The sequence below is a fragment of the Membranihabitans maritimus genome, from assembly GCF_021729145.1.
In the GTDB taxonomy this organism is placed as follows: Bacteria; Bacteroidota; Bacteroidia; order Chitinophagales; family Saprospiraceae; genus Membranihabitans; species Membranihabitans maritimus.
Genome location: NZ_JAJSLW010000026.1, coordinates 1 through 57,671, shown reverse-complemented (window position 1 = coordinate 57,671; position 57,671 = coordinate 1). Strand labels below are relative to the sequence as shown.

General features: G+C 37.8%; 38 protein-coding genes (1 of these 38 running past the window's edge). 26 read left to right on the top strand and 12 right to left on the bottom strand.

The window, feature by feature from the left end:
• Together LVD47_RS21295 and LVD47_RS21290 are read left to right on the top strand one after the other, a co-directional pair.
• Positions 1 to 1,427, top strand: the 3' portion of a protein-coding gene (locus LVD47_RS21295) for a sulfatase (RefSeq protein ID WP_236980481.1). Its footprint begins 43 nt before the window's first position; 1,427 of the gene's 1,470 nt are visible here — the last part of the coding sequence; its start codon lies beyond the left edge, outside the window; its stop codon occupies positions 1,425 to 1,427.
• A gap of 382 nt (positions 1,428 to 1,809) precedes the next feature.
• Complete coding sequence (locus LVD47_RS21290) at positions 1,810 to 2,133, top strand: PQ-loop repeat-containing protein (RefSeq protein ID WP_236980479.1); 324 nt, start codon at positions 1,810 to 1,812, stop codon at positions 2,131 to 2,133.
• Here LVD47_RS21290 and LVD47_RS21285 read toward each other — a convergent pair.
• On the bottom strand, positions 2,122 to 2,721 hold the full coding sequence (locus tag LVD47_RS21285) for a TlpA family protein disulfide reductase (RefSeq protein ID WP_236980477.1): 600 nt from the start codon (positions 2,719 to 2,721) through the stop codon (positions 2,122 to 2,124). The two genes, LVD47_RS21290 and LVD47_RS21285, sit on opposite strands and share 12 nt — an antisense overlap.
• A gap of 108 nt (positions 2,722 to 2,829) precedes the next feature.
• On the opposite strand from LVD47_RS21285, the gene LVD47_RS21280 reads away from it, so the two are divergent.
• A complete protein-coding gene (locus LVD47_RS21280; RefSeq protein WP_236980475.1) occupies positions 2,830 to 5,682 on the top strand; it encodes a beta/alpha barrel domain-containing protein in 2,853 nt (950 codons plus the stop codon).
• Between the two features lie 149 nt (positions 5,683 to 5,831).
• A complete protein-coding gene (locus LVD47_RS21275) occupies positions 5,832 to 10,721 on the top strand; it encodes a T9SS type B sorting domain-containing protein (protein WP_236980473.1) in 4,890 nt (1,629 codons plus the stop codon).
• A 584-nt stretch (positions 10,722 to 11,305) separates the two neighbouring features.
• Here the strand turns inward: LVD47_RS21275 and LVD47_RS21270 are convergent.
• Positions 11,306 to 17,239: a right-handed parallel beta-helix repeat-containing protein gene (locus LVD47_RS21270; RefSeq protein WP_236980472.1), complete on the bottom strand. Its 5,934-nt coding sequence runs from the start codon at positions 17,237 to 17,239 to the stop codon at positions 11,306 to 11,308.
• A gap of 344 nt (positions 17,240 to 17,583) precedes the next feature.
• Here LVD47_RS21270 and LVD47_RS21265 point away from each other — a divergent pair, with 344 nt between their 5' ends.
• From LVD47_RS21265 to LVD47_RS21240, 6 genes are all read left to right on the top strand, one after another.
• Positions 17,584 to 19,128, top strand: coding sequence for a solute:sodium symporter family transporter (locus LVD47_RS21265; protein WP_236980470.1), 1,545 nt, complete (start codon positions 17,584 to 17,586; stop codon positions 19,126 to 19,128).
• A gap of 251 nt (positions 19,129 to 19,379) precedes the next feature.
• Positions 19,380 to 20,198 carry an inositol oxygenase family protein gene (locus LVD47_RS21260; RefSeq protein WP_236980468.1) on the top strand — a complete coding sequence of 273 codons (819 nt, stop codon included), beginning with the start codon at positions 19,380 to 19,382 and terminating at the stop codon, positions 20,196 to 20,198.
• A gap of 33 nt (positions 20,199 to 20,231) precedes the next feature.
• Positions 20,232 to 20,600, top strand: coding sequence for an Rpn family recombination-promoting nuclease/putative transposase (locus LVD47_RS21255; RefSeq protein WP_236980467.1), 369 nt, complete (start codon positions 20,232 to 20,234; stop codon positions 20,598 to 20,600).
• Between the two features lie 352 nt (positions 20,601 to 20,952).
• On the top strand, positions 20,953 to 21,141 hold the full coding sequence (locus LVD47_RS21250) for a hypothetical protein (protein WP_236980465.1): 189 nt from the start codon (positions 20,953 to 20,955) through the stop codon (positions 21,139 to 21,141).
• Positions 21,142 to 21,221: 80 nt separating this feature from the next.
• Positions 21,222 to 21,887, top strand: coding sequence for a hypothetical protein (locus LVD47_RS21245; protein ID WP_236980464.1), 666 nt, complete (start codon positions 21,222 to 21,224; stop codon positions 21,885 to 21,887).
• Between the two features lie 78 nt (positions 21,888 to 21,965).
• On the top strand, positions 21,966 to 23,552 hold the full coding sequence (locus tag LVD47_RS21240) for a sulfatase family protein (RefSeq protein WP_236980463.1): 1,587 nt from the start codon (positions 21,966 to 21,968) through the stop codon (positions 23,550 to 23,552).
• A 21-nt stretch (positions 23,553 to 23,573) separates the two neighbouring features.
• On the opposite strand, the gene LVD47_RS21235 is transcribed toward LVD47_RS21240, so the two are convergent.
• The 9 genes from LVD47_RS21235 to LVD47_RS21195 all read right to left on the bottom strand — a co-directional run bounded on the left by LVD47_RS21235 (position 23,574) and on the right by LVD47_RS21195 (position 32,281).
• Positions 23,574 to 24,503, bottom strand: a complete 930-nt coding sequence (locus LVD47_RS21235; protein WP_236980462.1) for a DUF4340 domain-containing protein — start codon at positions 24,501 to 24,503, stop codon at positions 23,574 to 23,576.
• Between the two features lie 18 nt (positions 24,504 to 24,521).
• A complete protein-coding gene (locus LVD47_RS21230) occupies positions 24,522 to 26,027 on the bottom strand; it encodes a GldG family protein (protein WP_236980461.1) in 1,506 nt (501 codons plus the stop codon).
• A gap of 15 nt (positions 26,028 to 26,042) precedes the next feature.
• Positions 26,043 to 26,771: an ABC transporter permease subunit gene (locus LVD47_RS21225; RefSeq protein ID WP_236980460.1), complete on the bottom strand. Its 729-nt coding sequence runs from the start codon at positions 26,769 to 26,771 to the stop codon at positions 26,043 to 26,045.
• Entirely contained in the window at positions 26,768 to 27,751 is a 984-nt protein-coding gene (locus tag LVD47_RS21220; RefSeq protein ID WP_236980459.1) for an ATP-binding cassette domain-containing protein, read from the bottom strand. Before LVD47_RS21220 ends, LVD47_RS21225 begins: the two co-directional genes overlap by 4 nt.
• A 405-nt stretch (positions 27,752 to 28,156) precedes the next feature.
• Complete coding sequence (locus tag LVD47_RS21215) at positions 28,157 to 28,879, bottom strand: YebC/PmpR family DNA-binding transcriptional regulator (protein WP_236980458.1); 723 nt, start codon at positions 28,877 to 28,879, stop codon at positions 28,157 to 28,159.
• 64 nt (positions 28,880 to 28,943) lie between these two features.
• A complete protein-coding gene (locus tag LVD47_RS21210) occupies positions 28,944 to 29,864 on the bottom strand; it encodes a hypothetical protein (protein WP_236980456.1) in 921 nt (306 codons plus the stop codon).
• 20 nt (positions 29,865 to 29,884) lie between these two features.
• The gene (locus tag LVD47_RS21205; protein ID WP_236980455.1) at positions 29,885 to 30,577 is read right to left on the bottom strand and encodes a GNAT family N-acetyltransferase; all 693 of its coding nucleotides are present in this window, start codon (positions 30,575 to 30,577) and stop codon (positions 29,885 to 29,887) included.
• Positions 30,578 to 30,759: 182 nt separating this feature from the next.
• Positions 30,760 to 31,845 (bottom strand): 3-oxoacyl-ACP synthase III family protein, encoded by a 1,086-nt coding sequence (locus LVD47_RS21200; protein ID WP_236980454.1) that lies wholly within the window; start codon positions 31,843 to 31,845, stop codon positions 30,760 to 30,762.
• A 34-nt stretch (positions 31,846 to 31,879) separates the two neighbouring features.
• Complete coding sequence (locus tag LVD47_RS21195; protein ID WP_236980453.1) at positions 31,880 to 32,281, bottom strand: DUF6565 domain-containing protein; 402 nt, start codon at positions 32,279 to 32,281, stop codon at positions 31,880 to 31,882.
• A gap of 215 nt (positions 32,282 to 32,496) precedes the next feature.
• On the opposite strand from LVD47_RS21195, the gene uppS reads away from it, so the two are divergent.
• From uppS to def, 9 genes are all read left to right on the top strand, one after another.
• Entirely contained in the window at positions 32,497 to 33,237 is a 741-nt protein-coding gene (uppS, locus tag LVD47_RS21190) for an undecaprenyl pyrophosphate synthase (RefSeq protein ID WP_236980452.1), read from the top strand.
• A 77-nt stretch (positions 33,238 to 33,314) separates the two neighbouring features.
• Positions 33,315 to 35,855 (top strand): outer membrane protein assembly factor BamA, encoded by a 2,541-nt coding sequence (gene bamA, locus LVD47_RS21185; protein WP_236980451.1) that lies wholly within the window; start codon positions 33,315 to 33,317, stop codon positions 35,853 to 35,855.
• A gap of 280 nt (positions 35,856 to 36,135) precedes the next feature.
• Positions 36,136 to 36,729 carry an adenylyl-sulfate kinase gene (cysC, locus tag LVD47_RS21180; RefSeq protein WP_236980450.1) on the top strand — a complete coding sequence of 198 codons (594 nt, stop codon included), beginning with the start codon at positions 36,136 to 36,138 and terminating at the stop codon, positions 36,727 to 36,729.
• On the top strand, positions 36,729 to 37,637 hold the full coding sequence (gene cysD / locus LVD47_RS21175; RefSeq protein WP_236980448.1) for a sulfate adenylyltransferase subunit CysD: 909 nt from the start codon (positions 36,729 to 36,731) through the stop codon (positions 37,635 to 37,637). The genes cysC and cysD overlap by 1 nt, the downstream gene beginning before the upstream one ends.
• 37 nt (positions 37,638 to 37,674) lie before the next feature.
• Positions 37,675 to 38,976 carry a sulfate adenylyltransferase subunit 1 gene (locus LVD47_RS21170; protein ID WP_236980446.1) on the top strand — a complete coding sequence of 434 codons (1,302 nt, stop codon included), beginning with the start codon at positions 37,675 to 37,677 and terminating at the stop codon, positions 38,974 to 38,976.
• A gap of 38 nt (positions 38,977 to 39,014) precedes the next feature.
• On the top strand, positions 39,015 to 39,533 hold the full coding sequence (locus LVD47_RS21165) for a UpxY family transcription antiterminator (RefSeq protein WP_236980445.1): 519 nt from the start codon (positions 39,015 to 39,017) through the stop codon (positions 39,531 to 39,533).
• A gap of 1,116 nt (positions 39,534 to 40,649) precedes the next feature.
• A complete protein-coding gene (locus LVD47_RS21160; RefSeq protein WP_236980444.1) occupies positions 40,650 to 44,006 on the top strand; it encodes a T9SS type A sorting domain-containing protein in 3,357 nt (1,118 codons plus the stop codon).
• Between the two features lie 151 nt (positions 44,007 to 44,157).
• Positions 44,158 to 44,571 carry a Holliday junction resolvase RuvX gene (gene ruvX, locus LVD47_RS21155; protein WP_236980443.1) on the top strand — a complete coding sequence of 138 codons (414 nt, stop codon included), beginning with the start codon at positions 44,158 to 44,160 and terminating at the stop codon, positions 44,569 to 44,571.
• 3 nt (positions 44,572 to 44,574) lie between these two features.
• The gene (gene def / locus LVD47_RS21150; protein WP_236980442.1) at positions 44,575 to 45,126 is read left to right on the top strand and encodes a peptide deformylase; all 552 of its coding nucleotides are present in this window, start codon (positions 44,575 to 44,577) and stop codon (positions 45,124 to 45,126) included.
• Between the two features lie 15 nt (positions 45,127 to 45,141).
• Here the strand turns inward: def and dprA are convergent, their stop codons facing one another.
• Positions 45,142 to 46,236 (bottom strand): DNA-processing protein DprA, encoded by a 1,095-nt coding sequence (dprA, locus tag LVD47_RS21145; protein WP_236980441.1) that lies wholly within the window; start codon positions 46,234 to 46,236, stop codon positions 45,142 to 45,144.
• 40 nt (positions 46,237 to 46,276) lie between these two features.
• Here dprA and LVD47_RS21140 point away from each other — a divergent pair, with 40 nt between their 5' ends.
• The 7 genes from LVD47_RS21140 (at position 46,277) to LVD47_RS21110 (ending at position 57,279) form a co-directional block, all read left to right on the top strand.
• A complete protein-coding gene (locus LVD47_RS21140) occupies positions 46,277 to 46,900 on the top strand; it encodes a ribonuclease H1 domain-containing protein (RefSeq protein ID WP_236980439.1) in 624 nt (207 codons plus the stop codon).
• A 307-nt stretch (positions 46,901 to 47,207) separates the two neighbouring features.
• Entirely contained in the window at positions 47,208 to 48,860 is a 1,653-nt protein-coding gene (locus tag LVD47_RS21135) for an AMP-binding protein (RefSeq protein WP_236980437.1), read from the top strand.
• A gap of 118 nt (positions 48,861 to 48,978) precedes the next feature.
• On the top strand, positions 48,979 to 50,736 hold the full coding sequence (locus tag LVD47_RS21130; protein ID WP_236980436.1) for an OmpA family protein: 1,758 nt from the start codon (positions 48,979 to 48,981) through the stop codon (positions 50,734 to 50,736).
• Positions 50,733 to 51,401, top strand: coding sequence for a hypothetical protein (locus tag LVD47_RS21125; RefSeq protein ID WP_236980435.1), 669 nt, complete (start codon positions 50,733 to 50,735; stop codon positions 51,399 to 51,401). The genes LVD47_RS21130 and LVD47_RS21125 overlap by 4 nt, the downstream gene beginning before the upstream one ends.
• A gap of 10 nt (positions 51,402 to 51,411) precedes the next feature.
• Complete coding sequence (locus LVD47_RS21120) at positions 51,412 to 52,233, top strand: 2,3,4,5-tetrahydropyridine-2,6-dicarboxylate N-succinyltransferase (protein ID WP_236980434.1); 822 nt, start codon at positions 51,412 to 51,414, stop codon at positions 52,231 to 52,233.
• A 12-nt stretch (positions 52,234 to 52,245) separates the two neighbouring features.
• Positions 52,246 to 54,828, top strand: a complete 2,583-nt coding sequence (locus LVD47_RS21115) for a M1 family metallopeptidase (RefSeq protein ID WP_236980433.1) — start codon at positions 52,246 to 52,248, stop codon at positions 54,826 to 54,828.
• A gap of 180 nt (positions 54,829 to 55,008) precedes the next feature.
• On the top strand, positions 55,009 to 57,279 hold the full coding sequence (locus LVD47_RS21110) for an ATP-dependent helicase (RefSeq protein WP_236980432.1): 2,271 nt from the start codon (positions 55,009 to 55,011) through the stop codon (positions 57,277 to 57,279).
• Positions 57,280 to 57,671: the final 392 nt, after the last annotated feature.

Genomic DNA, 57,671 nt, shown 5'->3' with positions numbered 1-57,671 from the left:
CGTTTTTTACGCTTGGAACATTATCTGCACAGGAGTCCCAAAGTAATCAAAACGTAATCGTAATAATTGCAGATGACCTGGGGTGGTCCGACCTGGGAATTTATGGTAGTGATTTGCATGAAACCCCCAACCTGGACCGATTGGCCCGTGAGAATGTCCGATTTAGTCAATTTTATTCAGCTAGCCCGGTCTGTTCTCCAACCCGTGCTTCCATTATTACCGGTAAACATCCAGCCCGACTGCATATGACCACCCATTTTGAAAATTCCGGTGATTATTCTGAATCATCGGCATTTGTTCATAATCGAAGAATGGTTAAACCTACTACTGTGGGCAATTTGCCTCTTGAAGAAGAAACCATAGCAGAAATATTCAAAAAGGCAGGCTATTTTACAGCTCATCTTGGAAAATGGCATTTGGGGAATTTTGATTATTATCCGGAGAACCATGGATTTGATATTAATATAGGAGGAACGGCCTGGGGGGCCCCTGACACCTACTGGTATCCTTTTGGTGGGAATAATTACCAAAAACAATTAAGATATATCCCGGGACTGGAGCTTGGGTCGCATGATAGCTCCTATCTTACTGATCGTTTAACAGACCGGGCTATAGAAATCATTGATGCTAAAAAGGACCAGCGGTTCTTTATTCAATTGTCTTATTACAATCCTCATACCCCGATTGAAGGGAAACCTGACTGGGTGGAATACTTCAAGAAAAAAGTGAAACCGGGGATGAAACATAAAAACTATAATTACGCTGCAATGATCGCCAGCCTCGATGAAAATGTGGGGCGCATTATAGACAAATTGGAAATAGAGGAAATTCAGGAAGAAACTATTATTGTATTTTTGTCAGATAATGGGGGTAGGATAGGACCTTATTTTGATTGGGAAACTGTAGCTAATAACCAACCTTTGAGATCTGGCAAAGGTTCATTGTATGAAGGAGGTATTCGGGTACCTCTTATTATTAAATGGCCTGGTAGGACAGAGGGAGGAAAAGTATGTAATATTCCTGCAATGACGACTGATTTACTTCCGACTTTGGTAGAGATGAATAATTTGAAAGCTTCAAGTGATGAAATCGATGGTTTAAATTTGGCAACTTTACTTGAGAATCCGGATTTTGAATTTGGGAGAGAATATTTGTTTTGGCATTACCCTCATTACTATTCTACTACCACTCCGGTTAATGCAGTCCGAAATGGAGATTGGAAGTTGCTTCACTATTTTGAAGATGATAAGATCGAACTTTATAACCTCAAAGGTGATATAGGTGAAACAGAAGATTTAACCAATATTTATCCGGAAAAAGCAAATGATTTGTATGGAAAACTGTTAGAATGGCGCAAGGAAGTTAACGCACAATTCCCGGCCTTCAATCCCGATTTTCATCCGGAGTCATGGGATAAAAATGATTGATTTTTCGTTCTGTTAAAGTTCAAATGTATGATTAAATCGCAACTCTTTTGGTAAGGCCTGAACTCGATGAATAATCAAATTGTCAAATGGAACGGGAGGTGGGTGGACAAGGCATGCTCCGTCTCTTGGCAGGCTGATCAGTTCTTAAAAATTGTGGCTTCTGCCTTTGAATTTTAAAGACTGTGAAAATGGCGAAGAATCTTTTATCTTCTGTAGCGTACCTATCGCTATATAATGTCTTTATTCTATCTACCCTTGCTTTGTCTCGCTAGGACATTTTCGAAGAGGGAAAAAACACCAAAGGTATACTATACCACAGAAATTTATAATTTGGTAATATTAAATTTCTATTTTTGCGTGATTCTTTACCAAAAATTGTGAAATGGATTTTTTAGATCATATATCAGATGCAGCTTTCGAGACAATTGGTTTGATCGCAGGATTAATGGGATGTCTGGTTATTGCGATTCAACTTGTCAAAGAAGTCAAGGTAAAAGAACCGAGTAGTATGTCTATTGGTTTTGTGTCAGGATGGTTTTTTATCTATTTTTTCTGGGCTTTGTACGGAATACGGTTTGACGCAATTGCCTTAATAATTACAAATTGTATTGCTATGGCCTTACAATTGTCCTTATGGGTTATTGTCGTTCGTAAAAATAGAGCCATTCGTTATAGGACGAGCTCTCATGCACAACTACAAAGTTAATCCCCTCAGGTAATTTTTAAATTTTTTGCTACTATAATTGGCCATTCCCTCGTGCTTTAAAATAATTTCACCTTCCTGGTTTATAATAAATGTTGTAGGAATACTATTGCTTTGCAGTTCTTTTGGCAGAGGCATTGTCAATGTAAAAACAGGAAAAGTAAAATTTTTATTGTCGATAAACTTATGTGCTATATTGGGATCATCATCGACGGATAGCATTATAAATTGAATATCACTAGAATTTTCAAATTCATTATAGAGGTCTTGAATTCCTGGCATTTCGGCCCTGCAGGGGGGACACCATGTTGCCCAAATATTGATAAAAAGAATTTTGCCACTATAGCTAAGTAAACTTTTAACACTGCCTGAATTTAATTCTTGCATTGTAAAGTTTGTCTTGTTCAGGTCGATGGTGGTCTTCTCATTCTTTTGTATTGGTTCAACGCTGGGATTAAGTAATCCCGTTGCCAGGATGCCCCGTTGTAATTGTCCGATGACCTCTGTATGATATCCTGTCAGGTAGATAATAGCAAAAATTACAATCGTCCAAATCCAATTCCATTGTCCTTTTTTTGATTCCTTTTTCATAGTACATTTACAAGATTGAATAATAAAAGAATTTTCAGGGAGATTTTGTTTTTAATAAATTTGCCTTTTGTGACTTTGAGTACGTTAGCATTTAAATGGTGATCAAATATGTTGGAGAATAAGTTTACGTACTGGTTTATCAGTTTGATAGTAATCATTTCTATTTGTGAGATAAAGAGTCAAAATCAGTTAAAAGAACTTGATTTATATAATGTTGAATTGGTTCGGTTCGATCAGGATTGGTTGGTAGACCCAGTCAATCAAAAGACGGGACTTTTTAGAACACAAAAAGGAGAATTAATAATCTCAAATGGGTTGATCAGTCGCAAATTCTCATTGCAACCTGACGGAGCCACCATTGGATTTCAAAACTTGATGAATGGAGAGTCTTTATTGCGTTCTATTCGGGCCGAAGCTGAATTGGTCATTAATAATGAGAAGATTACAATTGGAGGATTAACAGGACAGCCTATTCACAATTATTTGTTGGAGGAATGGATACCAGATTTAAAACCTGATTCGGGTTCTTTTCATTTAGTGGATGTAAAATGGGGAAAGACAAAAGAGCGATTTCCCTGGCAAAAAAGGCCGGAATGGATGTCCAGGGATTTGCCTTGGCCTGCACCGGGAACTTCTCTGATTTTTACATATAAAGGGAATGATAAATGGGTAGACTTTACATTGAATAAAAAGACTTCAGACCAGGGTAGAAGTGTAATTATCAGTGAATCTTTTGATGAGATTAATCCGGAGTGGAAGCTTTTTATCTCAAAAAGTAATACCAGGAACTCAATTGAAAATGAAGGAAAACCAGGTGAGATTATGGCAGAATCAAACCATGCGGTTTTTGCAGAACTCCCCAATCCAAAGAATGCCAAAGTATGGTTGTTAAACATTGATCCCGGAACAGATAACTCGACCGAAGGGGGGCCTGGTATTGTCCTGTTGGATGATAGCAAAACAGTAGTAAAATTTAATATAAATACTAATGAGAATTCTTTTGGAATATTTGACGGTAATCAGTATTGGACAAAAGGAAAATATGAAAAGGGGGAATCAATTACCTTGAGAGTAGAGCAGACAAAGGATTTTTTTGTGTTATCCTGGCTATCTGCTGAAGGGGTCTGCAAGGTAATAGAAAAAATAAGTATTACATCAGATGTTGATATTTCAAGGGTGAGAGTCGGCAAAACTGACCCAAAGGGGGGGAATTCAGATAAAGCCATCGGTGAAAGAGGGCGTTTGAGACTTAATCGTTTTCAAATTTTGGGTGAATATAAGGAAGGGACGGTTGATGAAATACGTAATAAGTTAATGAAATTGAAAGAAATACAAGTTCAAGTTCATTACGAAATGTACGATGGTATACCTCTGATGTCAAAATGGATAACAGTAAATAATGATACGGATGAAAGTATTACCATTAATACCTTCAAAAGTGAAATTCTTGCATGTGTAGAACCCGAAAGTTCAGTAGATGCAAAAAAGAATTGGATGTTACCGAATATTACCGTAGAATCCGATTATCGCTTTGGAGGTATGTCCAATGACAATTTATTTGAATCAAGTGTTTCCTGGGAGGTGGATCCATTATATTCTACACAGGTAAATTATAATAAAAAAGCACCTGTGTTACTCGTGGCATCTCCGAGATGGGGACCTGATAAAATTGTGGATGCTGGCGAGAGTTTTGAAAGTTATAGAATATGGGAACTGATTCATAGTAGCCGGGATCGGGAACGAAAAGGACTTGCGCAACGAAGAATGTATCGTTCGCAAGCGCCCTGGGTTACTGAAAATCCTATTTTGATGCATGTAAGGAGTGCTGATACGGAGTCTGTCAAAAAGGCAATTGATCAAAGTGCTGAAGTAGGGTTTGAGATGGTAATTATGACTTTTGGAAGTGGTTTTTCTATGGAGGATACTTCTGCTGAAAATATTACCAGAATGAAAGAATTGGCTGATTATGCACACAGTAAAGGAATAGCTTTAGGGGGGTATTCTCTATTAGCCAGCCGGAGTATTGGTAAAGAAAATGACGTTGTAATGCCGGAAGGCATGAAACCAAGATTTGGTCATTCACCTTGTCTGGGAAGTAAATGGGGCCAAAATTATTTTCGGACTTTATATCAGTTTTATGAAAAAACAGGTCATGATATTTTGGAGCACGACGGAAGTTATCCAGGTGATGTATGTGCATCTGAAGGCCACCCCGGTCACAGAGGTCTGATGGACTCCCAATGGGAGCAATTTGAGATGATAAAGAATTACTACGAATGGTGCCGGGAAAGAGGTATTTATCTCAACGTGCCGGATTTTTATTTTATGGCCGGGAGCAATAAAACAGGTATGGGGTATAGGGAAACCAATTGGTCGCTTCCCAGAGCCCAGCAAGAGATAATCGAAAGACAAAATATTTACGATGGCACCTGGGAGAAGACTCCTTCAATGGGATGGATGTTTGTCCCCCTTGTCCAATATCATGGAGGAGGGGAAGCGGCTACAATCGAACCATTGAAACATCACTTATCTCATTACGAACAAAGGCTTGCTAACTTATTTGGGGCCGGAGTTCAAGCATGTTACCGTGGTCCACAATTATTTGATTCGCCCAAGACAAAGCGAGTGGTGAAAAAATGGGTAGATTTTTATAAAGTGCACCGGGACATTCTGGATAGCGATATCGTACATATTAGAAGACCGGATGGGAGAGACTTTGATGGGTTTATGCATGTCAATCCGACTGGGGATAAGAAGGGGTTAATTATGTTGTATAATCCTTTAGCGGAGGATTTGAAAAAAGATATTCCGATAAATGTCTATTACACCGGGTTAAAATCAAAAGTAAGGGCGACAAGTCAATCTGGGGAACAATTGGAGCTAAGTATTGACAGGCATTATCAAATTCACCTTCCGGTTTCAATTCCGGCAAAGGGGTGGCAATGGTTTGTTCTAAAGTAAGAGGGTGATTTTGAAATATTAACATAATTCAATTAGTCTAAATTGTTGTATATTAACTTTTAGTGAATCACAATTAATTATTTGGCATTATTTATGCTTTTCTGAAGGTGAATATTTAAAAAAAACTAGGGTCACTACTGATTTGAGTAATGAAATTATATAGCCTATTTGTTTTGCTGATAATACCTTTTCTCTGCGCTGGTCAGGAAGACTATTACTTTGTAGCTGAGAATAGCCCTAATTGGAGCGATATACAGAACTGGAGAACCAGTTCGGGAGGGAATATCCAAAACGATCAAATTCCAACATCTTCCAATACAATTATTATAGATGACAATAGCTTCGTCAATGGTTTCAATGAGATTATAGTAGACTTAAACATAGCGGCATGTAATAATATTCAAATTAATACATCCAATAGTTTTACATTCCGAATCGAAGAAAACAATACTTTGGTCATTTATGGTGGTGTAAATGGAAACGAAGATGTAAGTTATGAATTTTTAGGGAATTTGGAATTTACCGGAAATAGTGAAAAATCTATTGAATTTGGAAGTGAAGTAGCGGTTAACAATCTCACCATTGACGGACAGGATGGTAAATGGTTTTTTAGAGATAACTACAACATTGCAGGGAATTTGATTTTAGGAGATGGTGCTGTAGATTTTACCAATCTGACAATTGATGCGAATAAGGGTATATTCAAGCCTACGTATTACCTGGAGGCAAGTTTTACTAATGTAAATATGTACTTTCATTTCGCCGAGAAAAATATTCAATATACGTATTCAGAAGAATATTCATTACAGTTTGAAAGTACGGATTTAATGGACTTGAATCACGAGAACTGTTTGATTAGCATAACTGGAGAGTATCCTTCTGTTTATATAGATGAACAGGGAAGTTTGGACCTCGACATCCTGAACCTGGAATCTTCAAAATATTCCAGTCTTAATTTTACCAATGTCTTTTCCAATCCGGCTGAGCTAAATCTCAATGAATTGAATCTTTCTGGGAATGCGAGAGTAAACGCCAACGTAAATTCTCAAATTGTAACTATAAAGGAGGGTACTGCAGTAGAACTACTTTCAGGGGGAGAGTACTTTTGGGAATACATAAAGGCAGTAGGATCTTGTACAGAGTTGATTTCCATTAGTTCTGACCAGGCTGTTATCAGGACGGAAAATACGAATATAGAGAATGCAATATTGATCAATCTAGAATTTGTCGGCAATGCAAAAGCAGTTTCGACTTCGGTATTAGGTAATACACGGGGAATTGAAATAATAGAAGGAAGTTCCGAGACTTTTTATTGGATAGGGGAGGATGGAAATTGGAGTGATGAAGCTAATTGGAGTTATAGCTCGGGAGGATCACCGGCAGGATGCATTCCTTCGGGCAGTGACGATGTTGTTTTTGATGATAACTCTTTTACTTCTCCTAATCAAAGAGTTACGATTGAGGGTGACTCTTATGCTAATGATTTTCTCTGGAAATTGACCAATATGGGAAACTTACTTTTTCTGGAAAACAATTCAAGTCTCTTTATAAATGGTTCTTTATTATTTGACCAGAAAGCAGAAATTTGGAATGAAGGGCGTATAAAATTTGTATCAAATTCAGAGGAGGTAATAAAAACTTCAGGAACGGAGATGGAAGGAGAATTGATTTTTCAGGGTGTAGGATCCTGGAAACTGGAATCCGACTTTATTTCTAAAGGGTTGTTAAAATTGAATTCGGGGAGGTTAATTTTAAATTCGAATGATCTGATATCGAATGGAATTTCGTGTGAAGGGAATATTGACCGGACTTTGGATATCTCTAATTCTAGTTGGTATGTCCAATCTGCTGAAGGAACCACTATGAACAGTGTTAGGTTTTATGGAGATCAGTACAAAATTGAAAGTGAAAATTCACATGTTTTTGTGGAGTCTGGAAATTCTATTTCTTTTTATCGGGGATCAAATGCTTCCTCCATACAATTTGACTCCCTGACAATACGAAATGCCAATGCCTATATTAATGTTAATAATGGTATGGCTTTTTCTGCTAATTATTTAAATTTTGAAGCCGGAGTAAGGCTTGGAGGATTATTCGATACTGGAGAGGTCTTTTTTTCGCAGGAGGAGGTTTATGAATTTGCGGCAGGAACATTGCTGAGTGCAGGTTCGGTATCTGTACTTTCGGGTTGTAAGGAATCCATTATATTTTTAGGCCTGAGTGAGAAGGATCCCGCTAATTTCGACTTTCCTGTATCTACAGAAATTCCGGGCCTGGTTGCCCAAAATATACACGTTATTTCCGGGGATATAGTCGCACAAGGTGGTTTGGATGTTGGGAATAATGCCGGTGTTTCATTTACAGAAGGTGGTCGTCGTGTTTTGTTTTGGGTAGGAGGAAATGGAAATTGGGAGGATAGTGAAAATTGGTCGCTCAAATCAGGTGGTGTTGGTGGAGAATGTCCGCCCGGGCCTATGGATGATGTCATATTTGATGAAAATTCGTTCGATGCTGCATCGGATAAGGTTTCCACAAATGATCGGGATTTAAAGGAAATCCTCTTACATAATTTAACCTGGGATTTTGATGCCTTATCCGTTAACCTTGATGTCATTGGTGAATTTTATGTTTTTGGTTCGATATACATCAGACAAGAATTAGATATAAATGCTTCATTTAAATTATTATCCCCGGAAGATGAAGAATTTTTCTTTAGCAATTCAAATATTACAGTACTGGATGTATATGGCCAGGGAAATTATGGTTTAAAAGATAATTGCATTAGTGAGTATGTTAACTATTATAATGGTGTTCTTGAACTTGAGAATTGTCATCTTTCAACATATGGAATAAGTATGTACCTGGATATCGATGGCCCTTTGAAGCTTTTAAATTCGATTGTCGAAATAGAGAATCCGATAAGGTCAGGATACGTAAATATCCGGGAGGAAAATGTGATATATGGAATAGACTGTGATGATAATAGTCAAATAGAGATGGTCGGAACTGAAAATTTGGTTCAGTCCAATTCTAATGTCGGGTTGGGACGTCTGGTAATCAAGGAAGAGAACTCAAATAACCATTTTAATACAGTGGGTGGTGACGGTAGAATCCACTTTCAGCATTTGGAAATAACAGGAGATAATACCTTTAGCGGAGAATTTGAAATGGATAGTTTGATCGTTCATCCGGGGAATAATCTTTTTTATCAACCGAATACTTACTCAAAAGTGAATAACTACTACCAATATTTAGGCAATAACTGCCTTACTTCTACCTGGGAAAATCTAAATCCGGGTGTACTTGAACAGGTGAATTTTGAAGTTAATGCAAATACGACAGTTTTACAGGATCATATTGAAATGACAGGGATCCAGGGCAAGAGTCCCGGGGAGCTAAAAGCCGGACCCCATAGTAATAATATTAATAGTTCAAATACAGGCTGGACTTTTGAAGACCGTACTGTAGGTAATAAAGAATACGGGATCTTAGGTCCTGATGTAATTTTTTGTGATTCCGTTGAGACATTTACCCTCAATGAAGATAATATTTTCAATGCTTTGGAAGTCCTGTGGAATGATGCTATAGGAACACAAGAACTAACAATTACGGATCCTGGTGAATACACGGTAGAGCTTACTTATTCATCGGGATGCAAGCTAAAAGACACTTTGTCGGTAAATTTATTTGATGAAGTAGTCTTTGATCTGGGAGAAGATATAGGGTTGTGCGAAGGGGAAAGTGCATTTCTTTCAGCATCGGGTTTTGGAAGTGAATTTAATTATTCTTGGAATACTGAAGACACTACCAAGGATATTTCAGTGGAGGAACCTGGTCTTTATATACTTACAGTTGAAGCTGGTGAGTGTATTGTAGAAGATTCCATTACTGTTGAAGTGTTTGAAAAACCGGAATTGGATCTGGATACATTAATCGATACCGAGAGATGTGAAGGTGACCCTGTCGAACTGGATCTTTCTGAATGGGGAAATAGAGTTGTTTGGGCTGGAGATACGGTTACTTCACCTATTTTAATAGATCAATCAGGAATTTACATTGCGGAAGTTATGGCAGGAAATTGTTCTTCAAAAGATACTATTGAAATTGTTTTTTATCCTCCACCAGAATACGAAATAGTAATGCCCGAATCGATATGTGAAGGGAAGTCAACAGTCTTAGAAGTTGTTTCGTCAGGTAATTCTATTGTATGGGATAATGGGAATACATCCTTTTTACGGACAGTACAACCCGAGGCTACAACGTCCTACCACTTTGATCTTCAGTCGTCTGCTTGTGCCATAACAGATACAATAACGGTTGAGGTAAATACTGCTCCTGTAACAAACCTGCTTTTTGAAAAGGACTTTTTATGCGGAGATGAAACAATTTTATTAGAGGCTGAAACAACTGGAGATGGATTGGAGTGGTCAGATGGAAGTACGGGGGATGCGCTCCTGGTGAATGGGGTAGGGAATTATTTTGTAAAAGGAGTATTGGGTAATTGTACTGATTCTGTGGCGGTAGAAATTAATGAAGTTGGAAAAATTGATTTGGGGTTGGTGTCAGATACTACACTTTGTAGAGAGGAATCCATCACGCTTTCTCCGATAGTTGAAGGTCTTGAAGAAATTAAATGGAATGGGGTAGAAGGTGGAAGTGAAATGGTCTTTCAGGGTGATAGCGAAATAATAATAGAAGGACTCTATCAGGGTTGTCTGGTTTCAGATACTACCATTTTAAGAACTAAGGATTGCGGTCCATCTGAAATTTCTTTGCCCAATGCATTTTCACCTAACGGGGATGGCAAAAACGACCAATACAAGCCCGTTTACAATCCAGAATTATCGATCTCCGTATATCACTTTCGGGTCTTCGACCGTTGGGGTAGTTTGATATTTTCTACAGATAATCCTTCCGAACCCTGGGATGGTTCAGGGTTGGAAGGCGTTTATATTGTTTCTTTAAGAATGACGTATATCAATTCCTCAGAACGGGAATTTAGCTTTGAAGGGTCAGGAGATGTGACTATTTTACGATAGAGTAGAGCTTTTGGATTTGGCAACGATAAAAAACCTTGAAGTTTTCTGATTTATTCTGATTTCACTTTGTATAATTTCCGGTTTATCTGTGAAGGGAAAGCCCGTAAAACCTTCAAGGTTTCTACTTACACTTTTGGAGCTGGATAGTGATAAAAACCTATGGGCTTATAATTAAATATATAATACTTAAAGTGAGCTAAAGTCCGTGAAGTACTTAGAGTGCCTAAAGTTAGTAAATTTGAATCGGTAATGTCCGACCCTATATTCTCCGCTTACATGTAGTTTTCCACTCACCTCAATAGATAACTTTAAGTACTTACAAATCTAAATATTTTAGGCATTTGTAACTTCAAGTGTCTGGAGTCCGTGAAGTATTTAGAGTGCTTAAAGGTAGTAAATTTGAATCGGTAACGTCCGACCATATTCTCCGCTTATAAGTAGTTTTCCACTTACCCCAATAGATAACTTTAAGTACTTCCAACGCTAAGTACTTTAGGCACTTCCAACCACGTCTTACGTGGTAAACTCTAAGTACTTCCAACTTTAAATACTCCAGTCACTTCCAACTCCAAATACTTTAACTCTTATTGCATAATAATTAATTTTTTGTGTCCTATTAATTCTTCATCTTTCATTAAATGAATATAGTATAAGCCGTCGATAACATTATTTAAATGAAGCGTTTGGCGATTTGATACTTCACCACTTTGGATTATTTTTCCATTCCCATCCATTAATCTGAAGGTATAATTTGAATCGTCGGGAAGCTTCAGGTGGATTTTTCCATTGCTGGGATTAGGAGAGATTTCCCATCTAAAAGTCTTATGACCGGAAGAAGCTATAGTGAATATTCTTTCCGAAGAATTGATATCGGTGGAATTATCCGGAATAAATTCTTCTATTGGCGACAAGGTGAGTAATCCCAGGTCCAGAGTAGAGTCTTTTGTTAGTTCAAGAGTGTCAGACCACCCCTTTAAATTGAATAATGTATCAGGAGACAGGACATATTCTTCAGGTATCTCTACCTTGACTTGGTACGTGCCGGGTAGAATAGAAGTAAAGTAAACCTTCCCCATTTCACCAAACCAATTTTGTGAAAATGTAGCGTCGACTTTGATAGTATCTCCGGATGAAGTATCCAAACGGAATAAGTCGAACCTGATACCGTTTTCACCAATTTCTCCATCGAAGCGATCCGGAATAGTATCATTGTGATAAGCAATGCGAGAAGTAAAGGATGCGTATTGTGATTCATTGTCTTTTATAAATACCATTTGTTCTTTGAACGTTTCGTGCCCGACCAGATCCCGTGCAATCCATTTCCGGGAAAAAGCTATAGTGTCTGTGGTGATTGGATTCACTATGGGTTTAGTGATTACCGTATCCCAAACCACATAATTGCATATGTCGAGTATGATAACATTGGGATCTATTTCCGGGAGGGAATCTGGAGATGAAATGGTAGTATCTTGTGGGAAAAATTGAAAAACAGGCCCTGCAAGATCGTACAATCCAAGGTGAAAGTCCAGTTCTGCTTCATTGCCGCATTCATCTTCGACAGTATAATTGTAATTAAGTAATTTATACATTCCGAATGGTGAATGAATTGGTAGTATGTTGCTAAATATATTCGTTTTTGCTATTGCTTTGTTACTGTTATCGGTCCAGGAAATGTCACTTTGGGTAGCGTCAGGGTAAATACAATCGACTAAATGAACGGTATCACCGTTTTGTATCCCCTCTAAAAAAGGAGCTACTCTAGTTATTTCAGGATTAGATTGGTCTGTAAAAATAATTTCTCTTGTTTCGGTGGTTACATTTTGACAGACATCAATCGCTGTATAGGTTCGTTTTATCGATTTTGTATCGCCACAATATTGCCGGATAGTTTCATCATTAGTAAAGTTTGTAAAACTTGTGTCATGTGTTATCCTGAAGTCGGGAGAAGAATTAATTTCACTTACGTCGATCATGTCTTCATCGAGAATAGTAATTTCCGGACCCATTTCGTTACCGATAATTATGGTTTGAATATAAGAAGTGGAATTCCCCGAAAGGTCGGTAATCTTATAGGTCCTAGCCAATTCTTCCCCACATGCTATCGCTGATGTTTTTTCATTAATATCCAGTGTGACCATTCCACCGCATTGGTCTTCGTATTGTACAGGGTAATTCCCGGGAACCGTTTCAGATTCCTGGATGTAAATAGTATCGTTCTCCGGTAGGTCTGTAAACCCTGGTGCCAATTCATCCTTGACGATCAGATTAATTGTTTCCTGGAAAGATTGACCGCCTGAATAGGTGACGGTAACAGTGGTAGTATTTGATTGCCCGACATCTGAACAATTAAATGTAGCCGGAAAAAACTTAAAAGAAATGTCAGTGCAACTGCCGAAGTCGTAATCTATCATTGAAGGACTGATGGAAACGGAATCTGGATTGATTTCATTTAATGTTACGGTGACTGAAGCTGTAAGTATATTTGGAACTATCGCAGTTAGGCCGGATTGTATGGCTCCCATATCATCACCATTGCTGGCAGCACCTATTGCAGGGGAACACTCGGTAAGGTCTACGTTTGAGAAATTTGAGACAAAAAGCGGGTCCCCGGCAAGGTTGTCTGTTCCATTGGGTGTCAATCCGCTATTATCGTAACTGGTGAGTAAATTGTGGTTCCCATTGATAGCAGCCACATTATTGATGTCTGGTCCATTGCCGGCATTGTTCAGGGCAACGATTGAATTGTGGATTGATAAATCTCCAGAGTAAGATTGGTATGTTTCATTTTGTAATCCACCACCGTTGTCAGCGCTATTATTGGTAATAGTAGAGTAGTCGATTCCCAAATCCCCAAAATTGGCCATGCCACCACCAATTTCAGAGGAATTTCCTTCCATAATGACTTCTACCAATTCTGCATTTTTGAGATTGTGAATTCCTCCTCCCCAATATTTTGATTGATTGTCCAGTACTTCAGATTGACTGACTAGTAAAGTCCCGTTATTCCAAATACCTCCACCGTTGTAATCAGAGGTGTTGTTGTTTATTTTAGAAGTGGAGAAGGCGATTTTATTGTCTATATTGTAGATTCCGCCTCCATTATGGGAAGCTGAATTATTATTGATTTGAGATTCCATAATCTTTAGGTCCATACTGCTATTGTGAATTCCCCCACCTGATCTTGCCTTGTTATTCTTTATGATGGTATTCTCTATATTTACCATACCATTACCACCAATGATGTTAATTCCCCCGCCATTATTGGAAGCAATATTACCAATAAATTCAGAATCATTTATAGAGTAGTTATTGATCACATCCACACTGATACCTCCTCCGTTATTAGCGGAATTTCCATTGATTTGAGAACCCATGATCGAAAAGGAGATAGCTCCGGACAGATAGCTGCTATAGATTCCGCCTCCCCATGTAAATGCAGAATTGTTATTAACCTCCGAATCTTCTATTATTAAGGCCCCTTTTTCATTATGTATCCCCCCTCCCTTATTACCGGTGGAGGAGTTGTTATTGATTTTAGAATTTTCGATAATAAGGCTTTGCTCATTAAAAAAGATTCCACCACCGCTATTATTGCTTTTATTCTCAATAATAGTTGCGTTTTGTACCAGATGTGTTCCGTTACTTAAATAAATCCCTCCTCCGAACTGAGCGGCTTCATTGGATTTGAATTGAGAATTATTTTTTAGGGTTACCGAATGCGTGGAATACAACCCTCCTCCATTTCTTGATGCGGTATTTTCCAAAATGGTTGAGTGGTCTACTTCCAGTGTAGAGCGGGAAAAAATTCCCCCACCGTTATTTGCTGAGTTTTGTTGAAATGTGGAATTTTTAATATTGGCTGCAATATTGCTTCTGATAAAGACACCTCCTCCGTTTCCCGCTGCTTTATTATTTGAAAATACGGCATTGTCTGTAGAAAAAGAGGCATTGCTACCCGAATCAATAAATATGCCGCCTCCACTATTCGTAGTTTTGTTGTTTCCTATTGAAGAATTCTTGATAGATAAAATGGCATTTTCATTAAATAAGCCTCCGCCTCCGGAAGCACCTGTATTTTCATTTCCATTAATCTTGGATCCTTGGACTATATTTAAGACTCCATCTCGTATTAAGATCCCTCCAGCTTTAAGGGCTTTGTTAGTATTTACCTGACTTTCTGATATCAAGGAAGTTTGACCGCTGTGGTTAATCCATATTCCTCCACCTGTTTGTCCGGCAATATTATTGTTTACCAGACTGTTGTTTTTTATCGTTACCGGTTGGGTGACATGTATCCCTCCTCCGTTTTCCGAAGCACTATTATTGTTGACAGAAGAATTATCGATTTCCAGTTCTGAAAGCGAATAAATACCTCCGCCATGGTTTGTAGCGGTGTTTTCTGTCAATTGGGAAAGGGATTTTATTGTCAACATTCCGGAACGATGATACAATCCGCCACCGGATGTTGAACTTTCATTTTGAGACAAGGTTGTTGACTCGATATTTAGATTACCTTTGAAAATAAAAAGCCCTCCTCCGGCATTAGCTCTGTTCATGATAAGGTCGGATCCAGCAATTTCTGATGTTCCCTGATCCATAAATATTCCGCCTCCCTGCGAGTTTGCTTCATTGTTTTTAAAGATTGTTTCTGAAATAGTTGTATTGGCTTTCATCCATAAACCTCCACCCTGATTCGAGCTTGTGTTATTTTTAAACTCCGAATTAGTAATAGAGTTTGAGTTGTTATTTGGGTAAAGTATGACTCCTCCTCCGTATGAAGCGGTATTCTCATTGATTTTGCTGTTTTCAATTGTTAAATGTGCCCCGGGCAATTCCGCTACATAAATTCCGCCTCCCGGACCAGAGGCCGTATTTTTATTTATTGTTGAATTTTTGAATGTTGTAGTGGTGTTAGTATAGATACCACCTCCTTTTTCAGAAGCATCATTTTCGGAAATATCAGCTCGATCAGTGGTCAAGGAAGCATTATTTCCGTTGGCGATAAATATGCCTCCTCCGTTTGCCGGGGTTTTATTATTTTTTATAGAGGACTGATTGATTGTTAATTCTGCATTGGCATTATAGATTCCGGCACCGTCAAAATATCCGGTATTTTCATTATTAGTCACACTAGAGTTTTGGGTTATTTCTAGATTTCCGTCTCCGATAAGGATGCCTGCGGCTCTAAGTGCTCTGTTATTGTTGACGTTGCCAGACGATATGGTTGAAGATTGACCTCCGTGCGACATCCAGAGTCCTCCGCCCGTTTGCCCCGCATTATTTTTATTGATCTTTGTATTGTTTTTTATGTCAAGCTTTGTTCTGGAGTATATCCCTCCTCCGTCCGTAATGGCTTCATTCTCGTTAATTTTGGAGTGGTCTATAGTTGTTGAACCGGAATAGACATAAAGTCCTCCCCCGTACCTTGCATTATTTTGATTTACTTCAACATTCTCAAGATCGAGGTTACCTTGGTTGTATATTCCTCCTCCTTCGGTATTGGCCACATTGCCATTGACCGAGCACTCAATTAATGTTCTGGTCCCTCCTCCTGACCGGATGTGGATTCCACCCCCTCCATAGTGCGTAGTTTCATTGTCATTTATTTCACTATTGATCCCATAAAGACTCGCATTATTGCCTATATAAATTCCTCCCCCATCAATTTTTGTAGTATTCCCATTGACTTGTGATTGGTTTATTAATTCCAACTTTCCATCATATATATAAATTCCCCCTCCGTTTTCTTCAGCTGAATTATTATTAATCCTGGAATTATTGACTATGCAATCAGAATTGGAGTATATCCCTCCTCCTCTGCGTTTGGCTACATTATTTAATATTTCGGAGTCTGTAATTGTTAGTGTTCCTTTACTCATAAAGATCCCCCCACCGCTTCCATTTGTTTTATGGATGGTGTTATTTTGGATTTTCGTATCCATAATTTTCAACTGTGACCCCTGAAACAATATTGCTCCTCCCGATGCACCTTGATTTCCCGAAAGAATACAATCCCTGAGTGTGAGGTTGCCTGTATTTAAATAAATTCCACCACCGTACAGGTCCGAGTTATTATCCAAAATTTCGCAATTAATGATTTCAACATTGGAATAAAAGACTATAATGGCCCCATAGTTTTTGGCATTTTTAAGAACCATATTTTCTATTTTAACGGTACTGTTGACAATTTGAAAAATATAAAATGATTGTGAACAGTTTATAGTGAAATTGCTGTGTCCAATAATTGTGAGGTCTTTGTCGTTTATTTCAATCCCCACGAAACCATCCATATCAATGTTTGTGACGGAAGGATCGATAATTATAGAATCCCCCGATGCAGCGTTTTCGATTTCATGTCGGAGTGTCCCTGGACCAGGAGCGGGTGTTTCTTCATCAGAGGTTACTATATGCGTAGCACCATGAAGGGAATTTGGCGTCACCAGTGTTGATAGAAGGAAAATACATGTAATCCAGGAGACAGAATTTGATAAAATTTTGAAATTGGATAAATGGATCATAGTGATTAAGATTATATTGTTCAATTAGGGTTGCATTGCGAAATTAGGCTTGATTTCAGACTTTTTTGTACGTGGTACCACGTAGGGATGATTTTACTTGTCTGTTAAATTCCTTATTAATGTGATGATGATTAGTTACCGCTATCGTTTTAATAGGGGTTGATCTTGCCGGAAAGTTTTAAAACACGATTTTTTTTAAGTAGAAATTTGCCTTGATTTGAGTTTTGAGGTGGTCGGATATGGTGGATTAATATTTTTATATTGTTTAATTCGTGAGTTTTTTATTGCATTGTGAGGCAATTATTCGTAATATGGTTTTTTGTTTCAAAAAAACCGATTTATAGATGGACTTTGCCTTTCTTGATATTTTGGCTTTTGTTGGGTTTTTATTATTTGTCATTGGTGTATCCTTATATGTTTCTCGAAAAAAAGAGAATACAGAAGATTATTTTCTTGCTGGAAGGTCATTGTCCTGGTGGGTTATTGGCCTTTCACTGATCGCATCCAACATCTCCACGGAGCATTTTGTAGGTATGGCCGGACAGGGATTTCGGGGTGACATTGGATTGGCCATTGCGAGTTTTGAGTGGATTGCAGCCTTTGCATTGATTGTTGTAGCTATTTGGTTGCTTCCCCGGTTTTTACAATCGGGCATATATACGATCCCGGAATATTTGGAGTATAGGTTTGACAGGCGTACCCGTACATTAATGTCTATATTTATGTTGGTATTCTATGTGTGTATCACAATTGCCACCGTACTGTATGCCGGTGCCTTTGCCCTAAAGGAAATCTTCGGGATGTCATTGGTTAAAGGGGTTTGGTTAATAGGTTTGACAGGTGGATTATACACGGTTTATGGGGGGTTGAAGGCGGTAGTTTGGTCGGATGTGATTCAGGGAACAGCATTGTTGCTTGGAGGGGCTTTAGTGACATGGCTGGGTATGCGTGAGATTGGTGGTTGGAATGAATTTGTTTCACTGTCGGAAGGAAGGCTTCATACAATATTACCGTTGGATCATCCGGAACTACCGTGGTTGGCGGTTTTTGTAGGTGGAATGTGGATACCCTGTTTATTTTATTTTGGATTGAATCAATTTATTACGCAAAGGACATTAGGGGCCAAGAGTATTGAGGAGGGGCAAAAAGGTATTTTATTTGGTGCTTGTATTAAGTTAGTGATTCCATTTATTATTGTTTTTCCCGGTATTATCGCTTATGAGTTATATGGAGACCAGATAGCCAATGGCGACTCAGCTTATCCGGTGTTGATTACCAATTTATTACCTGCCGGTTTGGTAGGGATAATGTTTGCAGCTTTATTCGGTGCGACAATGAGTACATTGGATTCTCTTTTGAATTCCGCAGCTACGATTTTTGTTATAGATATTTACAAGCCATTTTTTAGCCCCGAAGCGACACCAAAAAAGGTTGTGCTTGTGGGAAGAATATGTACTTTTATACTGATGATTATAGCCTGTTTATGGGCGCCGATCATAAGTTCGTTCGAAGGCGGATTGTATTTATTTTTGCAATTGTATTGGGGCTTTGTACAACCCGGGGTAGTGGCAGTATTTTTCCTCGGCTTGGTATGGTGGAAAGTTCCGCCACAAGCTGCCTTTTGGGGCATGCTTTTAAATATACCGGTATATGGTCTTTTACTTTGGCTATTTCCGGACATTGCCTTTTTGCACCACATGAGCCTGACTTTGCTTACTGTATTGGCATTTATGGTGATTTATACGTATTTTAAACCCTTAACCACGAATGAAAAAGTTAAAGGGATACCTATTAAATATGAAAAGGATTACAAGCTGTCCCCGGTAGTCAAGTATTGGGCAATAGGGGTGTTTGTTGCTACAGTGTCTCTGTATGTGGTTTTTTATTAAGAAAAGTACTTAGAGTTATTAGTGTCTGGAGTACGTAAAGTTTGCAGGGCCAGGAGTTGAAAGTCCAGTAATACTAGCAATTAGTAGGGTGTTTACTCATTCCACGGACTCAAGGCACTTTAGGCACTTGAAGTACTAAGAGTTAGGAGTAAAGTATTGATTGTGAAAATAATATGATGTTTATCAACTTTAGCTCACTCCACGGACTTTAGACACTTCAAATAATAAGACATTTTAAAAACTTTTATAAAATGAAAACACAACAAAAAGAGTTTAGAAACTATGACCAAAGCGATGCCACGGCTGCGGTTCGTGAGCATTATAAAAAGATGCGGATGTATCAAACTTACGATTATGTCCGGGCAATGAAAGAAAAGTATCTTACCTATGATATGCCATTGGACCTGTGGGATGCATTTGTAAAATTGAATGAACTCATTGATGTGAGTGACCCTGACCTGGATCTGCCCAATATCCAGCACTTAGCGCAATCTGCAGAGGCTATTAGAGAAGATGATCGTCCGGATTGGATGCAATTGGTGGGGCTGATTCACGACCTGGGTAAAATGATGTACCTCAAGGGATCGGATGAAGACGGGACCAGCCAGGCTGAGCAATGGGGCCTCGTAGGTGATATTTTTGTCGTGGGAGCAGCCTTGCCGGATACATTAGTATATCCTGAATTCAATAGTCTGAGCCCTGATATGAGTGACCCCAGATACAATACCGAAACCGGGGTTTATGAAGAAGGATGTGGTCTGGACAATTTGGAATTGGCATGGGGCCATGATGAATACCTGTACCAGGTCCTTAAAAACCACTCCACGAATATTTTACCAGAAGAAGGAATGGTAATGATCCGATACCACTCATTTTATCCCTGGCATACGGGTGGTAGCTACGAGAAGCTGACCAATGAAAGAGATGAAAAGTATAAGGAATGGATCCGGGACTTTAACCAATATGATTTGTATTCCAAGTCGGATAAGATCTATGACCTGGAAGAGATCAAAGATTACTATGCTCCTATTGCAGAAAAGTATTTGGGGACAGGACATATACATTGGTAGATCCTATATTCTGTCTAATTTACTTCTCTTGAAGTGGTAAAAAAGACCCATAGTCCGCACGACCGGTTCGTAAAGTCCTTTCTCAGTGACATTGAGGTAGCCAGGGATTACTTTGCTGAATTTTTGCCGGATTCCCTCCTGAGAATAATAAATCTTGATCGGTTATTTCATTCTGGAACGAGTTTAATTTCCGGTGTGCAAAAGGAGATTTTTGCAGATGTCGTCTTTCGATGTTCTGTGAAAGGGCAGGAGGAGTTTTTATATTTTAGCTTATTATTTGAACATAAGAGCGATAAGTATGAATATGTAAGTATCCAGTTTGGTAATTACCTTTTCGGCGCATATCAACAGCAATTGAAAGAAAAGAATTATCCGCTTATTCCTGTGATACCCTTTTTGTAGTACCATGGGAGCGAACAGTGGCATCCCCGGGATATGCATGAGCTTTTTGAGGATTATCCATCGCTATTAAAAAAGTATATCCCGTACTATAAAATCATATTCAGGAATATTGTGGATTACCCGGATGAGCGGTTACTTGAATTGGGAAACGCTCTTCTGGCATCGGCTCTGCTTACACAAAAATACTCGAATAGCCCTGAGGAATTGTTGACCCGATTTAAAAGTATTTTTTCTATCTTGGAATCATGGACTGACCGGAACTTAGTCAAGAGTTTGGTCGTTTACTTTTTTTGAACTTGTAGAAGTAGAAGATAATCAATTACAGGATTTAGTTGAAAAAATACCGGAAGTTATGAAGTCCACCTTTGTAAGTACAGAAGATAAAATCCGACAAAAAGGAATAAAAGAAGGAATGGAACAAAGCCGTATCCAGGCAATTCAAAATATGTTCCTCAAAGGATTTGAAGTTTCGGTAATATGTGATATACTTGAGGTATCCCCCGAATTGGTAGAAAAAATAAGGAGGGGACAGCAAGAATAATTTTGTTCTTATGCAGCGAACTCCATTTAAAAGACGTTTTTAATTGTGTCTTTTGTAGTTTACTTTACAATGTTCTATTCATGAGAAAAATTTCCCTTCTTGTTATTCCAGCTTTATTGCTTGTTTCCTGTCTAAAAGAAAACCTTCCTCTAGTAGAAAATATTAAGAAAGGTGACAAATGGGGAATTGAAATTGGTAGCTCTGCAAAAGAAGTTTATAACCGTTTACAAAGTCTGGGTATTGAAAAAGACTTTTCCCAAGTGGCCGTAGTGGGGAGAAAATCTTATGCCGAGCCTGAAGAACTGGAAAGCTCTCTTGAATTTTATAATGCCACTACGCTGCAAAGTAATTCCGGAAGGATAGAAAGGGTGATTATACAGTTTCCGGCAGATACCATTGCTTCCATTAGTACTGGAGGTGCTCTTCCCGAAGAAGTGGACCGATGGCCATTGAATGTGGCGGATAGTTCTGCATTTAATATTGGAGACAAGGTTGCTGAACTTTATCCCAAACTTGAATCTCTTTATCGAATATCCGATTACAGCGATTTAGATATTATTTTACCGGATAAACCGCTGAATAAGTCTTTTGATCCCGATATGGAGAACTTTAATGAATGGGCCTTTTCATTCTTTACTGATGCCGGGCCGGGCAAAAGAGGTAGATCCGATGTGCGACTTTATTTTGAAGACGGATTCCTGGAAAGAATCTACCACAAATACGATGAATTTGAGGTGCAACATTAGACAAATTCAATCCATAAATTTCTAATTTTCGATTTACGGCTATTTTTGATAATTTAGGAGGGTCAATATCTATATCTTATGAGAGGATTTCAATTTTTGTGGCTCCCCTTACTTGTCTTTTTTATTTTAAGTTGCCAAAGCACAGAGCAAAACACTGAGGAAAGGAAAAAGCCCAATATCATTTTTATTATGACGGATGATCACGCTTTTCAGGCCATAAGTGCTTATGGGTCTGAATTGATCCAAACTCCAAATATTGATAAACTGGCTCAGGAAGGTATGCTTTTTGACAGGGCATATGTTACCAATTCTATTTGTGCTCCAAGCAGGGCCGTAGTCCTTACGGGAAAGCACAGTCACCTGAATGGATTGACTGATAATGCCGTGCGGTTCGACAGTACACAAGTGACTCTTCCCAGGCTTATGCAGGAAGGTGGGTATAAGACAGCAGTTATTGGAAAGTGGCACCTAAAAACTCAACCAATGGGATTTGACTACTGGAAAGTGCTTCCCGGTCAGGGGCATTATTACAATCCGGAATTCAGGACACAAAACGGACGGGTAGTGGATACAGGATATGTGACGGATTTGATTACTGATTTTTCACTGGAATGGTTGGATGAAAATAAAGATGGTAATCAGCCTTTTATGCTAATGTATCAACACAAAGCGCCACACAGGGAATGGTTGGCCAAACCAAAATACTTTAAAGAATTCACTCAAAAGGAATTTCCGGTACCTTCTACCCTTTTTGACAATTATGAAAACCGGGGCAATGCAGCCAGGGAAGCGGAAATGCGTATAGCTGACCATATGGGGCTGACCAATGACAGTAAAATTAAACCTGAAATAGCAGAAGAACTGGGGCATAGTGATTTCATGTCCTGGTATACAAACGCCTATCGAAACAATTTGGACCGGATGAATCGTGAACAAAGATCTGCTTGGGATAACATCTATGATCCGATTAATAAAGAATTCAAAGGTGCCGGTATGTCTGGAGAGGATCTGACCCGATGGAAATACCAACGTTACATGCAGGATTATTTGGCGAGCATTGCATCAGTCGATGAAAACATTGGCCGTCTAATGGATTATTTAAAAGAAAATAACCTTGAAGAAAATACAGTAGTGATTTATACTTCTGACCAGGGATTTTATTTGGGGGAGCACGGATGGTTTGACAAGCGATTTATGTATGAGGAATCGTTCCGTACACCATTGATTATCAAATGGCCCGGGGTGGTAAAACCAGGGTCGATAAATTCTGATTTGGTGCAGAATCTGGATTTTGCCGAAACCATTCTCGACATGGCCGGAAATCCAATTCCGGACGCTATGCAAGGCAGTAGCCTTGTCCCGCTGTTAAAAGGAGAAAAGCCAATTTGGCGTAAGGCATTGTATTACCATTATTATGAATATCCCGGAATCCATGCCGTAAAACGCCATATAGGAGCAGCTACCGACCGGTATAAAATTATACACTTTTACAATGATATTGATGAGTGGGAATTATATGACTTGCAAGAAGACCCGCAGGAAATGTATAATGTCTATGGGCAAGAAGAGTATGCTGAGATTCAGACTGAAATGCATGAAATCTTACTGGATTTGGCGCGTGTATATGAAGATAGCGTTGGATTGGAGCAGGCACAATTTAAATAAAAATCTTTTTTGAAATAGCTTTTAGTTTTCCTGTGGTTGTATCAAGTAGTTCTTCGCTACAAATATTTTATTTATCGCAGCCGTATCGGAAAAGTAGTTTTCAGGATTTGTACTTGAATGTACGATGCCCACTTTATCGTATTTTGTGATAGTGATCTCTCTTTTATTACCGGATTGGAAGATAACATTCGCTGAAGGTGTCCCCAGGGAAGTTGTTTCGATGTCGTCAGCAAAATTTTTACTTGTGATTCTTTTCAAACCATTGAAAAATTCAGCAGTTTTTATAGAATCAACAGCGATGGAACCATCCATTTGCCAAAGGGAGTCCTGGTTCTCTAGTGTGAAATTTTCATTCGTTGAATATGTAAATGAAACCTGTTCAATAGAGTCAGGGGTGATATTCAAAATGTTCTGATCTCTGTAGCTTGCTGGTGTAGTGGGAACAGAGGATCCCATAAAATCGTCAATGGCATATACATTTTCTTCATTGAACAACCGGACATAAGTGAGGAAACCGCGTTGTCCTATTGTCCCTGATCTTCCGATTATGAGGTCCAGAGATTTATTCTCACCTTCAAAAACCTCTATTCTTTTGCCTGTAGAATCAACCTGGTAGTCTCTCCATTTCTGGGGGTCTTTGGTGGCAATACTCGAAGGACTAATCCTTTGTAATGAATTGAGCATATTTACTACTTTGGAATTTACTGCTGATACTTTTTTGCCGGAAAGTAGGGTGATTTCCCAGGAACCATTGTTGCGATGAAACTTTATCGGATCCGAACTTCCGGACAATAATATTGACGTTATAGCCGAAGTATCAATTGCTACAATATTTTCTCTAAAAGTTGAGCTTCTATCGCGTTGATTGCCAAAAAGCTTGAGTCCGGCATAAAAAATTGTAAGTGTCATTAATGTTACTGCCAGTTTCTTATTTGTAGGATTTTTAATCATAGCGAATTAGGAATTATTTTAAAAATTACCGTCAATCCAATTTTGTCTTTTTTTATTGTTCTTCTGTTTTCTATAAAAAGCAAAACCCAGAATGAGAAGTATGGGAGCAATGACATTTCCGTATTTGTACAAGTTTCGGGTTGCATCATCAACCTGGGCAATTGGGCGGGAGGTTATTCCTTTCGTACGTAAATTTATCAAGCCCGTATCATCTGATAACCAGTCAATGATATTGCTGGTGAAATTTACATTGTCTTCGTTTAGCCTTTGTTGCTGTTGGCCGGAGCCATTTACCGTGAAGGAGCTGTTACTGATTACTACCAGCCTTGAACCGTTTTCCAGTTCGACTGAAACTGCTACGGGTTGTGGACTTTGACCGAAGTCTTCCTGTGTCCACTCGCGGTTGATATCTACCATTGTGGGAGTGTTGACCAGCCCTGTTTGTTCTGAAGTAAATGCAAGCGGAGTGATCTTATTTAATGAATCTGACGGATCGAATTTTATTGCACTTACAAATGGGAGTACTACAGCCTCCAGGCCTTCTGTGGCCGGGTGGTCTGCAAAGTTGGAAATGATTGGAAAAAAGGGAAATTGCTTTTGTGTGTTCATGACAAATCCCCCCATATTTTGCTGTACGCTGACCGAACTACACGAAGCGTCAATCAAGTATTTATTTTCCAGTGATATTCCTTTGGTGGAAAGCCATTCTCCAACGCCTATTTCCGGTTTTGGCGATAAGTATTGTTGTTCAAGATTGGATAATAGGTTACTATAGGCGAGAAATATATTACCTCCATTTTGCATATAGCGGTCCAATTGATCCCTTTGCGTGAGAGGAAAAGAGTCGGTAGGTGCTATGATGGCTATACTCCGGTAATAAGTTGGGATCTCGGTAGTATCTGTTATTGTAAATTCCTCAACGTCGTAAAGCACATTCAACTCTTCCATGACCTGGGCAAGTGCATTTGAGGCGGGTTCTCCATGGCCCTGTAACAATCCAATTTTTGGTTTTTCGTCAATCGACAGTTTTTTTATCGCAGTCGTCAAGGTGTATTCTACACCTGCTCCGGGTGGTATTACCGGGATAACTTCTGATTTTTCTCCTAATTGAAGAATTGCACCCATGTAAACCCTCATTTGCTGTGCCTGGTCTTTTTGGGTTACGTTTACCATTAATGGCCGTATCCCTTCTTCCTGGGCCTTCCTTTCTGACTGTTCATCCTCATTGGGACTAATAAACCGATATACGATATTATTTCCCGACCTATTTTCATACTCTACAAGCAGGTCTTCAAAGTCCCTTTTCGCTTTGACCAATTGAGGGGGTAAATTATCAGTAAAATAAGCGGTGATGGTCACCACATCATCCAAATTGTCAATGATATCTTCTGTAGAAGAACTTAATGTATATCTTTTGTCAGCGGTGAAATCAATTCGGAAAAACAGTTCGTTGGTAATTAGGTTGGAAACAACTATTATTCCCACTATCAATATAAACCGGGTGATTATCGTGCTTTTTTTCATAACATCGATGCCTTTTTAATCTTGCCAGTTGCGTTTTGATAACATAATCTGAGAGAGTAAAAGTCCCAGGACTATTATGCTTAAAAAATAAAATATATCGCGTGTATCCACCACACCACGTGAAATTGATTCGAAATGGGATCGGGCGCTTAAGAAATTGAAAAGTGCTCCGGTCCAACCGGTTTGACTGGAACCAATAATATCAAACAATATGTGAAAAAATATACCTATGAAAAGAGCTAGCAAAAAAGCGACAATTTGATTTTGAGTAATACTGCTTGCGAAAATTCCGATACTTATGTACATGCCACTTAAAAGTAACAGGCCAAAGTATCCTCCTATTATAGCACCATGGTCGACATTTCCTAAGGAAGAAACGGACCAATAATACGGAATCGTACAAAGAATAGCTATCCCAACTAAAAGCAGACATGATAAAAACTTTCCGGTAACGATATTCCAATCGCTAATGGGTTTGGTACTTAAAAGCTCTATAGTCCCCGATCTGTTTTCTTCAGCCAGCGATCGCATAGTAATCGCGGGAATAAAAAAGAATAAAGTCCAAAAACTAATGCTGAAAAATACCTGCATATCTGCCTGGCCAATGAGAAAAACATTGCTACTGGAAGAAAGCCAGGTGAAAAACCCGCTTAGCCCCAGAAATATAATAATCATCATATAGGCCATTAGCGAATCGAAAAACGAATTTAATTCTCTTTTAGCGATTACCCATGTGCTATTCATGACTGGTCTTTGTTTGTATTCGATAAAAAGGCATCTTCGTTTTGTTTAGGAGCATCAGAAGTGACATTTCTGAAGACGTCTTCCAGGCGGGTTTCTTCTGCGCTCATTTCCAATAAATACCACTTGTTTTTTACGCACAAGTCGAATATTGGTTTTTTTGATGAAATTTCGGGATTGCTTTGAATCCGGAAGAAATTCGGTTTCGTGTTTAATCTTTCGATGGTATCCACAGAATCTAAAGATTGCAATGCCTTTTCGGGATCAATCCCATTTTGAGTCTCAATTTGTATTTTCAGAATTTCCTGGCCTTTTGCTTGCTTTCGCAGTACCTCTGCCGTACCGTCTGCAACAATTTTTCCCTTGTTGATGATGAGAATCCGGTCGCAGGTAGCTTCTACTTCAGAAAGTATATGGCTGCTAAGAATGACCGTTTTCTCCTTACCCAGTTCCTTTATGAGCTTGCGGATTTCAATAATTTGATTTGGATCTAGCCCTGTCGTCGGTTCATCCAGAATGAGTACTTCGGGGTCGTGGATCATGGCCTGGGCCAATCCCACTCTTTGGCGATACCCCTTGGAAAGTTCATTGATTGTTTTGTGGCGCTCGTCATTGAGTCCGCACAAATCAATCATTTGCCTGATTTTATGAGGGATTTCAGATGAAGGTAAACCCTGGATTTCGCCGCAAAACCAGAGGTAGTCAATAATCGACATATCTGTATAAATGGGATTGTTCTCTGGTAAGTAGCCAATTTTTCTTTTAACTTTCCGGGGCACTTTTGTTACATCCAGGCCTTCAACCTTTATAGTTCCTGATGTGGGTGCCAAATAGCTGGTAATCATTTTCATAGTTGTGCTCTTACCAGCCCCGTTAGGCCCTAAAAAACCAATGACTTCTCCTGTCCGGACTTCAAAAGAAATATTGTTTACTGCTTTTTGATCACCGTAGATCTTAGTTAAATTTTGTACAAAAATGGACATAACTTTAGATCTTAAAATAATATATGTTTTGAATCTTTACGCAATACCAAATTTATTGAATACAATGTTTTTTCAGAAATCTTGTGTTGTTAAAAATTGTTAAAATGCACTTTCATTGTTAATTTTGGTTTTTTGGTGTCTTTAAATTTCGTAGAGGGTGGAAAGGCCGAATGATTGTAGTTGTAAAGTGTGAATTTTGAGTAAAATTCAATTTCATAATGTAATTCATACTCACTGAGAAATCTGAATAGTCGTTAATAAACAGTTCTGATTTTATTAGCACTGAATTTGTTATTGCAGTTGAACCACTCCCAGATTGCAGCTGGCAGTTCTCAACATTGTATTCATGGGCTCCAGATCGAAAGTATTCAAGCTTATTCGTTAGCAGACATGAGCATTAATATTTTACTCAAGATTGTGGAATACATTTTGGACATCATCGTCCTGCTCAAGTCGATCTATCAAATCCAACACTTCGTCAATTTGGTCTTCGGATAATGACTTGGTAAAGGATGGTATTCGTTCTAATTCTGATTTCTCAACATTAAATCCATTTTCATCCAGTCCGGATTGCATGGCTCCAAAATCCGGAAAAGCTACATATATTTTATAGAATATTCCGTCTTCCGTGTTTTCCTTTTCCAATTTTTCCAGACCAAAATCAATTAATGTTAACTCTGCTTCTTCAGGATCATCAATTTGGTCTTCTTGTAAGTAAAATACACCTTTCCGGTCAAAAATAAAATCGTGCATACCGGAAGTACCAAGGGCCCCTCCTTTTTTATTAAAGGATGCGCGAACATTGGCCACTGTACGTGTTGGATTATCTGTAGCGGTTTCTATAATAACAGCTACGCCATGAGGGGCCATTCCTTCATAAGTGACTTCATCATAACCGGACGTATCTTTATCCGCTGCTTTTTTAATGGCAGCTTCTATTTTGTCTTTCGGCATTTGGACGGACTTGGCATTTTGTATGGCTCTTTTCAACAAGATATTGGCCTCAGGGTCCGGACCACCATTTTTAACTGCGATAGTTATTTGTCGACCAGCCTTGGAAAATTGCTTAGCCATTTTGTCCCAGCGTGCAAATTTAGTCGCCTTTCTGTATTCAAATGCTCTCCCCATTGTTGTGTTATTAAAATTAATTTGCAAAAATAATACTAATACCAAAGTATTAGATTTTATTTCTTCAATTTTTTCTTTTATACATGGATGAAATGTGTTTCAAAAGCATAGGTTTGAAATGGATGAATTCAGGATAATATTCATTTTGAGCTCCCATTTCGCGATTGAAATTAGCTACACCTGGAATTTGAGATCCGCAAAGATCTATCCGAAGGCCTTTTGAATGTGCAAAACGGATAGATTCCCACCGTAGAATTTCACTTACCGGAAGGTGGGTTTTTGAATAATTTTTTCCTCTCAAAAGAAAGTAGGCCGTGTGGGAATCCCAGGCTATAAGTTGAGACCCCAAAATCCTATCGTTTTTATTTCTTACTATCATCCCTATTGTACTGGCTTTACAAGCCATTATCCGTTCAATGGAATTAATATCTATTGAATGCAAATTGTTTTTAGCCAAACTTCCTGCAAGCCCTTTGAATAAGTTATCCGGGTTTGTTTCCTCGTCAACCCTGATATCAAAGGATTTGGAAAGTTTTTTTCTTTTAGATTTGTTTATTGTGTTCCAATATTCATCCAGGGTATCGTAATGAGGATAAAATTGTCTCACCCTTAATCGAATATCTTTTGTAGTTTCTTTATGAGACTTTGAATATTTGATTTTTATATACGAAAAGAAAGGAATGTGTTTATAGAGTTCACGTAAGACGTTGGATATTTCTGTGTTGTCTAAAATGATAATATTATTATATGTGCTAAAAGATGGGGGGGTCCATTTTAAAATTCCTAAATGGCGACTTGGGGTTGCATAGGCCCATGCCCATCTGGTTATGCCGTTGTTCCCGAGCGCGACTATTGCAGACCAATTAGATGAGCCAAGCATGCAATCAAGCCAATGAGGTTGTACAAATAGAGGTTGATGAGAAAGGTCAATGGCCCTATATTTTTCCTGGCCGTCCATTATTATATTGCTTTTATTTAACTTCATTGACCTATCCAAAATTTTTATTACTGGATTTTATTTTTGATTTTGCGGATAAATGATGAGAGCAGAGGCTTGTATCTGTAATAATGCACAACATTACCGCCAAAACCTTTTTTAAATTGCTTTAGAGTATCTATTTCAAAGCCACCCATATCATATTTTGTAAATCCCATTTTATTAAAGTGCATAAAATCTCGGTGAAAAAGAAAAGTATTGGCCATGCCAGCTAATTGACGGACTTTGGAGTCTTGAAACTCCCGATAACGCGATATATTCATAGATAATAGACATTGTGAATTTTCGGGATCCAATAAATGGCCGTGCATGGAAAGAATGCCGAATTTGGAAGTTTTGATGGTAGTAAATAGTCGGTGTGGGCGGGGAGTAAGAAGAGAATATGGATAATACGTTACATTTGGATTGAACTGAACAATGGATTTTTGCAAGTCATAAAAGTCCTCTCCAGATCGGTGAATATTATATTCAAGACGCATTTCAGAAGCTTTTCGTACATATCTTCGAACGCGGTACTGGTAAGATGAAAGAAGGTCTTTTTCATCTTGACTGATATCAATGACCAGGGTTTTGAATTTATTTTTTGAATACCAGGGTCTGAATTTATTCGCAGTATTATAATCATAAGTATCCATCGAAAGGTGAGGAACGTTTCTGGAATAATATATAGTAGATGTATGTTTTGAATTATCCGTAATCATAAAACACTAAGATACCATCAAGAGGTGAATATCTTTTTAGGATAGCATATAATTTAATATAGGAATTGGGGATTTTAACGTGTTTTCAGTATATTAAGAATAGGTAATATGTCATATAAATTGGGATTGGATTGCATTTGCCATCCCTTGGGTACTTATGTTTTAAGTAATATGAGTATTTTTTACACTTTGTAAATTAGGGCATTGATGTTCATGCCGGCACCCACAGAAGCAAACAATATGGTATCACCTGTTTCAATTTTATGGTTTTCCAGTTTCCCTTTTAATGTTAAATCCAAAAGGGTAGGTAATGTAGCCACGGAGGAATTCCCGAGCCATGATACAGTCATAGGCATTACAAATTCCGGAATGTCCTTGATATCGTATAAAGCGTATAATCTTTGTAAAATAGCATCATCCATTTTTCCATTGGCCTGATGAATGAAGATTTTCTTTATTTTGTCAATATGAAGACTAATGGAGTCCAGGCAACTCTTAATGGATTGAGGAACTGTTTCGAGGGCGTATTGATAGAGTTTCCTTCCGTTCATCTTGAGAAATAGTTCGGAGTTATCTCCTGCACTTTCACCGTATGATTGATTCATATGGAGCATGTGGCTATAATTGTATGTATCGGAACGAGTTTTGTGAGCGAGAATGCCACGCTGATTCGGTTCATTTCCTTTATTCTCAAGGATTATGGCTCCAGCTCCATCTGCATAAAGCATACTGTCCCGGTCGTGGGGATCTGAGACCCTGGATAGAACTTCTGCACCAATAACCAAAATTTTCTGAGCATCTCCGGATTTGATATAATAGTTGGCTTGTATTAATGCCTGTAACCAACCCGGGCAACCAAAAGTAATGTCATAGGCCACTGCATCCGGGTTCTTTATTCCTAGATTTTGTTTTACTCTTGCGGCCAAAGAAGGTACGATGTCAGATCTGTTGTTATTCTTTTTGACATCGCCAAAGTTATGAGCTACAATAATGTAATCGAGGGTTTCACTATTTATTCCGGAATCAATTATGGCATCTTTGGCTGCGAAATATGCTATGTCGGAAGTAACCAAATCATCGGTCACATATCTTCTTTCTTCAATTGTAGTGATACTTTTAAATTTATCAAGTATTTCGGGGTTGGATTTATTGAGTGGAACATTTTTTTTAGAAAAGAATTCATGTTTTAAAAAATGTTCGTTTGGTATTTTGCGCGTAGGGATGTAGGTTCCTGTTCCGGTTATTACTCCCTGGGGTTTTATATTCATATTACCGTAAGGTACGAATTAATTTATGGAACCATCAGTTATTTCCCTTTTTCAATTCTTCGGCAATGTTTTTAAGGACCTCTGAAAACTCGGATTTTTCTTCATTTTTGTCAGCAAACATTGATTTAATTTCATTTCCAAGTCTGATGGTCACATATTTTATTGATAGGCCAACAAATTTTCCTTTTTGTCCGGTGTCCATTTCGTCTTTTAAAGCATTGTAGCAATTTTCATAATAATTGACAAATTTATGGTCCCAGGTTTCCCAGTCATTTGAGTTGGATTCTTTTCGCTTTTCTTTTACTGTTTCTACTAATGACTCCATCTTCCCAATTAGCTGTTCAGGATTTGACCCACATTGTAATGACTCACAACTGCACAGAATAGATAATATTAATAATGTAAATAATGTATTTTTGCCAAATATTTTTCTCATCGATATAGCTTAGTCTGTCGAATTTACCAGGGGCATATTTTTGTTTCTAAAGAATTAAATTGATTTTTGCGGGATTTATTGTCCCAGAAATAAAATAACAACTTAGAAATCACCATTTAGAAAAGACACCTATGAAATTGTTGCTCTGTCGAATAAATAACGAAAGGTGTATTATCTAAGGATAACTTTATTAATTTTGTGCGAAATCCTCAATAATGGATATTAAAGACCAGGTTGTTTTAAATAAAATTCCGGAACACATTGCTGTCATTATGGATGGTAATGGGAGATGGGCCCGTAAACACGGTAAACCCAGAGTCTTCGGACATAAAAACGGAGTACAATCTGTGAGGGAGATTACAGAAGCGGCAGCAGAAATAGGGGTAAGATATCTAACGTTGTATGCATTTTCTACAGAAAACTGGTCTCGTCCAAAATTGGAAGTTAACGCCCTGATGGGATTATTGGTAGAAACTATTCACAAGGAAGTGGATACATTAAACAGAAATAATATACGGTTGAAAGCTATTGGAGAATTTGAAAAACTACCACCAAAAACTTGTGAAGCATTGAAAGAAGGCATGGAAGAGACCAGGGACAATACCCATATGGACTTGATTTTGGCATTGAATTACAGTAGCCGTTGGGAAATCTCCAATGCGGTACAAAATATTGTAAGTGATGTAATTGGGGATAAAATTAATGCTGAAGACATTTCGGAATCGTTGATTTCTAATTACCTTGCGACGCATTTTATGCCGGACCCCGAATTATTGATCCGGACAAGTGGTGAAAAAAGATTAAGTAATTTTCTATTGTGGCAAAGTGCTTATACGGAATTTTACTTTACTGAAAAGATGTGGCCAGAATTCCGCAAGGAGGATTTTTATTCTGCTGTGCATGAATTTCAGAATAGGGAAAGAAGGTTTGGCAAAACAAGTGATCAGATTGTTTAATAATATGTTAATTGTCGTTTGATGGTGGTAATGAGGTGAAATTGCTTCGTTTATCGTGAAGAAAAGATCAAAAATTTATGAATATAGTGATATACAATATTTCTATCCCACATAAAATCTGGATATTGTTTTTTCTGATTTTGTGTGTTCTTCCAGGGTTTGCACAACAACCACAGGAAAAAGAGGTTTTGGAAATTGGAGATGTTCAGATTAAAGGGGCGCAGCATACTGATCCCAAAGCCCTTAAGGTAGTGGCAGGTCTGGAAGTTGGGAGTACCGTCAATATCCCTGATGATACCCAGGAAGCGTTTAATAATTTGTGGGAGTTAAATCTTTTTTCAGACATTAAATTTGTTCAGAGGAAACGAATCGATGATGTTGTATTTATTGATATTATTGTAACGGAAAGACCAAGGTTGACCCGGTTTTATTTTGAAGGTATTAAGAATTCTAGAGAGGAAGACTTGACAGAAGCGGCTGAAAAATATCTTGTTAAAGGTGGTATTGTTACAGAAAGTTCAATGACAAAGGCCAAAAATGCCATAAAGAAGTACTATATCGATAAGGGATATCTGGATGCTCAAATTGATATGGAAATTATCGCTGAAGAAAAATTGGAAAATGGTGTTCAGGTGAAAATTTCAGTTGATCGGAAAGATAAAGTGAAAATCAAGGATATAGTTTTTACGGGAAACACTGTAGTGAAATCCAGAAAACTGCGAAAGCAGATGGAAGAAACCAATCGAAAAAGGAAGTTATTTTCATCTTCAAAATGGATCAAGGATAAATACGAGGAGGACAAAAAGAAAGTGGTTGCTTATTACCAGTCATTGGGGTTTCGCGATGCAATAATAGTGAATGATAGCACCTGGAGAAATGAAGATGGTCATATGATGATTCAGATTGACCTGGAAGAAGGGGGACAATATTACTTGCGGGATATTGCCTGGAAAGGTAATACTCTATATACGACAGACCAATTGGATAGAGTGCTTGGGTTGAAAAAAGGAGATGTGTATAACAGGGAGGAGTTGGAAAAAAGATTGAGTTTTTCGCTTGATGGAAATGATGTCTCGGCCTTGTATATGGACGATGGATATTTGTTTTTTAATGCCCAACCTGTTGAAGTGGCAATAAAGGAAGATTCTGTGGATATCGAAGTAAGGATTTTCGAAGGTCCGCAGGCCACTATTGATCGGGTAGTGGTTAATGGAAACGACAGAACTCATGAACATGTGATTCGAAGAGAATTGACTACTTTGCCTGGTAAGAAGTTCAGTAGGTCTGATATCATACGTTCCCAGCGAAAAGTACTTGCCCTCGGTTATTTCAATCAAGAGACCATGGGGATCAATACTCCGGTAAATGAACAGCGGGGAACAGTGGATATAGAATATGATGTAGAAGAACAATCTTCTGACCAATTGGAGTTGTCGGCCGGATATCAGCCGGAAAGTTATTTTAGCAGTGGAGGTTTGATCGGTACACTTGGTCTTACATTTAATAACTTTTCGCTTAGGAATATTGGTAACAGGGAAGCATGGCATCCACTTCCCACAGGTGATGGACAAAAACTAAGTGTGCGGGCCCAATCTAATGGTAATTTTTACCAGTCATATAATTTTTCATTTACAGAGCCATGGATGGGAGGGAAAGCACCGAATTCATTTACCCTGGCAGCGTATCACAATAAGTTCTCTAATTATGTGAATATTGACCAAAACATGACAATGTCGCAGATTACGCTTGGATTGGGTTCTCCACTGAAGTGGCCCGATGAGAATTTTGTGATCAATAATACCATGAATTACCAGCGAATTGACATTAATAATTATACTAGGATCTTTACTTTGCCGGATGGAACACCTGTAAGTAATGGTCTTTATAATAATATTTACCTGGAAACTACATTTGCACGAAGTACTATTTATGAGCCTATCTTTCCTACAGAAGGTTCGAAATTTAGTGTGGCAATGCAATTAACCCCTCCTTACAGCCTGATGAGTAATAAAAATTATAATGGCCTAGGTATAGAAGAAAAGTTTAAATGGGTGGAATACCATAAATGGAGTGTGAAAGCAGAGTGGTATAAACAAGTTTTTGGGAAATTTGTAGTAAAGGCCAGTGCCAAGATGGGATTTCTGGGATTTTATAATCAAGAGATCGGTCAATCTCCTTTCGAAAGGTTTGAGTTTGGTGCTGAACCCTTGTCTTCAAATTTTGTTGTTACCGGCCAGGAGCGTATTAATATGAGGGGGTATGAAACCGCCAATTTCCCGGCTGTAGCACCCAATGGGCAGAATTCCAATATCAGTGGATCAAGTATATACAATAAATATACACTGGAACTCAGGTATCCATTCTCATTGAATCCGAGCTCTACAATTTATGCTTTGGCCTTTATGGAAGGGGGAAATGCATTTAATGATTTCAAAGCTTTTAACCCATTTAACATCAAAAGGGCTGCCGGTCTTGGGTTGAGGGTATTTTTACCAATGTTTGGATTGATTGGATTTGATTATGGTATTGGATGGGATAAACCACAATTGCAAGCAGCGAATTCCAAATTTACAGATTTTGGAAAGTTCCAGATATTATTAGGATTTGAACCGGAATAAAAGTTGCGTAAAATCGTTTGATTTTCCCATTATAACCTGGATTTTAAATTGAAGTATTTCTTATAATTTTATTTCCAAACTGTTAAAGTTTCTTTTTGAACAAAAAGTAATTTGACTTCTCTTTTGCTCATAAAGTCTATATAATCAGTAGAGTATAGTGATTGATTTATATAACTTCAATAGAATCAACTTGATGACATGAAAAAAATAGCCAAAATAGATTGATGGAGACTCAATTATATATTTATTTTTGCGTTTTCAGAGAGGTAGAAAAATAATTATGGAACACATATACCCAATATTTGATCAGGTAGTTTCCAGAGATGAAAAACAATCATTTCTGGGGCAGAAAGGAGGTGTTTTTTGGCTTACGGGCCTCTCTGGAAGTGGGAAAAGTACCCTCGCCTTGTCGCTGGAAAGGATTTTAATGACGAAGGACTATTTCCCTTCTCTATTAGATGGAGACAATATGAGAAATGGTTTGTGTAAGGATCTTTCTTTTGCTTCTGCGGATCGTGAAGAAAATGTACGTCGCATTGCGGAAATGGCTAAAGTATTGGTTCGGAATGGTATAATTACCATTTGCTCTTTTGTAAGCCCTATGGAGAATATGAGGAAATTGGCAAAGACAACAATCGGTGAATCAGATTTTCATTTGATATATGTAAAAGCAAGTGTTGAGACCTGTATTGAAAGGGATACTAAAGGCCTTTATAAAAAAGCTTTAAAAGGAGAAATTAAAAATTTTACGGGAATAAGTGCTCCTTATGAGGTACCCGAACAGCCTGATTTAATATTAGATACCGAAAAGTATAAAGCTGAAGAGAATATTGAGAATTTATTGAACTACGTTTTAAAATGTGTTAAAATATAATGGATTATCACCTTAATCACCTTCGAGAACTAGAATCAGAATCTATTTTTGTGCTGAGGGAAGTCGCTGCCCAATTTGAGAATCCTGTTATTCTCTTTAGCGGTGGAAAGGATAGCATACTTATGGTATACCTGGCCGTAAAAGCGTTTTACCCTGCTCGAGTACCATTTCCTCTTTTACATATCGATACGGGACACAACTTTCCGGAGACGTTAAAATTCAGGGATGACCTGGTTGAAAAGTACAATTTAAAGTTAAACGTAGGAAGTGTACAGGAAGCAATTAACGAAGGTAAGATCGTCGAAGAAAAGGGATTTAATGCAAGTAGGAATTTATTGCAAACCTCAGTTCTTCTTGAATCACTGGAAAACGGTAAATATGATGCTGCTATGGGAGGGGGTAGACGAGATGAAGAAAAAGCTCGAGCAAAAGAGCGGTTTTTTTCCCACAGAGATGAGTTTAGCCAATGGGATCCCAAGAATCAACGTCCTGAATTGTGGAATCTTTTCAATGCCAAAAAGCAATACGGTGAACACTTTAGAGTATTCCCCATTTCGAATTGGACGGAATTGGATGTTTGGCAGTATCTTTCGTTAGAAAAAGTACCGCTTCCTAATTTATATTTTGCACATGAAAGGGAAGTATTTGATCGGGACGGAGTTTTATTGGCGGATTCGGAGTTTATTGTGAAAAAACCAGAAGAAACAGAAAGTATTCGCAAGGAGATGGTTCGATGCAGAACTATTGGAGATATGACCTGCACGGGTGTTTGGCCTTCAACTGCTGTTACGGTTGAGGGTATAATTGAGGAAGTAGCGACTACTCGAATGACTGAGAGAGGGGGCAGAACTGACGACAAGAGATCGGATACTGCCATGGAAGACCGAAAGAAACAAGGCTATTTCTAAAATATTATTTCCCAATTCTTAGACAATAAATAAGTACATGAGTACAAATAATAACCAACCGACAACACAACAATTTAAAGGAGAATACGAGGACACGGAATTATTGCGATTTACTACGGCAGGCTCCGTAGATGATGGAAAGTCAACCTTGATTGGAAGATTGTTATACGATAGTAAATCTATTTTTGAAGATCAGTACGATGCTGTAAAAAGTGCCAGTGAGAGGAGAGGAGAAGACGGAGTTAATTTTGCATTACTTACCGATGGACTAAAATCAGAACGGGAACAGGGAATTACGATTGATGTTGCTTATCGGTATTTTTCCACGCCTAAACGCAAATTTATTATAGCTGATACTCCGGGGCATATACAGTATACGAGAAATATGGTCACAGGAGCCTCGACGGCAAATGTGGCATTAATATTGATTGATGCCCGAAATGGTGTTGTGGAGCAAACCAAAAGACACGCTATCATAGCTTCTTTACTTCAAATCCCTCATTTATTGGTCTGTATTAATAAAATGGATTTGGTAGATTATGATGAGGATGCATATGAAAGGATTAAAGAAGATTTTGAACGATTTTCTTCAAAATTGGATGTTTCCGATGTGAACTATATCCCTATTTCTGCTTTGAAGGGGGATAATGTAGTTACTCGATCAGAATCGATGACCTGGTTTGAAGGACCAACTCTTATCTATTACCTGGAAAATGTTCATATAGCAAGTGATCATAATTTTATTGATAATAGATTTCCAGTTCAACATGTATTGAGGCCCTATAATGATGACTTCCATGATTATAGAGGGTATGCCGGAAGAATTGCCGGGGGGATATTCAAGAAAGGAGATGATGTATTATTATTGCCTACCGGATTTACCAGTAAAATAAAAAAGATTGATACGTTTGACGGGGAATTAAATGAGGCATTTGCCCCACAATCTGTGTCTATATTATTGGAAGATGATTTTGACCTGAGTAGAGGAGATATGATCGTTCGTCCAAATAATAAACCCGTAGTTACGCAAGATATAGAAGTTATGTTGTGTTGGTTTGATAGTGAAAAACCTTTACAACATAGAGGTAAGTATACCATTCTACATACCACTAATGAGGCCAGATGTTTGGTCAAAGATGTTAGATATAAGTTAGATATAAACACATTACATAGAGATCAGGAAGATAAAGAATTGAAAATGAATGACATAGGTAGGATTGTGCTAAGGACAACCAAACCTCTTTACGTAGATCCCTATCGCAAGAATAGAATTACCGGTAGCATTATCCTGATTGACGAAGGAACACATAATACGGTCGCAGCGGGTATGATAATATAGGTGCTTATTCCACATTCCGTAATTAACATCTTTCTTCTGTGGTAAAAGGAATTGACAGGGATGAACGTTGGTTTGCAATTCGAACCCGTACCAAAAGTGAAAAATGGGTAATACGTCAACTTCAAAATAAAAATATTGAGGCTTGGGTACCATTAAAAACGGAGGTGAAAAAATATCCTGGTAGAGTGCGGAAAACTGAAAAACCAATGATCTATGGCTATGTGTTTGTTCGCGTTAGTCATCAAGACTATATCCATGTTTTGCAAACGGAGAATGTATATGATTTTGTAAGATTTGAAAACACTATTCCCTCCATTCCGGATAGCCAAATAGAATTGTTGAAATATGTGGCAGGTGAAATAGAAAATCCCCTAATTACGGAGGAGCCGATACAAAAAGGCGACAAAGTGGAAGTGATATCTGGAGATCTGACAGGATTAAGGGGTGATTTAGTGGAGTTTAAAGGGAAAAAGCGGGTTGTAGTTCGATTGGATAACGTAGGGCTCTCTCTTCTTTTGGAAGTGCCCAAAGACCGTTTAATAAGGGTTTTGGATTAGATTGTTGGTATATCATTTCTCCCTCCATCTGATACTATGACAGGGTTGTTGGAAACATCCTTCTTTATCAACCATTTTTATCGACACCTTATATCTTTTTACACCATTTGAATACAATATGTAGACCCGATCTATTGATTGTCAAAGCTATAAATATTTTGACTGCTTTAATGATGGCATTTAAGTACTTCATGAATTCATTTCCCCCTATGTGGTTATGAGGTATCTAGCGATTCAATGCTTTATTACCCGATTCCCTGAAATTTTTGATTTTGACCGTTGGAAAAAAGTAGTACTCACCTGAAATGATCGAGTACATATTGAAGTATTTAACGACCTCATTCAAGAAGAATTAGGTAACTGTTTTCAAAGGGCTGGGAAATGCTAAATTGTCCGATATTTCATAAGTCTGATGAGGCAAATGGGGGTGCTACATTTCATGCTTTCGCTTTTCCCGGTTAAGGTTAGTGAAGTTAATGTATTCATTCGTAGTCATTCTCATCTGAAACTACAACCATTTCTCAATTTCAGGTTCATATTGCAATGGCTAAGTCAAATCAAAAAGGGGGGGGGATAATTGTTAGTTGATTGTTGCAACGACTATTTTATTAAAAATTAAGACTGTATTTTTTAATACTTAACAAATTTGGGTTACTTGGAGAATTTTTTATTCGGAAGAAATAGGAGATTTTTTATTTTGTTGTTTTTGCTTTAAATAAATTTATTAAGCGTGGTATATTTTAATATTCAGTCAAATATAGTGCTTTTTTTGTAAAAAAAGATGATTATTTTTCTATTTGATGGGTATGCGAACCGTGAGAATATCGTCCTAAATAAAAGATTATATATTTGAATTATTTGAATATTAGTAAGCAAATTATCTTTTAGGGAAATTACCTAAAGTAAATTTAATGTTTAGTTTGGGCAAAAATGTTAAATTCTTGGATTTTGTAAATTTTATATGTTAGTTTAGACACCGATTTGATGATTTTTGAATGAAGTAAGTAGACGATATTAAGTAACCCATTAGTCTATTTACTTTTGTTACACCCTTTTTGCCGTTCAAAAATCATTGACAGAAAATTTATTTTACCTCATACTTAAACTCTATGGAAAATGAAGACACATTTACCTTTTCTATTTATTTTTCTAATGGCATCCGTATGCGTTTTCGGGAATAATTCACCCGGAAATTTGGAAGCTGATTTACCTGTTCTAGACTTAGGAGTTCCTCTTGTTGACGATGTAAGCTGTCATGGTGAAAGTGATGGCTCTGTGACTATCCTGGTAGCTGGGCTCTCTTTGCTTGGAAATTATGAATATGAGTTGACCAAAGATGGAGTTTCTGAGCCGATCAAAGAGGGTGGCCAAGGTCTAATATCTAATTTATTAGATGGATTGCTTGAAGAAGATGAAGACTTAGACATTCTCAACTTAGGATTAACAGTAAGGGCAGAAGATCTGTCAGCAGGTGACTATACTTTTAGTTGGACTACCAATACATTGCTTGGAAGTTCTACTCAAGATGTAGACTTTACAGTGGAAGAACCTGATGCCCTGGAAATTATTGATTTGAATATAGATGATATTCTAAGTTGTGTCGACCCGACAGGTTCAATTGAAGTAATTACCACGGGAGGTACAGGAGGCCTTGATCTGGGTATTCTTAATTTGGGAGAAATCCTTAATCTTGGTGGAGAAGGAAATACGATAACTGACCTGACCGAAGGTGTATACTCTATTATCGTAGAGGATGAAAACGGATGTAGAGATTCTGCCAGTGCGGAAATTGAAAACCTGATTGAATTACCAAATCTCGATATTACTGGTAGCCTTGAGCTTGGATGTCATGAACTAATTGATCTTGGAATTTCTACGGATGATGGAGTTGAATTATTGGTCGATGTTCCTGAGCTTGATACTGATGTTGAAATTCTCGGAGAAACTCTTGAAGTAACTACACCAGGTATTTATACTTTTACAGCATTAGATCCTTTGACTGGATGTGTATCTGAAGAAGAGGTGGAAGTAACCGCTGATATTGATATTCCGTTATTAGATGCTGGTACGGATAGAATATTGGGCTGCCTGGATGAATTGGAATTGGAGGCCATTACGGATGCTACTTCTATCGTTTGGGAAAATTTAAGTGGAAATGTATTAACTACTAATAATATTCTGGAAGTTGATGCTCCGGGAACATATGTCGCAGTAGCTTCTGATGCTATTACCGGATGTGAAGCACGGGATAGTGTGATCATTGGCCCTGGAGATGAGGACGACAATTCAATTTTGGATTTTGATGCAGGAGCTGTGCTGGATTTAGGTTGTTTAAATGTAGCTGATATAGTATTAATAAATAACGATGGAATAACTGTAGACTTTGATATTCTGGGAGATGTAGGAGAGATTATTGCCGGAGATGACAATAAATTAACCGTAGGTGCACCAGGAACGTATGTAGCCACAGGAGTAAGTCTCGTAACCCAGTGTCTTGTGTCCGATACAATTACGGTTACTGCTGATGTGAGTATTGGTACTTTGGATATTGAACAGGATACTGCATACTTGGATTGTGACGGCACTGCTGTCATTACTGCTGATGATACAGACCTCGGTGTTGGAGCCAACGTACAGATACTTTGGGAGGTAATAGAAGGCGATGTCGTCATTGATGAAGATGGAACAACGGCTGAAGTTGAAGGAGCTGGAATTATTGCTGTAGTAGCTACTGATTTAATAAAAGAATGTACTACCGGAGATACGATAGTGATCGAAAACCCCGGTGATGTTAGTTCTACGGCACAAGTAACCAATGCTGTGTGTGCTGGGGAAGGAAATGGAGCTATTAATTTGACTGTTATTGGCGGCGTTGCCCCATATGAATATTCCTGGTCAAATGGCGCAACTACACAAGATATTTCAAACTTGACGGCAGGATCATACACCGTAACCATAACAGATAGCAGAGGATGTATGGGGGAATTTACCTATATGGTTGAAGAGCCAGAGCAACCTGAAGTGAGTGTAGATATTATGAGAGGTACCGGAGGGAATTCAGTTGTGGAAGCAGAAGTTTCCGGTGGTGAGGCACCATATACTTATATGTGGAGTACAGGTAGCGAAAATCCTTTTATCTCTGCAGGGCCAGGTGATTATTCATTAACGGTTACAGATGCTAATGGATGTTCTGTAGCCATTCAATTTACTGTGGATGAAGATCCTGATGATCCCGACGATCCGGACAATCCGGATGACTGCGATTTGGTGTTGGATGTTGAAACAACGTTTGTAATGGATTCTGCAGATGCTACTGCTGAGGTTTTAGTGACCGGAGGTACGGCACCATTTACTTATCAATGGAGTACAGGTGCCACAACAAGTTCTGTGTCCGGTTTGTCGATCGGTGTTTATCAAGTGACAGTTACAGATTCTGAGGGTTGTTTCCTTACGGTAGCGTTTATTATTGAGAAGGATCCAAATGTGGGACCTGAAGGATGTCCTGATGATATCGTAGTTGAACAATGTAATTCTGTAGTGACTTATTCTGCACCAGAAATTGTTTCCGATATGGATTATTCTATTACTCAAATTGAAGGTTTATGTAGTGGCAGTGTTTTCCCAGTAGGTACTACTACGATAACTTATTTAATAATATTTGAGAATGGTGATTACGAATTATGTTCTTTCAATGTTATAGTAATTCCTATAGAATTGGATTTTGAAGTTACCTTGCCGAGTTGCTATGGTTCGGCCGACGGACAAATTGTATTTAATGTACCAGACCCAGAAAAGAAATATTATTTGTTCTGGGATGGAGCTCAGGTCCAGGAAGGTGATACTGCTTCAAATTTAACTGCTGGAACGTATAAGATCAAAGGAATGGATGAAAGTGGTTGCATAATCAATAATACGATCATACTTGAACAACCGGATTCTCTTTTCTTAATGAATGGAATTGTATTGAATTCCAGTGATAGCACAGGAAATGGTCAGGTACAGGTAACTGTGCAAGGAGGAACCTATCCGTATACTTATGAATGGACAGGGCCAGATGGGTTTACTTCTAACCAGGAAGATTTATATAATATTACCAGTGGGGAATATAGCCTGACTGTGGTTGATGCCAATGGTTGTACCCTTTCAGCAGGTTCATTCCTGGTTGAGGATGAAGTTACTCAGAGTTTATCCGGGGAGTTACGGAGTTTCAACCAGCGATCATTAGTTGATAAAGCAAAGATTTATCCCAACCCTTCTGAAGGACTTCTTTCAATGGAAGTAGCATTGGATGAGGCATCTAACTTAAAAGTATCCATTTTTAATAGCCTTGGGACGCTAGTGAAAGAGAATGATTTTGAAAATATAAAAGAAACTTCGATCAATTTTGATCTTTCCGAATTGACGAAAGGAACATATTTTATCAGGCTACAAACTGAAAATGGTTTAATGACTAAGACTTTGACGTTGTTCTAGTTTGTAGTGTAAAGATTAGCTTAATATTAGCTAGGGGTGAGGGGTGAATGTCATAATCGACATTCACCCCTTTTTTATTATTCCAATCATTATTCTCCCTATGATTTGCCTGGATAGTGGTTCTGTGATTAAATTTTATATTTTTGCATTTATGTCAAGAATTTTAGGAGTAGATTATGGAAGCAAGAAAACAGGATTGGCAGTTACTGATCCACTACAAATAATTGTTACTCCTTTAAAAACAATAGCGACTGTTGATTTATTGACATTTATTGAAGGTTATCTGCGGGAAGAAGATGTAGAGAAAATAGTTTTGGGAGAACCATTTATGGCAGATGGGGTAACGCCTGCACAGCATCACTCCAAAGTATTGGATTTTAAGCGGGTACTGGAAAAATCATTTAGTAATATTCCCGTAGTATTGCACGACGAAACCTTTAGCTCAAGGAGAGCGCGAGAAATAGTTATAAAATCTGTGGCTTCCAGAAAGCGGAGAAGAGATAAAACTTTAGTCGATAAAATAGCCGCTACACTTATATTACAAGAATATTTAAAACATATATAGAAAATGATATTACCTATTTATGCTTATGGACAACCTGTGCTGAAAAAGGTTGCAAAGCACATTGATTCAGATTTTCCTGATTTGCCACGGTTGATTGATGATATGTGGGAGACTATGTACAATGCTTCTGGAGTAGGACTGGCAGCACCACAAATAGGGAAATCCATCAGGATGTTTATTGTTGACACTATCCAGTTGAGAGAAGAGGAAGATAAAGAGAATGGGATAAAAGGAGTATTTATTAATCCAGAAAAATTAGAGGAGTACGGGGAGGATTTTTCGTATGAAGAGGGCTGTTTAAGCATCCCGGATATTAGAGCTGATGTTACGAGACAAAGTAAATTGAAATTAAAATATTTTAACGAAAATTTTGAAGAAAGAATCGAAGAGTTTGAAGGCGTAAACGCCAGAGTAATTCAACATGAATATGATCATATTGAAGGGATTTTATTCATAGAAAAAATTAACCCTTTAAAAAGGAATATTTTAAGAAGAAAACTGGATAAAATCAGAAAGGGTAAAATAAATTCTGAATATAAAATGAGTTTTAAATAATAGTTTAATATTTAATTAAATTATTAAATATTGATTTCCGGGAAGACTTTTAATTATCCCTTTTAATTGTAAATTCAGAAGTATAGCTGCTGTCTCTGAATTTGATAATTGTAATTTTTCCAGAATGGACTCTAAATGAAAAGGTTCATTTTTGTTGAACGATTCCAAAATACGTTTTTCATTTGTATCTAATTGATTGAATAATTTGGGTTGGATGGTTTTTTGTAGGGGGGTATCCCAATTCATAGCGTTTATTACATCTTCTGAAGATTCGATTAATTGTGCTTTATTTGTCTTGATAAGCGCGTTTGTCCCCGCGGAGTAAGTGTCATTGATTTTTCCTGGAATAGCAAAAACATCTTTATTGTAATTAAAAGCTAAATCTGCTGTGATCATGGCTCCTCCTTTGAGTTTTGATTCAATTACAATCAAAGCATCGGAAAGGGCAGCAATAATTCTATTCCTAAGAGGGAAATTAAATGAATCCGGTTTTGTCTTAACGCCAAACTCAGTGATAACACCACCGGAATTTTGCATTTTTTCAGCCAGGTTTCTGTTTGTAGCTGGATAGATTTGATTAATACCGGTACCCATGACACCAATGGTAGGTATATTGTGAGCTATGCTCTCCTTATGGGCATATGTATCCACTCCATACGCCAATCCACTTATTATGGTCGCATTTACCCTTGCAAAACCCGGGATTATTCTTTCCAAGGATATTTTTCCGTAATAAGTCATTTTTCGGGTTCCAACGACGCCTATCGTTCTTTGGCAATTCAGATTCATATTCCCTTTTGTATATAATACCAATGGACTATCATCATGGCGCTTCAGGCGATAGGGGTATTCATCCGAAAAGTGAGGTATGATTTTTACATTTTTTTGTTTTGCATATTCCAATTGAATGTTGGCAAAATCTAAGGATTTTTTTAATTCAGCAGCAGTAAAAATATTTTTTATAGCAGGGGTGATTTCATTAGAATTCGAACGCCAAAGGCTGATAAATTTCTGTGCACTTCCATATTTTGTTAGAATTTTGCGCGACCTTCGAAATCCTATGCCTTTTAAATGAGTTAGTGCAATAAGATGTTTAATTTTATTTTCCATATTTAGGACTGGTAAAGTTCTTCGTTAAAATAAAGATTTGATGGCTAAAAAGAAAAAGTATTACGTAGTTTGGGAAGGTGTGAATCCTGGAATTTATGAATCCTGGGCTGCTTGTCAAGAAAATATTAAGAATTATCCGAACGCAAAGTACAAATCATTTCCTTCCCTGGAGGAAGCTACAATAGCATATCGGTCAGGGTGGCAACCAGCAAAGAAAAAGGTTGCCAGGCCACAAATTGAAAGTAGCAATATCCCAAATTTTGAAAAGAGTATAAGTGTAGATGCTGCCAGTAGTGGAAATCCTGGAAGGATGGAGTATCGTGGTGTATGGACTAATAGCGGGGATTTAATTTTTCACCAGGGACCTTTCGAACAAGGCACTAATAATATAGGTGAATTTCTCGCTTTGGTGCATGCCCTGGCAATGTTGGATAAAAATGGAACTTTCGATATTCCAGTTTATACAGATTCCCGAACAGCTCTTGCATGGATACGGAAAAAAAAGGTGAAAACAACCCTAAAACAGAATAATAAGAACAAAATCATTTTTGAGTTAATAAAAAGGGCGGAAAAGTGGCTGGCTACACATGAGATCAAGTCAAAAATAATGAAGTGGGATACAGAAAATTGGGGAGAAATACCCGCTGATTTTGGTCGAAAATAAATTAACCGGTATTGTATCTACATTAATGAATCACTTCGTAGAATGAACTCTCACCGCGAAGCTTTAGACTACAATCGCAAAAAAATTATAACTATAATTTAGCAGCGTCTTTGGATATTATCTAACTATTTTTATTCCTAACTAGTTGAAAACTAGTCGTCTATTTTGTTCTTTTTGGGTTTTGTATATCTTAGTACAAAACTTTAGCTAAGGTATTTTTTAAATAGTATCAGTGCTAATCTTAATTTTTTTTATATTTAGTAAGAAGCTTTGGAATAAAGAAACTGAATATATAAAATTAAATGGTATGGCAAATAAACCTTGGTTAGAAAATTATCCCACAGGGGTAGCGGCAAATATTGACTTTAGCCAATTTAATAGTCTTCATGAAATGTTGCAAAAGTCCTTTGCAAAATTTAAGGATAAAGTCGCTTACAAATGTATGGGAAAAGAAATGACATTTCACGAAGTCGAAATAACTGCTACTTATCTGGCTGCATATTATCAATCGAGAGGTCTCATGCCCGGTGATAAATTGGCGATTTTACTTCCCAATGTTTTGCAATTTCCTATTGCAGCCTACGCAGCATTAAAAGCAGGGTTAGTGCTCGTTAATACGAATCCATTGTATACTTCCCATGAAATGAAGCATCAATTTACTGATTCCGAAGCCAAGGGGATTGTTATTCTAGAGAATTTTGCAGCTGAATTTGAAGAAATAATAGATAAAACAGACATTCGGGTGGTGATTCGGACCAGCCTGGGAGAGTTGTTGGGTGTGAAAGGAAGGCTTGTCAATTTTGTGGTCAGGAATTTTAAGAAAATGGTTCCCAAGTACAACCTGACCAATTCTGTTACCTTTAATGAGGCTCTTCGCGCTGGGAAAAAATTTAAAGTCAAAGATGTACAGCGAAAACCTGACGATGTAGTTGCACTTCAATATACCGGTGGGACTACTGGAGTATCTAAAGGTGCTATGCTTACAAATAGAAATCTAATAGCGAATGGTTTGCAAGTAAAGGAAATCATGAAACCGTTCCTTAATGAGGGAGAAGAAGTAGTGATATGTCCTTTGCCGTTGTATCATATATTTGCATTTACAGTAAATTTTTTGGCTATTTCAGCATTGGGAATGACAAATATATTAGTGACCAATGCCCGTGACTTAGGCTCGGTTGTAAAGGTATTCCAAAAGGAAAAAATTTCATTGTTCCCCGGGTTGAATACTTTATTCAATTCATTAATTAATAATAAAGATTTTCAAAAATGCGACTTCTCTTCTTTAAAAGTCACTGTTGGTGGCGGAATGGCTGTGCAAAAAAATGTTGCAATCAAATGGAAGGAAGTAACCGGATGTACACTTAGCGAGGGGTATGGACTTACTGAAGCGAGCCCGGTAGTAGCAGTTAACCCATTTAATGAAAATGCAAGATTAGGATCAATTGGAATCCCTATTCCATCTACCGATGTACGCGTTGTAGATGAAAATGGAACGGTGCTCGGTTTTAACCAGGTCGGTGAATTGCAAGTCAAGGGAGAGCAAGTGATGAAAGGCTATTATAAAAGGCCTGACGAAACTGAAAAGGTTTTGAATGACGGTTGGTTGAGTACTGGAGATATGGCACTTATTGAACCTGATGGTTATTTAAAAATTGTAGACCGAAAGAAGGATATGATTTTGGTTTCAGGATTTAATGTTTACCCTAACGAAGTGGAAGATGTGATTGCCATGCATCCCAAAGTCCTGGAAGTAGCTGCAATAGGTGTACCGGACGAACATTCTTCGGAAGTGGTTAAGGTTTTTGTGGTTAAGAAGGATAAATCTTTAACTGAAAAGGAATTAAAAAATTATGCCAAGGAATATTTGACCGGTTATAAGAGACCGAAGTATATCGAATTTAAAAATGAGTTACCTAAAAGTAATGTTGGAAAAGTTTTGAGGAAAGAATTGCGAGATTGATTCGGCCTTTGGTAATTCATGATTTTGCTTTGCATTTTCGTTGTTGTTCTTGAATTCAAAAAATTAAACAGGACTTATTAAAAAATATCTTTATTACTTTTGCCGTCAATAGTAATGAATGATGGTAAGATTGTTTTTTTATATTTTGGTATTAGTTGCTACGGTCCACGAAGCTTTCGCTTTTTCAAATCCCGATACGCCTGTTTTACACAAACTGCCATCGTTTATAAATTCTCCGTATACAGATGAGATTGCCCCTATATTGACATGGGACGATAATACACTTTATTTTACCAGGATAAAAGATCCAAACTTTAATAAAACTATCATATTTGATAGTGAAGACCTCTATAAAAAGTTTACATATTCAGAATACACTAAATTCATCAGTGGAGTTTTCGAGCTTCTGGGTGATGAGAGAAGGGAAGAGGATATTTATCTTTCCCCATTCAATCAGGATATATATATAGTAGAAAAAAACGGTGACCAAATCAATGAATTGGTACATCCGGACCATCCTCTCAATAATGCCTTACCCAATTCCGCTTTAGCAATTATGCCTGATCAGACAACCCTTGTATTAATGAACCAGTTTTATCTGAATGGTAGTATGTATAAAGGATTCTCTAAATCGAAAAAAATATCCAAGAACAAATTCTCATTTCCGGAACCGGTATTTATTTATGATTTTAAAGAAATGGCTGGGAATCAGGCCAATTTAGCTCTTTCCAGGAATGGAGAAGTAATGATATTGGCATTTGCAGAGGAGCAGGGCGAGGATACAGATCTATTTGTTTCGCTACGGGTGAATACCGATACTTATAGTGAGCCGATAAGGTTACCGGATAATTTAAATACGGAGTTTCGTGAATTTAGTCCAGCGTTGAGTGAAGACGGTAAATATTTATTTTTTTCCTCAAACAAAGGATCATTCCCTAATCACAGTAATATCTATATTTCCCAAAGATTAAGTGATGATTATACTAAGTGGAGCGATCCTATGAAATTAAAAGCCCCGGTTAATACTTTTCATAATGAAGGACATCCATTTGTAGTAGGGAAGAAGCTATACTTTTGTTCTGATAGAGATGGTAGTTGGGATATTTTTTACCTGGATTTTGATGGGAATAAAGATCTGGGAGACTTGCCTGACGAAGAATACATAGTGGTAGAAGAAGAGAGTCCTCCTCGGAATGTCCGTGGAGAAGTAGAGGAATCCCAAAACTCCGATATCCAAGTACCAGTAGAACCGAAAATAGAATCGGTTTTAGTAAAGGTAGTAGATTCCAAAACCGGAGATGCTTTGTCTGCTAAATTGATAAAATCGGAGGTTGGTAAAAGTGAGAATAAAGTGTTAAATGTAGGAGAAAAGGGATTGCTATTGGAGATGAAGGATCCGGTTGAAACGATTTTTCAACCTTTGAAAGATGGGTACATTTCCAAGACGAGAAGATATGATTTAAAAGCCATGATGGAAAATGCTAAATCAGTTCCTGAGCTTCATATTCCTGTAGATCCTATTGCAGTAGATGCCAAAATATCAATGGATCCTATTTTCTTTAAGCGAGGTAGTGATCGGATTCTAAACGTTTCCTATCCGGAAATTGAAAGATTGGCCGGTATCCTCAAATCTCATCCGGAAGTCCATATCAAGGTTGAAGGGCACACGGATAACTTCGGTGATGCCAAAGCACTCATTGCGCTTTCTGACAAGAGGGCTTTTGCAGTAAAAAGGTTCCTGACCAGCAGGGGCATATCCCCTATGCGAATAGATACAAAAGGATATGGTGCCAGCCAACCTATTACAGATAATTCTACCGAAGCCCTTAAGGCTAAGAACAGAAGAGTGGAAATTGTAATAACCCAGGTGCAATGAAAATATCCATACTCATAGCTCGTGTCATTTCTTACATAATGCATCCGGTCTTTTTGCCCGTGTATATGGCCATTTTTTATTTAGTTGCCAATCCATTTCAATTTGGATGCAGCACCGCATTTGAGGATCCCGTCTTTTTAATACAGACGGTGGTTATCTGTACGTTTTTTCCTGTGTTGACTATATTTTTGATGGTTAGGCTAAAGCTCATATCATCTTTTTATTTGGATAGTAGGATGGATCGTGTGGGACCTTATATTGCTATTGCAATATTTTATATTTGGTATTATCTGAATATTAAGAACTACGGAGTCGCTATTATATACGAAGTATTCATTTTGGGAGCATTGATAGGGTTATTCCTGAGTTTTTTTATTAACAACTTTACGAAGATTAGCATACACAGCACTGGAATCGCCGGGGTGATAACTAATTTTATAATCGCTAATCAAGGGTATGATTTTGAAGTTTTTACCTTTGATATTGGGAGCAAATATTTTTCTATATCATTTCCCATTGTTATTGTGATTTCTATAATATTTGGATTGTTAATAGTATTTTCGAGGCTTTATTTAGAAAAGCACACTTTGTCTCAAATTTTGGGAGGCCTTTTAATGGGAACAACAGGACAGGTGATCGCTTTGAAATTAGTTAATATAATATAAAAGAACACGAATGAATATTGATGCATTAAAGGAAACGATAGAAAATTGTTGGGAGGATCGTAGTTTGTTAAAAGAAAAGGAATCCCTGGAAGCGATTGAGCAGGTTGTTGAGTTACTTGACAAAGGTCAGATAAGAGTGGCTGAGCCTACTGATAATGGATGGAAAGTAAATGACTGGGTGAAAAAGGGCGTGGTATTGTACTTTCCCACGCGTACCATGGAGACCATAGAAGTTGGACCCTTTGAATTTCACGATAAGATTCCGTTGAAAAATGATTTTGCATCTCAGGGAGTCAGAGTGGTACCGCATGCTATAGCACGGTATGGTTCTTTTTTGGAAAGTGGCACTATTATGATGCCCAGTTATGTGAATATCGGAGCGTATGTCGGATCCGGTTCTATGGTTGATACGTGGGCGACGGTTGGTTCCTGCGCACAAATAGGGAAAAATGTACACCTTAGTGGTGGTGTTGGGATTGGTGGTGTCTTGGAGCCACCTCAAGCTGCTCCAACCATAATAGAGGATAATTCTTTTATCGGTTCTCGTTGTATAGTTGTAGAAGGAGTCAAGGTAGAGAGGGAAGCTGTATTGGGTGCTAATGTTGTGCTCACTCAATCTACACACATAATTGATGTTACTGGTGCAGAACCCGTTACATATAAAGGAGTTGTCCCTTCCAGAAGTGTGGTTATTCCCGGCACTTACGAAAAGGAATTCCCTGCTGGTAAGTACAATGTATCCTGTGCATTAATTATTGGAAAAAGAAAGGAAACCACGGATAAGAAGGTGAGCTTGAATAACGCCCTTCGTGACTTTAATGTAGCGGTATAAAATTTTTACTTAATGAGAAATATAACCATGTTAATTGTCCTGTCACTGTTTTTGGCGTGTTCAGGCAGTAAAAAAGTGACAAGTGATGACAGTGAGGCTGTATATACAGAGCAGCGACAATTGGATACAATGGTGGTTTCAGCCAGTCCACCTGACTCATCAGGAACCGAAGTGATAGAAGAACCTATCGTAAATACGTTGCCGGTTTACAGGGCTTCTCACGAAAGGATGATTGATATCCTGCATACGGATATTGAAGTATCATTCAATTGGGAGCAGGAATTGGTATTGGGCAAAGCTGTAATTTCTTTAAAACCTTACTTTTTCCCAACGGATAGAATTGAGCTAGATGCCAAGGATTTTGATATTCATCGAGTCATTAAAAAAAGTTCGGGAGAAGGATTGGATTATGAATATAACGGTCAAAAAATTGTTATTACGTTAGAGGAAGAATTGGAAAGGTATCAAAAAGTTGAAATAGAGATTGAATATACTGCTCATCCGGGAGAAACTGGAGGAAGTGATGCGATAACTTCTGATAAAGGTTTGTTTTTTATTAATCCTGATGGCTCAGAAGAAAAACCACAGCAAATATGGACACAAGGTGAGACCGAACACAATTCAAAGTGGTTCCCTACAGTAGATAAACCAAATGAAAGAATGACAACCGACATCCATATTACAGTGGATGATAAATTTAAAACGTTATCAAATGGTATATTCGTTAATTCTAAGTCAGATGAAACAGGCAAAAGGACGGACCATTGGAGAATGGATCAACCACATGCCCCTTATTTGGTAATGTTGGCCGTCGGAGATTTTGTAAAGGTAGAGGATACGTGGAAAGATATACCTTTGGGGTATTGGGTGGAACCCGAATATGAAAAAGATGCAGAGTATATCTTTGACAATACTCCTGAAATGTTAACTTATTTTTCAGAATTGATTGATGTAGATTACCCGTGGCAGAAATACGACCAAATCGTAGTTCGCGATTATGTTTCTGGAGCTATGGAAAACACAACAGCTGTGATATTTGGGGATTTTGTCCAACGCAGAAAAAGGGATCTTGTAGATAATAACAATGACCGAATTGTGGCCCACGAGTTATTTCACCATTGGTTTGGGGATTTGGTAACCACGGAAAGTTGGTCGAACCTTACATTAAATGAAGGTTTTGCTAATTACAGCGAGCATTTGTGGAGAGTACATAAATATGGTAAATATGAGGGCCAGGCGCAATTGTTTGAGGAGAAATATGGCTATATTTTTTCGTCATCATCCGGGATTCATCCATTAATTGATTTCCAGTACGCAGATAAGGAAGATATGTTTGATGCCCACAGCTATAATAAGGGCGGTTTGGTATTGCATATGTTGAGAAATTATTTAGGAGATGAAGCATTTTTTGCTGGCCTTAAAACATATTTGGAAGATAATGAATACCGTGCGGTAGAGGTACACGATTTGCGGTTAGCTTTTGAAAAAGTTACAGGAAAGGATTTGAATTGGTTTTTTAATCAGTGGTTTTTGCGTGCTGGCCATCCTGAATTAAATATTAATTATAGTTACGATAGTCTTTCACAGCGAATGGAAATAGAAGTTGAGCAAATACAGGATGCCGAATTGAGCATCCCGATTTTTCAGGTTCCTGCTGTTTTTGATGTATATCACAAAGATGGTACAAAAGAACGTTTTGATTTCTGGTTGGATCAGCGAAATCAAAAATTTGTAATTGATAATTTGTTATCTGAGCCTCATTTGGTAAATTTTGATCCGGATCACGTTCAGCTCGCTGTTGTGAATCAGAATTATTCCGGACAGGATGCTACATATTTAATTAACCATACAGACCATGTTGCGGATGTGATGCAAAATGCCAGAAATGCCATTCGAGCAAAAATCGATGTGGCAAAATTGTTATCTCATCCGTCTAAGGATGTAAAGTTAATGGCGATGGATTTAGTGAACCCAACGGATTATCCTCAGTTAGTGGATACACTCAAAAACCTTGCATTAGGTGCGACCAATAGTTTTGTACAAGCTAAAGCTATATCTACTTTAAGTAATATAGGTATACAATTAGATGAGGTAAAGTTGATAGCGATGATTCAATCCCAAAATTTGGCCTATCGAGTGGTAGATGCTGCCCTAGACGCTTTGCACAAAGTAAATCCTGATGAAGCGATGGAAGTATTACATACCATCAATATTGAGGAATCTACGACATTACTAGCGAGTGCAGGTAGTATTTTTAGTTCTACAGGAGACAGTAAGCATCTTAAGTTTTTTGAAAAAAATGCGCCAAAAATATCGGGAGAAACAGCATTAGATTTTTATAGTTCTTACACTAATTTATTGGCCATGGTCGATTATTCGGAATCGGAGTCAAAATGGAATGAACTTATTTCGGGTGTTGCCCGCGAAGGTGATTTATATTCAAAATACGGAGTTGTAAAAGGAATTGGAGATTTGTTGAAAAAAGATGAAGAGCGGAAAATAGCCAGTTCATCGCTTAAGAATTTTGCGTCCAAAATAATAGATTCGGTAGACAACCCACAATATAAGTCTTATTTTCAGTCCATGATACGGTGATGAATAGAGCTTTAGGTTGCTCTCGTTCCGATACAGGGATAAATCATATTATATTTTTGTAGATATCATAATTCATACTTGAGACTGCTATTGAGCATCACCGTTTTTTCGAGAAACTGCTTGTGCCTACAAGCCTATTGCTTGCAGTTTAATTATTAATATTATATTTTTATGCCAAAAATGGAGGAATTCTTACAAGGACTCAATCCAGTGCAGAAAAGTGCGGTTACGCAGATTAACGGTCCTGTAATGGTGGTAGCTGGTCCTGGTTCCGGCAAGACTCGGGTATTGACATTTCGTATAGCTTATATGATAAGCCAGGGTATAAAACCCTATAACATTCTTTCTCTGACTTTTACTAATAAAGCTGCCCGAGAAATGAAAGAAAGGATTGAAAAAGTTACTACCGGAAATATCAATTCATTGTGGGCAGGAACTTTTCATTCTTTATTTGCACGAATTTTGAGAATTGAAGCTGAACATATTGGCTACCCCACTAGCTTTACTATTTATGATTCAGATGATTCAAAAAGCCTGCTTAGGACCATTGTCAAGGAAATGAATCTAAATAAAGATGCCTACCCCCCGAATCAGATTTTGTCGCGAATTTCTTCAGCTAAAAGCAATTTATTAACGCCTAAGGCTTATGTGAAAGATCAAAATCAAATGAGTGCCGATCGAATAGCAAACCGTCCTCATTTTCACGAAATTTATGCCAAGTATGTGAATAGATGTAAAAAAGCAGGGGCTATGGATTTTGATGATCTGTTATTTCGGCTTTTTGAATTGTTTCAGAAAAAACCTGATGTTCTTGAAAAATACCGGGAAAGATTTAAGTATATTTTAGTTGATGAGTTCCAGGATACAAATTTTTTGCAGTATGCTATAATCCGAAAACTGGCAAAATATGATGGCAGTCCGGAAAATGTGTGTATAGTAGGAGATGATGCCCAAAGCATCTATGCTTTTCGAGGAGCAACCATTGACAATATACTGGACTTTGAAAAGGATTTTGCGAATGTAAAAGTTTTTAAACTGGAACAGAATTACAGAAGTACACCTCATATAGTTGATGCAGCAAATGAAGTTATATCGCATAATAAACGGCAAATAAAGAAAAAAATATGGACGGATCAGGAGGAAGGATATAAGATCAAGGCATTGAAAATGGTGTCAGATGCTGAAGAAGGTAAGCGAATTGCAGATCTGATACTGGAATATAAGAATCGATTTCATGTGCCCAATAATGAAATTGCCATTCTCTATCGAACAAATGCCCAATCACGGGTATTCGAAGAACATTTGAGAAGATATAATATACCATATCGTATTTATGGTGGACAGTCATTTTACCAGAGAAAGGAGATTAAAGATTTAATGGCTTATTTCCGGCTGGTTATAAATCCTAATGATGAAGAAGCTTTTAAAAGAGTGGTGAACTTTCCCAAACGGGGGGTAGGTGCCAGTACATTGGCAAAAATATTTGAGTTTGCCGGAGAAGAGGGAATTCCTCTTTTTGAAGCTGCTAAGTCTGTAATGCTACCCTCTAGAGCAAGGACCCAGTTAAACAAATTTATCAAAATTATTCAATCGGGAATCGCTAAAAACGACCCGGAGAATGCTTATGAAACTGCCGAATATATTGCCAATTCCAGTGGACTAATTAAGTCATTGAAAGACGAAAATACTTTGGAAAGTATGAATCGGCTTGAAAATGTAGAAGCTTTGCTAAATGGAATCAAGGATTTTGTTGAGAGCGATGAAGTAAATGGGATTAATCCTGTGGCAGCTGAGGAGAGGTCTCTGGATGCCTATATTCAGAATATTGCATTGTTAACAGATCAGGATAATGAGGATTCTGATCTTGAACAGGTGACATTAATGTCTGTACACGCAGCAAAAGGGTTGGAGTTTGATGCTATTTTCCTGGTGGGGATGGAGGAAAATCTATTCCCGTCTTTTATGTCTATGGAAAGTGATCAGGACGTGGATGAAGAACGCCGCTTGTTTTATGTTGCCATTACGCGGGCGCGAAAGTTCTTGACCCTATCTTTTGCTACCTCAAGGTATCGTTTTGGGAAATTGGTCTATAATAGGCCTAGTCGCTTTCTTGAAGAAATCGGAGCGGATCATATGGAGAATCCTGATATCATTTATGCAAGAAGTGGATCGATGCGTGAGGAAACAGCAAAATCAGGTGTCTCGGGCATTCCTAAAAAGCGAAAGAAAATTAACGCTATTACACGTGTGGCCCCAAAAGATTTTAAACCGGCATCGCCTACTGAGATTGAAGCTGGGATGCAAGTGTTGCATTTAAAGTTTGGTAAAGGGAAGGTATTAAGTGTAGATGGCAGAAATGATAGTAAAGTTGCCACTATATTTTTTGATGAAATTGACAGTCCACAAAGAAGGATAATGCTAAAATTTGCAAAATTACAAATATTGGATTGATCGCTTTTAAAATGAAAATCACCTTTCACTGGTTATTTATTTTAACCATTTTTTAAGTAGCTAATTGGAGATGATTTGTTTGAAAACTTTGCAAGAATATAATTTTGTTTTGTTTGTTCATTTTTTGGATTGATGTTGAATTGGTGCGGTAGAAAGTTCCACCTTCAAATTATATATTATTTTGTGAGGTGTGACAACACCTTGGTAAGCTGAAACATATTTGTGTTATTTCTTTGAAATCCTCGAATAACACAGTAATATCTCATGAATAGTTCTATTTTCATATTTTGTATTTTATGATTTTGCGTTATTTTACAGCAATTTCTACTGAAAGGATTTAGTGAGGGAGTTATTCAATTTGGACAAAAAATTCTTTGGCGACCACCCGATGC

What these genes read in the sequence shown, in the direction of transcription:
- cysD (WP_236980448.1), top strand. Translation starts at nt 36,729, where the DNA reads ATGGATTATCACCTTAATCACCTTCGAGAACTAGAATCAGAATCTATT.
- LVD47_RS21125 (WP_236980435.1), top strand. Translation starts at nt 50,733, where the DNA reads ATGAAAATATCCATACTCATAGCTCGTGTCATTTCTTACATAATGCAT.
- LVD47_RS21280 (WP_236980475.1), top strand. Translation starts at nt 2,830, where the DNA reads ATGTTGGAGAATAAGTTTACGTACTGGTTTATCAGTTTGATAGTAATC.
- uppS (WP_236980452.1), top strand. Translation starts at nt 32,497, where the DNA reads ATGGATATTAAAGACCAGGTTGTTTTAAATAAAATTCCGGAACACATT.
- cysC (WP_236980450.1), top strand. Translation starts at nt 36,136, where the DNA reads ATGGAACACATATACCCAATATTTGATCAGGTAGTTTCCAGAGATGAA.
- LVD47_RS21245 (WP_236980464.1), top strand. Translation starts at nt 21,222, where the DNA reads ATGAGAAAAATTTCCCTTCTTGTTATTCCAGCTTTATTGCTTGTTTCC.
- LVD47_RS21200 (WP_236980454.1), bottom strand. Translation starts at nt 31,845, where the DNA reads ATGAATATAAAACCCCAGGGAGTAATAACCGGAACAGGAACCTACATC.
- LVD47_RS21265 (WP_236980470.1), top strand. Translation starts at nt 17,584, where the DNA reads ATGGACTTTGCCTTTCTTGATATTTTGGCTTTTGTTGGGTTTTTATTA.
- LVD47_RS21215 (WP_236980458.1), bottom strand. Translation starts at nt 28,879, where the DNA reads ATGGGGAGAGCATTTGAATACAGAAAGGCGACTAAATTTGCACGCTGG.
- LVD47_RS21210 (WP_236980456.1), bottom strand. Translation starts at nt 29,864, where the DNA reads ATGAAGTTAAATAAAAGCAATATAATAATGGACGGCCAGGAAAAATAT.
- dprA (WP_236980441.1), bottom strand. Translation starts at nt 46,236, where the DNA reads ATGGAAAATAAAATTAAACATCTTATTGCACTAACTCATTTAAAAGGC.
- LVD47_RS21160 (WP_236980444.1), top strand. Translation starts at nt 40,650, where the DNA reads ATGAAGACACATTTACCTTTTCTATTTATTTTTCTAATGGCATCCGTA.
- LVD47_RS21120 (WP_236980434.1), top strand. Translation starts at nt 51,412, where the DNA reads ATGAATATTGATGCATTAAAGGAAACGATAGAAAATTGTTGGGAGGAT.
- LVD47_RS21110 (WP_236980432.1), top strand. Translation starts at nt 55,009, where the DNA reads ATGGAGGAATTCTTACAAGGACTCAATCCAGTGCAGAAAAGTGCGGTT.
- LVD47_RS21195 (WP_236980453.1), bottom strand. Translation starts at nt 32,281, where the DNA reads ATGAGAAAAATATTTGGCAAAAATACATTATTTACATTATTAATATTA.
- LVD47_RS21140 (WP_236980439.1), top strand. Translation starts at nt 46,277, where the DNA reads ATGGCTAAAAAGAAAAAGTATTACGTAGTTTGGGAAGGTGTGAATCCT.
- def (WP_236980442.1), top strand. Translation starts at nt 44,575, where the DNA reads ATGATATTACCTATTTATGCTTATGGACAACCTGTGCTGAAAAAGGTT.
- LVD47_RS21115 (WP_236980433.1), top strand. Translation starts at nt 52,246, where the DNA reads ATGAGAAATATAACCATGTTAATTGTCCTGTCACTGTTTTTGGCGTGT.
- LVD47_RS21285 (WP_236980477.1), bottom strand. Translation starts at nt 2,721, where the DNA reads ATGAAAAAGGAATCAAAAAAAGGACAATGGAATTGGATTTGGACGATT.
- LVD47_RS21270 (WP_236980472.1), bottom strand. Translation starts at nt 17,239, where the DNA reads ATGATCCATTTATCCAATTTCAAAATTTTATCAAATTCTGTCTCCTGG.
- bamA (WP_236980451.1), top strand. Translation starts at nt 33,315, where the DNA reads ATGAATATAGTGATATACAATATTTCTATCCCACATAAAATCTGGATA.
- LVD47_RS21235 (WP_236980462.1), bottom strand. Translation starts at nt 24,503, where the DNA reads ATGATTAAAAATCCTACAAATAAGAAACTGGCAGTAACATTAATGACA.
- LVD47_RS21170 (WP_236980446.1), top strand. Translation starts at nt 37,675, where the DNA reads ATGAGTACAAATAATAACCAACCGACAACACAACAATTTAAAGGAGAA.
- LVD47_RS21225 (WP_236980460.1), bottom strand. Translation starts at nt 26,771, where the DNA reads ATGAATAGCACATGGGTAATCGCTAAAAGAGAATTAAATTCGTTTTTC.
- LVD47_RS21250 (WP_236980465.1), top strand. Translation starts at nt 20,953, where the DNA reads ATGAAGTCCACCTTTGTAAGTACAGAAGATAAAATCCGACAAAAAGGA.
- LVD47_RS21260 (WP_236980468.1), top strand. Translation starts at nt 19,380, where the DNA reads ATGAAAACACAACAAAAAGAGTTTAGAAACTATGACCAAAGCGATGCC.
- LVD47_RS21240 (WP_236980463.1), top strand. Translation starts at nt 21,966, where the DNA reads ATGAGAGGATTTCAATTTTTGTGGCTCCCCTTACTTGTCTTTTTTATT.
- LVD47_RS21135 (WP_236980437.1), top strand. Translation starts at nt 47,208, where the DNA reads ATGGCAAATAAACCTTGGTTAGAAAATTATCCCACAGGGGTAGCGGCA.
- LVD47_RS21220 (WP_236980459.1), bottom strand. Translation starts at nt 27,751, where the DNA reads ATGTCCATTTTTGTACAAAATTTAACTAAGATCTACGGTGATCAAAAA.
- LVD47_RS21130 (WP_236980436.1), top strand. Translation starts at nt 48,979, where the DNA reads ATGATGGTAAGATTGTTTTTTTATATTTTGGTATTAGTTGCTACGGTC.
- LVD47_RS21230 (WP_236980461.1), bottom strand. Translation starts at nt 26,027, where the DNA reads ATGAAAAAAAGCACGATAATCACCCGGTTTATATTGATAGTGGGAATA.
- LVD47_RS21275 (WP_236980473.1), top strand. Translation starts at nt 5,832, where the DNA reads ATGAAATTATATAGCCTATTTGTTTTGCTGATAATACCTTTTCTCTGC.
- LVD47_RS21290 (WP_236980479.1), top strand. Translation starts at nt 1,810, where the DNA reads ATGGATTTTTTAGATCATATATCAGATGCAGCTTTCGAGACAATTGGT.
- ruvX (WP_236980443.1), top strand. Translation starts at nt 44,158, where the DNA reads ATGTCAAGAATTTTAGGAGTAGATTATGGAAGCAAGAAAACAGGATTG.
- LVD47_RS21205 (WP_236980455.1), bottom strand. Translation starts at nt 30,577, where the DNA reads ATGATTACGGATAATTCAAAACATACATCTACTATATATTATTCCAGA.